This is a genomic window from Streptomyces sp. NPDC088354 (genome assembly GCF_044753585.1).
In the GTDB taxonomy this organism is placed as follows: domain Bacteria; phylum Actinomycetota; class Actinomycetes; order Streptomycetales; family Streptomycetaceae; genus Actinacidiphila.
This window is the reverse complement of record NZ_JBIVNJ010000004.1, coordinates 1-54,570: the sequence shown is the minus strand read 5'-3', so window position 1 is coordinate 54,570 and position 54,570 is coordinate 1. Positions and strand designations below refer to the sequence as shown.

58 protein-coding genes (1 of these 58 only partly in view) are annotated in these 54,570 nt (G+C 72.4%); 35 read left to right on the top strand and 23 right to left on the bottom strand.

Translation table 11 applies throughout. The features are described 5' to 3' along the window. Positions 1–1,283: the 5' portion of an NAD(P)/FAD-dependent oxidoreductase gene (locus ACIP98_RS08580; protein ID WP_401974482.1), read on the bottom strand. 109 nt of this gene lie to the left of the window's left edge; 1,283 of the gene's 1,392 nt are visible here — the first part of the coding sequence; its start codon is at positions 1,281–1,283; the stop codon falls past the left edge of the window. Between the two features lie 115 nt (positions 1,284–1,398). Between ACIP98_RS08580 and ACIP98_RS08575 the strand changes: the two genes are divergently transcribed. From ACIP98_RS08575 to ACIP98_RS08565, 3 genes are all read left to right on the top strand, one after another. Further along, positions 1,399–2,106 (top strand): class II aldolase/adducin family protein, encoded by a 708-nt coding sequence (locus ACIP98_RS08575; RefSeq protein ID WP_319661247.1) that lies wholly within the window; start codon positions 1,399–1,401, stop codon positions 2,104–2,106. Between the two features lie 57 nt (positions 2,107–2,163). Further along, positions 2,164–3,276 (top strand): alpha/beta fold hydrolase, encoded by a 1,113-nt coding sequence (locus ACIP98_RS08570; protein WP_319661248.1) that lies wholly within the window; start codon positions 2,164–2,166, stop codon positions 3,274–3,276. A 125-nt stretch (positions 3,277–3,401) separates the two neighbouring features. Continuing rightward, the gene (locus ACIP98_RS08565; RefSeq protein ID WP_319661249.1) at positions 3,402–4,781 is read left to right on the top strand and encodes a hypothetical protein; all 1,380 of its coding nucleotides are present in this window, start codon (positions 3,402–3,404) and stop codon (positions 4,779–4,781) included. 25 nt (positions 4,782–4,806) lie between these two features. Here ACIP98_RS08565 and ACIP98_RS08560 read toward each other — a convergent pair whose 3' ends face one another. After that, positions 4,807–5,223, bottom strand: a complete 417-nt coding sequence (locus ACIP98_RS08560) for a VOC family protein (protein WP_319661250.1) — start codon at positions 5,221–5,223, stop codon at positions 4,807–4,809. A gap of 207 nt (positions 5,224–5,430) precedes the next feature. After that, positions 5,431–6,321 (bottom strand): neutral zinc metallopeptidase, encoded by an 891-nt coding sequence (locus ACIP98_RS08555; protein WP_401974477.1) that lies wholly within the window; start codon positions 6,319–6,321, stop codon positions 5,431–5,433. 240 nt (positions 6,322–6,561) lie between these two features. Here ACIP98_RS08555 and ACIP98_RS08550 point away from each other — a divergent pair, with 240 nt between their 5' ends. The 3 genes from ACIP98_RS08550 (at position 6,562) to ACIP98_RS08540 (ending at position 9,714) form a co-directional block, all read left to right on the top strand. After that, positions 6,562–8,160, top strand: a complete 1,599-nt coding sequence (locus tag ACIP98_RS08550) for an ABC-F family ATP-binding cassette domain-containing protein (RefSeq protein ID WP_319661252.1) — start codon at positions 6,562–6,564, stop codon at positions 8,158–8,160. Between the two features lie 411 nt (positions 8,161–8,571). Then, positions 8,572–8,793 carry a helix-turn-helix domain-containing protein gene (locus ACIP98_RS08545; RefSeq protein ID WP_319661253.1) on the top strand — a complete coding sequence of 74 codons (222 nt, stop codon included), beginning with the start codon at positions 8,572–8,574 and terminating at the stop codon, positions 8,791–8,793. A 129-nt stretch (positions 8,794–8,922) separates the two neighbouring features. Beyond that, positions 8,923–9,714, top strand: coding sequence for an enoyl-CoA hydratase/isomerase family protein (locus ACIP98_RS08540; RefSeq protein ID WP_319661254.1), 792 nt, complete (start codon positions 8,923–8,925; stop codon positions 9,712–9,714). Between the two features lie 13 nt (positions 9,715–9,727). Here ACIP98_RS08540 and ACIP98_RS08535 read toward each other — a convergent pair whose 3' ends face one another. After that, the gene (locus tag ACIP98_RS08535) at positions 9,728–10,438 is read right to left on the bottom strand and encodes a hypothetical protein (protein ID WP_319661255.1); all 711 of its coding nucleotides are present in this window, start codon (positions 10,436–10,438) and stop codon (positions 9,728–9,730) included. A 155-nt stretch (positions 10,439–10,593) separates the two neighbouring features. Between ACIP98_RS08535 and ACIP98_RS08530 the strand changes: the two genes are divergently transcribed. Genes ACIP98_RS08530 through ACIP98_RS08510 form a run of 5 tightly spaced genes read left to right on the top strand, consistent with a single transcriptional unit; the run spans position 10,594 to position 12,869 of the window. Next, on the top strand, positions 10,594–11,082 hold the full coding sequence (locus ACIP98_RS08530; RefSeq protein WP_319661256.1) for an Asp23/Gls24 family envelope stress response protein: 489 nt from the start codon (positions 10,594–10,596) through the stop codon (positions 11,080–11,082). A gap of 40 nt (positions 11,083–11,122) precedes the next feature. Continuing rightward, positions 11,123–11,305 (top strand): hypothetical protein, encoded by a 183-nt coding sequence (locus ACIP98_RS08525; RefSeq protein WP_319661257.1) that lies wholly within the window; start codon positions 11,123–11,125, stop codon positions 11,303–11,305. A 9-nt stretch (positions 11,306–11,314) separates the two neighbouring features. Continuing rightward, positions 11,315–11,704: an Asp23/Gls24 family envelope stress response protein gene (locus ACIP98_RS08520; protein ID WP_401974472.1), complete on the top strand. Its 390-nt coding sequence runs from the start codon at positions 11,315–11,317 to the stop codon at positions 11,702–11,704. Continuing rightward, positions 11,701–12,294: a DUF6286 domain-containing protein gene (locus ACIP98_RS08515; protein ID WP_319661259.1), complete on the top strand. Its 594-nt coding sequence runs from the start codon at positions 11,701–11,703 to the stop codon at positions 12,292–12,294. Before ACIP98_RS08520 ends, ACIP98_RS08515 begins: the two co-directional genes overlap by 4 nt. Beyond that, positions 12,291–12,869, top strand: coding sequence for an alkaline shock response membrane anchor protein AmaP (locus ACIP98_RS08510; protein WP_401974470.1), 579 nt, complete (start codon positions 12,291–12,293; stop codon positions 12,867–12,869). Before ACIP98_RS08515 ends, ACIP98_RS08510 begins: the two co-directional genes overlap by 4 nt. Positions 12,870–12,881: 12 nt before the next feature. On the opposite strand, the gene ACIP98_RS08505 is transcribed toward ACIP98_RS08510, so the two are convergent. From ACIP98_RS08505 to ACIP98_RS08485, 5 genes are all read right to left on the bottom strand, one after another. Beyond that, a complete protein-coding gene (locus tag ACIP98_RS08505) occupies positions 12,882–13,643 on the bottom strand; it encodes an SDR family oxidoreductase (protein WP_319661261.1) in 762 nt (253 codons plus the stop codon). Continuing rightward, positions 13,628–15,442, bottom strand: a complete 1,815-nt coding sequence (locus ACIP98_RS08500; protein WP_401974468.1) for a glycoside hydrolase family 15 protein — start codon at positions 15,440–15,442, stop codon at positions 13,628–13,630. The genes ACIP98_RS08505 and ACIP98_RS08500 overlap by 16 nt, the downstream gene beginning before the upstream one ends. Positions 15,443–15,487: 45 nt before the next feature. Then, positions 15,488–16,393: an SURF1 family protein gene (locus ACIP98_RS08495; protein WP_401974465.1), complete on the bottom strand. Its 906-nt coding sequence runs from the start codon at positions 16,391–16,393 to the stop codon at positions 15,488–15,490. A 101-nt stretch (positions 16,394–16,494) separates the two neighbouring features. Then, positions 16,495–16,749 carry a hypothetical protein gene (locus tag ACIP98_RS08490; protein ID WP_319661264.1) on the bottom strand — a complete coding sequence of 85 codons (255 nt, stop codon included), beginning with the start codon at positions 16,747–16,749 and terminating at the stop codon, positions 16,495–16,497. A gap of 90 nt (positions 16,750–16,839) precedes the next feature. Continuing rightward, the gene (locus ACIP98_RS08485; protein WP_319661265.1) at positions 16,840–17,826 is read right to left on the bottom strand and encodes a DEDDh family exonuclease; all 987 of its coding nucleotides are present in this window, start codon (positions 17,824–17,826) and stop codon (positions 16,840–16,842) included. 393 nt (positions 17,827–18,219) lie between these two features. Between ACIP98_RS08485 and ACIP98_RS08480 the strand changes: the two genes are divergently transcribed. Next, positions 18,220–19,068: a sterol desaturase family protein gene (locus ACIP98_RS08480; protein WP_401974462.1), complete on the top strand. Its 849-nt coding sequence runs from the start codon at positions 18,220–18,222 to the stop codon at positions 19,066–19,068. Between the two features lie 337 nt (positions 19,069–19,405). Then, positions 19,406–20,449, top strand: a complete 1,044-nt coding sequence (locus ACIP98_RS08475; RefSeq protein WP_319661267.1) for a zinc-dependent alcohol dehydrogenase family protein — start codon at positions 19,406–19,408, stop codon at positions 20,447–20,449. 31 nt (positions 20,450–20,480) lie between these two features. Here ACIP98_RS08475 and ACIP98_RS08470 read toward each other — a convergent pair whose 3' ends face one another. Continuing rightward, positions 20,481–22,013, bottom strand: coding sequence for a S8 family peptidase (locus ACIP98_RS08470; RefSeq protein WP_401974459.1), 1,533 nt, complete (start codon positions 22,011–22,013; stop codon positions 20,481–20,483). A 282-nt stretch (positions 22,014–22,295) separates the two neighbouring features. Here ACIP98_RS08470 and ACIP98_RS08465 point away from each other — a divergent pair, with 282 nt between their 5' ends. The 3 genes from ACIP98_RS08465 to moaA all read left to right on the top strand — a co-directional run bounded on the left by ACIP98_RS08465 (position 22,296) and on the right by moaA (position 25,397). After that, positions 22,296–22,679: a DUF485 domain-containing protein gene (locus ACIP98_RS08465; RefSeq protein WP_319661270.1), complete on the top strand. Its 384-nt coding sequence runs from the start codon at positions 22,296–22,298 to the stop codon at positions 22,677–22,679. Beyond that, positions 22,676–24,313 (top strand): cation acetate symporter, encoded by a 1,638-nt coding sequence (locus tag ACIP98_RS08460; protein ID WP_319661271.1) that lies wholly within the window; start codon positions 22,676–22,678, stop codon positions 24,311–24,313. The genes ACIP98_RS08465 and ACIP98_RS08460 overlap by 4 nt, the downstream gene beginning before the upstream one ends. Positions 24,314–24,407: 94 nt before the next feature. Continuing rightward, positions 24,408–25,397 carry a GTP 3',8-cyclase MoaA gene (gene moaA, locus ACIP98_RS08455; protein WP_319661272.1) on the top strand — a complete coding sequence of 330 codons (990 nt, stop codon included), beginning with the start codon at positions 24,408–24,410 and terminating at the stop codon, positions 25,395–25,397. Here the strand turns inward: moaA and ACIP98_RS08450 are convergent. Both ACIP98_RS08450 and ACIP98_RS08445 read right to left on the bottom strand, forming a co-directional pair. Next, complete coding sequence (locus ACIP98_RS08450) at positions 25,380–25,625, bottom strand: hypothetical protein (protein WP_319661274.1); 246 nt, start codon at positions 25,623–25,625, stop codon at positions 25,380–25,382. The two genes, moaA and ACIP98_RS08450, sit on opposite strands and share 18 nt — an antisense overlap. 171 nt (positions 25,626–25,796) lie before the next feature. After that, a complete protein-coding gene (locus ACIP98_RS08445) occupies positions 25,797–26,159 on the bottom strand; it encodes a DUF3099 domain-containing protein (protein WP_319661275.1) in 363 nt (120 codons plus the stop codon). 181 nt (positions 26,160–26,340) lie between these two features. Between ACIP98_RS08445 and ACIP98_RS08440 the strand changes: the two genes are divergently transcribed. Further along, the gene (locus ACIP98_RS08440) at positions 26,341–26,622 is read left to right on the top strand and encodes a GlsB/YeaQ/YmgE family stress response membrane protein (protein WP_319661276.1); all 282 of its coding nucleotides are present in this window, start codon (positions 26,341–26,343) and stop codon (positions 26,620–26,622) included. A 15-nt stretch (positions 26,623–26,637) separates the two neighbouring features. Here ACIP98_RS08440 and ACIP98_RS08435 read toward each other — a convergent pair whose 3' ends face one another. The 3 genes from ACIP98_RS08435 to ACIP98_RS08425 are packed head-to-tail and all read right to left on the bottom strand — an operon-like array spanning position 26,638 to position 30,121. Then, positions 26,638–27,189 (bottom strand): RNA 2'-phosphotransferase, encoded by a 552-nt coding sequence (locus ACIP98_RS08435; protein WP_319661277.1) that lies wholly within the window; start codon positions 27,187–27,189, stop codon positions 26,638–26,640. A gap of 20 nt (positions 27,190–27,209) precedes the next feature. Continuing rightward, positions 27,210–28,601, bottom strand: a complete 1,392-nt coding sequence (locus ACIP98_RS08430; protein ID WP_319661278.1) for a metallopeptidase TldD-related protein — start codon at positions 28,599–28,601, stop codon at positions 27,210–27,212. Beyond that, a complete protein-coding gene (locus ACIP98_RS08425; protein WP_319661279.1) occupies positions 28,598–30,121 on the bottom strand; it encodes a TldD/PmbA family protein in 1,524 nt (507 codons plus the stop codon). The genes ACIP98_RS08430 and ACIP98_RS08425 overlap by 4 nt, the downstream gene beginning before the upstream one ends. 211 nt (positions 30,122–30,332) lie before the next feature. Between ACIP98_RS08425 and fabG the strand changes: the two genes are divergently transcribed. The 3 genes from fabG (at position 30,333) to ACIP98_RS08410 (ending at position 32,341) form a co-directional block, all read left to right on the top strand. After that, positions 30,333–31,037 carry a 3-oxoacyl-[acyl-carrier-protein] reductase gene (gene fabG / locus ACIP98_RS08420; RefSeq protein WP_319661280.1) on the top strand — a complete coding sequence of 235 codons (705 nt, stop codon included), beginning with the start codon at positions 30,333–30,335 and terminating at the stop codon, positions 31,035–31,037. A 2-nt stretch (positions 31,038–31,039) separates the two neighbouring features. Continuing rightward, complete coding sequence (fabI, locus tag ACIP98_RS08415) at positions 31,040–31,807, top strand: enoyl-ACP reductase FabI (RefSeq protein WP_319661281.1); 768 nt, start codon at positions 31,040–31,042, stop codon at positions 31,805–31,807. 189 nt (positions 31,808–31,996) lie between these two features. Further along, positions 31,997–32,341, top strand: coding sequence for a hypothetical protein (locus tag ACIP98_RS08410; protein WP_401974451.1), 345 nt, complete (start codon positions 31,997–31,999; stop codon positions 32,339–32,341). Here the strand turns inward: ACIP98_RS08410 and ACIP98_RS08405 are convergent. Beyond that, a complete protein-coding gene (locus ACIP98_RS08405; protein WP_319661283.1) occupies positions 32,310–32,990 on the bottom strand; it encodes an FCD domain-containing protein in 681 nt (226 codons plus the stop codon). The genes ACIP98_RS08410 and ACIP98_RS08405 overlap by 32 nt on opposite strands. A 43-nt stretch (positions 32,991–33,033) precedes the next feature. Between ACIP98_RS08405 and ACIP98_RS08400 the strand changes: the two genes are divergently transcribed. The 4 genes from ACIP98_RS08400 to ACIP98_RS08385 all read left to right on the top strand — a co-directional run bounded on the left by ACIP98_RS08400 (position 33,034) and on the right by ACIP98_RS08385 (position 35,515). Continuing rightward, entirely contained in the window at positions 33,034–34,338 is a 1,305-nt protein-coding gene (locus tag ACIP98_RS08400; protein WP_319661285.1) for an MFS transporter, read from the top strand. Between the two features lie 63 nt (positions 34,339–34,401). Next, positions 34,402–34,524 carry an SGM_5486 family transporter-associated protein gene (locus ACIP98_RS08395; RefSeq protein WP_319661286.1) on the top strand — a complete coding sequence of 41 codons (123 nt, stop codon included), beginning with the start codon at positions 34,402–34,404 and terminating at the stop codon, positions 34,522–34,524. A 156-nt stretch (positions 34,525–34,680) separates the two neighbouring features. Then, positions 34,681–34,923: a hypothetical protein gene (locus tag ACIP98_RS08390; RefSeq protein WP_319661287.1), complete on the top strand. Its 243-nt coding sequence runs from the start codon at positions 34,681–34,683 to the stop codon at positions 34,921–34,923. 70 nt (positions 34,924–34,993) lie between these two features. After that, positions 34,994–35,515: a histidine phosphatase family protein gene (locus ACIP98_RS08385; RefSeq protein ID WP_319661288.1), complete on the top strand. Its 522-nt coding sequence runs from the start codon at positions 34,994–34,996 to the stop codon at positions 35,513–35,515. An 84-nt stretch (positions 35,516–35,599) separates the two neighbouring features. Here ACIP98_RS08385 and serB read toward each other — a convergent pair whose 3' ends face one another. Next, the gene (gene serB / locus ACIP98_RS08380; protein WP_401974448.1) at positions 35,600–36,838 is read right to left on the bottom strand and encodes a phosphoserine phosphatase SerB; all 1,239 of its coding nucleotides are present in this window, start codon (positions 36,836–36,838) and stop codon (positions 35,600–35,602) included. Between the two features lie 70 nt (positions 36,839–36,908). Continuing rightward, complete coding sequence (locus tag ACIP98_RS08375) at positions 36,909–38,621, bottom strand: streptophobe family protein (protein ID WP_401974445.1); 1,713 nt, start codon at positions 38,619–38,621, stop codon at positions 36,909–36,911. 274 nt (positions 38,622–38,895) lie between these two features. Here ACIP98_RS08375 and ACIP98_RS08370 point away from each other — a divergent pair, with 274 nt between their 5' ends. Then, positions 38,896–41,454, top strand: coding sequence for an FHA domain-containing protein (locus ACIP98_RS08370; RefSeq protein WP_319661291.1), 2,559 nt, complete (start codon positions 38,896–38,898; stop codon positions 41,452–41,454). Between the two features lie 101 nt (positions 41,455–41,555). Here ACIP98_RS08370 and ACIP98_RS08365 read toward each other — a convergent pair whose 3' ends face one another. Beyond that, positions 41,556–42,344, bottom strand: a complete 789-nt coding sequence (locus tag ACIP98_RS08365) for a transglycosylase SLT domain-containing protein (protein ID WP_319661292.1) — start codon at positions 42,342–42,344, stop codon at positions 41,556–41,558. A gap of 460 nt (positions 42,345–42,804) precedes the next feature. Between ACIP98_RS08365 and ACIP98_RS08360 the strand changes: the two genes are divergently transcribed. From ACIP98_RS08360 to ACIP98_RS08345, 4 genes are all read left to right on the top strand, one after another. Continuing rightward, entirely contained in the window at positions 42,805–43,956 is a 1,152-nt protein-coding gene (locus tag ACIP98_RS08360; RefSeq protein ID WP_401974441.1) for a GAF domain-containing sensor histidine kinase, read from the top strand. Between the two features lie 37 nt (positions 43,957–43,993). Further along, positions 43,994–44,647, top strand: a complete 654-nt coding sequence (locus ACIP98_RS08355; protein ID WP_319661317.1) for a response regulator transcription factor — start codon at positions 43,994–43,996, stop codon at positions 44,645–44,647. A 206-nt stretch (positions 44,648–44,853) separates the two neighbouring features. Further along, entirely contained in the window at positions 44,854–45,105 is a 252-nt protein-coding gene (locus ACIP98_RS08350; protein WP_319661294.1) for a chaplin, read from the top strand. Between the two features lie 232 nt (positions 45,106–45,337). Next, positions 45,338–45,577: a chaplin gene (locus ACIP98_RS08345; protein ID WP_319661295.1), complete on the top strand. Its 240-nt coding sequence runs from the start codon at positions 45,338–45,340 to the stop codon at positions 45,575–45,577. A gap of 78 nt (positions 45,578–45,655) precedes the next feature. Here the strand turns inward: ACIP98_RS08345 and ACIP98_RS08340 are convergent, their stop codons facing one another. Next, complete coding sequence (locus ACIP98_RS08340) at positions 45,656–46,453, bottom strand: hypothetical protein (protein ID WP_401974437.1); 798 nt, start codon at positions 46,451–46,453, stop codon at positions 45,656–45,658. 115 nt (positions 46,454–46,568) lie between these two features. On the opposite strand from ACIP98_RS08340, the gene ACIP98_RS08335 reads away from it, so the two are divergent. The 4 genes from ACIP98_RS08335 to ACIP98_RS08320 all read left to right on the top strand — a co-directional run bounded on the left by ACIP98_RS08335 (position 46,569) and on the right by ACIP98_RS08320 (position 49,786). Next, positions 46,569–47,360, top strand: coding sequence for an ABC transporter ATP-binding protein (locus ACIP98_RS08335; RefSeq protein ID WP_401974435.1), 792 nt, complete (start codon positions 46,569–46,571; stop codon positions 47,358–47,360). 77 nt (positions 47,361–47,437) lie between these two features. Beyond that, positions 47,438–47,848, top strand: coding sequence for an NfeD family protein (locus ACIP98_RS08330; RefSeq protein ID WP_401974818.1), 411 nt, complete (start codon positions 47,438–47,440; stop codon positions 47,846–47,848). A 128-nt stretch (positions 47,849–47,976) separates the two neighbouring features. Next, a complete protein-coding gene (locus ACIP98_RS08325) occupies positions 47,977–48,921 on the top strand; it encodes an SPFH domain-containing protein (protein ID WP_319661299.1) in 945 nt (314 codons plus the stop codon). Between the two features lie 97 nt (positions 48,922–49,018). After that, positions 49,019–49,786, top strand: coding sequence for a sulfite exporter TauE/SafE family protein (locus ACIP98_RS08320; RefSeq protein WP_401974433.1), 768 nt, complete (start codon positions 49,019–49,021; stop codon positions 49,784–49,786). Between the two features lie 24 nt (positions 49,787–49,810). On the opposite strand, the gene ACIP98_RS08315 is transcribed toward ACIP98_RS08320, so the two are convergent. The 3 genes from ACIP98_RS08315 to ACIP98_RS08305 form a co-directional block, all read right to left on the bottom strand. Continuing rightward, entirely contained in the window at positions 49,811–50,314 is a 504-nt protein-coding gene (locus ACIP98_RS08315; protein ID WP_319661302.1) for an HNH endonuclease, read from the bottom strand. Between the two features lie 384 nt (positions 50,315–50,698). Then, on the bottom strand, positions 50,699–51,235 hold the full coding sequence (locus ACIP98_RS08310; protein WP_319661319.1) for a YbhB/YbcL family Raf kinase inhibitor-like protein: 537 nt from the start codon (positions 51,233–51,235) through the stop codon (positions 50,699–50,701). A 44-nt stretch (positions 51,236–51,279) separates the two neighbouring features. Next, positions 51,280–52,062, bottom strand: coding sequence for a sporulation protein (locus ACIP98_RS08305; protein WP_401974430.1), 783 nt, complete (start codon positions 52,060–52,062; stop codon positions 51,280–51,282). 84 nt (positions 52,063–52,146) lie between these two features. Between ACIP98_RS08305 and ACIP98_RS08300 the strand changes: the two genes are divergently transcribed. Together ACIP98_RS08300 and tyrS are read left to right on the top strand one after the other, a co-directional pair. Next, a complete protein-coding gene (locus ACIP98_RS08300) occupies positions 52,147–52,824 on the top strand; it encodes a DNA-3-methyladenine glycosylase (protein WP_319661304.1) in 678 nt (225 codons plus the stop codon). A 65-nt stretch (positions 52,825–52,889) separates the two neighbouring features. Beyond that, entirely contained in the window at positions 52,890–54,155 is a 1,266-nt protein-coding gene (gene tyrS, locus ACIP98_RS08295) for a tyrosine--tRNA ligase (protein WP_319661305.1), read from the top strand. Positions 54,156–54,570 lie beyond the last annotated feature (415 nt).

Genomic DNA, 54,570 nt, shown 5'->3' with positions numbered 1-54,570 from the left:
TGCACGCCGATCCAGCGGAAGGGTTCGGGCTCCCAGCGGCGGACCCGGTGGTGCACCCAGGGAAGGGCCGTCAGCTCCGTGCCGTGCCCCTGACCCGAGTCGAGCTGCACCAGGTCCCGCAGGGTGCGCGCGGCCAGGTTGGCCGTGGCCACGCCGCTGCCGACGTAGCCGCCCGCCCAGCCGAGCCCCGTGGAGCGGTCCAGTTCCACCGTCGCGCACCAGTCGCGCGGCACGCCCAGCACGCCCGACCACGCGTGCTCGATGGCGACCCGCCCCGCGGCCGGGAAGAAGCGCACCAGGATCGCCCGCAGCGCCTCGACCGTCTCCGGCCGGGTGCGCCCGTCGTTGTCGGTGCGCGAGCCGAAGCGGTACGGCACCCCGCGGCCGCCGAGGGCGATCCGGTCGTCGGCCGTGCGCTGCGCGTACATGTAGGCGTGCGCCATGTCGCCCAGGGTCTCGCGGCCCTCCCAGCCGATGGTGTCCCACACCTCGGCGGGCAGCGGCTCGGTCACCACCATCGAGGAGTTCATCGGCAGCCAGGACCGCTTGTGGCCCTTGATCGCCGCCGTGAAGCCCTCCGTGCAGCGCAGCACGTAGGGGGCGCGCACGCTTCCGTACGGCGTCAGCGCGTGCTTGGGCCTGATCTCCGTCACCGGCGTCGACTCGTGGATCACCACGCCGAGTGCCTCCACCGCCCGCGCCAGACCCTGGACCAGCTTCGCCGGGTGGACGCGGGCGCCGTGCGGCGTCCACGTGCCGCCCGCCGTGCCCGCGACGCGCACCCGCCGGGCGGACTCGGCGGCGCCCAGCAGCAGCCGGTCCTTCTCGCCGAAGGCGACCTCCGCCTCGTGGAAGGCGCGCAGGCGGGCGAGTTGGGCGGGGGAGTGGGCGACCTCCAGGACGCCGCCCTTGTGGACGTCCGCGTCGATGCCCTCCTCCGCCGCGACCCGGATCACCTCGTCGACCGTCTCGTTCATCGCCCGCTGCAGTGCGATCGCGGAGTCCCGGCCGTGCAGGGCGGCGTAGCGGTCGCGGCCGGCGATGCCGTTGTAGAGCCAGCCGCCGTTGCGGCCGGAGGCGCCGTAGCCGCAGAAACGCTGCTCCAGGACGACGATCCGCAGGAACGGCACGGCCTTCTTCAGGTAGTACGCGGTCCACAGGCCGGTGTAGCCGCCGCCGACGATGCACACGTCGGCCGTCGTGTCGCCGGGCAGCGGCTCGCGCGGCACGGGGAGGCCGGACTTCGCGTACCAGAAGGAGATGCCGCCGTTGACGGTGGTCATGGTGCCCCTGCAATTCGTCAGGCTGATCGGTCTGCGGTGTGCCGGGACGCTACTGTGCCCCGGGAGTGTGCGGCAACGCCCAACCTGTCAGGATCAGCGCCCGGAGGTGGCACGGATGTCGGTGCGGGACACGGTGGGCAAGGCCTGGTCGGAGCTCGTGGACACGGCCCAGCGCTCTGTCGCCGACGGACTGGTGGTCGGTACGTCCGGCAATGTCTCGGTCCGGGCGGGCGGCGACCTCGTCCTCGTCACCCCCAGTGGTGTGCCCTACCACCGGCTCGGCCCCGACGACACGGTCGGCGTGGACCTCACGGGCCGGCAGGTGCTCGGCACGCTCCGGCCGACCAGTGAACTCTCCATGCACCTGGCGATCTACCGGAACACCGACGCCGGCGCCGTCGTCCACACCCACGCCGTGCACGCCACCGCCGTCTCCACGCTGCTGTACGAACTGCCCGCCATCCACTACATGGCCGCCGCGCTCGGCGGGCGCATCCGCGTCGCCGACTACGCCACCTACGGCAGCGAGGAACTGGCCGCCAACGTGCTGCGCGCGCTGCGCGACCGCACCGGCTGCCTGCTGCGCAACCACGGCACCATCGTCTACGGCGACGACCTGGAGCAGGCCTACGACCGCACCGCCCAACTGGAGTGGATGTGCCAGGTCTGGCTCGCCGCCCGCTCCGTCGCGGGTTTCTCGCCGTCCCTGCTGTCGAAGATCGAACTCGCCAGGGTCGCCGAGAAACTGCGGCAGTACGGGCAGCCCGGTACCGAGGACGACCTGCCCGGCGCCTTGGACGGCGCCGAGGACGGCCCGCGGTAGCCCCCGGACGGCGCCCAGCACTGGCCGCCCCGCACGCCCGCACCGACACTGGAACGGATGCGCCTCACGACCGCCGCGGCCCTGGCCGCCACGACAGCGTTCGGTGCCGGTGCGGCCGCGGTGGCGGCCGGGCGGCACGTGTCGGAGCTTGCCCTCAAGCCGCGCACCGACGGCCCCGACCCCGAGTCGTTGACGGTGCACTCGGCGACCGGCGATGAGGTCACCCTCACCAGGACCCTCGGCGCCGGCCGGCGCGGGATTCACGGCATCACCGGCTCCGGCGTGCACGCCACCGTCGGCGACGTGCTGTCCACCGCTCCCGACTCGGTGACCCGGCGGCTGCTGCGCGTCGGCCGGGGCGCCCTGGCCGCCGGGCAGCGGGTCCGGCTCACCCCGCAGGTCTACGACGGCGACCCCGCCTCGGCGCTCGGCCTGGCGTACCGGGACGTCGAGATCCCCGGCGAACTCGGGCGGATGCCCGGGTGGTTCGTCGACGGCGCCCGCGACACCTGGGTGGTCCTCGCGCACGGTCTCGGCACCACCCGCGAGCACGCCATGGTGGTGCTGCCCACCCTGCACGCGCTGCGGCTGCCCGCGCTGGTCCTCGCCTACCGCAACGACCAGGGGGCCCCGCGGTCCCCGGACGGCATCGGGCACCTGGGCGACTCCGAATGGCGGGACCTGGACGCGGCCATGCGCTACGCGGTCCGGCACGGCGCGCGCCGCCTGGTGCTGTACGGCTGGTCCGCCGGCGCCACCATGGCGCTCCGGGCGGCGTGCGACTCCCCGCTGCGGGCCCTGGTCGCCGGCATGGTGCTGGACTCCCCGGTGCTGAACTGGCAGTGCACGGTCCGCGCCGCCGCGGCCGCCCGGGGCACGCCGCGCGCCCTGCTGCCGCTCGGCGTGCGCGCCGCGGAGGGCCGTACCGGCCTGCACGCGGAACGCATCGCCGAGGCCGCCGCGCCCGGCCGGTTCACCGTGCCGACGCTGATCTTCCACGGACCCGGCGACACCCTCGCGCCCTGGGGCCCGTCCCGCGAACTCGCCCGCCTCCGGCCGGATCTGGTCATGCTGCACCCGGTGGACGACGCCTCGCACGCGGCGATGTGGAACGCAAACCCGCAACCCTACGAGGAGGCCGTCCGGCGCTTCCTGACCCCCCTCCTGTAGCCTCCCCGTTTTCTCTCGTGCGAGAGTGAATAAATGGGTATATCCACTGGCAAACCGTACGACCCCGGGTCGCGGAGGGGGACGCTCGTTTGGGTTTCCGGGTGCTCACCCGCAAGACTGCTCCCGTGACGTCCCGTATCCCGCGAGACACTCCGCTGCGTCTCGTTCCGCGCAGGCCCCTGGCCGCCGCGCGCCGTGTCGCCGCGACGCGCCGAAACCGCCCGCCGAGGCCGCCGGAGGGCATCCCGGCACTGCCGGAGCTGGCCAGGAGAGCCCGTACCGAACTCGCGGACGCGGTCCGCCTGGCCCACTGGGCCGATCCCGCGGTCGGTGCCGCCCCCGGCACGGCCGGGATACTGAGGGACGCCGACGTCCGGCGAGCCGTCGCCGCGCTGACCCTGACGGACCACCAGGTCCGCTCCGCGTGGGACCGGGCCCGGCTGGCCGGTCTCATCGAACTCCACAAGGGCGGTGCCGCGCGCCCCGGTTGGCGGCTGCGCGCCTGGGACCGCGACGACACCGCCGTATTGCGCGGCTGGGTCGCGCTCTTCGACGCCTGGTCGCTGGCGCACCCCGCGGCGCTCGATCCGGCGTGCGACGGCGCAGACCCCGCTCTTGTCGCCGAAGTCGTCGAGGCCGCTCCCCAGTTGCTCTCCCTCCTGCACCTGTCCTCCGGGCCGGTCGCCGTGGAGGCCCTGCTCGATCTGCTCCGCCAGCGGGTCGACGAGCTGCGTGCGGAGCGGCACGAGCCCCCGGCCGGCGGCGGCCGGGACGACCTGCCCCCTCTCCTGGACTGGACGCTGGACGCGCTGGCCCGTGTCGGCGCCCTGCAGCCGCGTGACCCGGCCCGCCCCGGCGAGGTCACCATCACGCCGCTGGGCAGCTGGGCGGTGTGGGTCAAGCTGGAGCAGATCTGCGTCGCCGCCCAGGGCCCGGCCGGGCACTTCGAGCACTCCGCCGAGGAGATGCTCAAGGCGTGCATCGGCATGGCCCCGGGCGCGGCCCGCGACGAGTACAAGGCGTGGCTCGCCGCCCGCCCGGTCGCCCAGGCCGTCGCCGAGTTCCTGGACGTGGCCCGCGGTGACGACGCCCTGCTGCGCGGGCTCGCCTTCGAGGCGCTGCGCGTCGTCGGCAGCGCCGCCGAGCCCGCCGTGCGGCACGTGGTCGACGAGCCGGGGCTGCGCCCCTACGCCCTGATGTGGCTCGCCGAGCACGAGGGCGCCGACCCCGAGGACGTCGCCGCCCTGCTCACCCGCGAGGAGGCCACCTGGCTGTGGGTGGACACCGCGGCGGCCGTCGCCGACCACGGTGAGAGCCATCTGCTGGTGGGTCACCTCGACGCCGCCCTGCAGGGCTCGGTGTCCCGTCTGCTCGACGAGCTCCGCGTCGCCGGGCACCCGCGCACCGTGCAGGTGCTCGTCGCCCTCGCCGCCGCCCACCCGGATCCCGCGCTCGCCAAGGCGATGCGCCGGGCCGCCTTCCAGGTGCACACCGGCGGGGAGTGACGCCTGCCGCGCCGCGCCGGCCCGGTCACTCCAGGGCCGGTATCCGCGGCACGTACGTGCCGAAGGACCAGAGGTTGCCCTCGGGGTCGCGGGCGGTGTAGTCCCGCGACCCGTAGTCCTGGTCGGTGAGCGGCAGTACGACCTCCGCGCCCGCCGCGACCGCCCGCGCGTGATGGGCGTCGGTGTCGTCGACCACCACGTAGACCGAGACCGCGCCGAGGTCCCCGGCGATCCGGCTGAACGGGCTGCCGGACCGCTCGCTGCCCAGCATCACCAGGCCGTTGCCGTAGGCGAGTTCGGCGTGCTGCACGGTGCCGTCCGCGCCCTCGTGCACGGCGACCTCCGTGAAGCCGAAAGCGTCCGTGAGGAAGGCGATGGCGGCCCTCGCGTCCTTGTACCGCAGCGTCGGACAGACCGTGGGCGCGGCTCCGTTGCCTGCCATGGTGATCACTCTCCCCTTCGGAAACGTCTCCCGTCGATGTGACGCGGATCTCACTGGATCTCAGTCTGGCAGGGGGGTACGACAACGGCCCTCGCGCACGCGTCGCCCCAGGCCGGGCAGGGCGGAACGGTCGGGAGAGGCGGTCCGGAGCAGGGGCTCAGGGTCTCAGGGGCTCAGCGACCTCAGCGGCTCAGCGACCTCGGAGGCTCAGCTGAAGGTGTCGCAGTCGTCCATGTTCCCCGTGCGCAGACCCGTGCCGAACCACTGCTGCCGCTGGGCCGACGAGCCGTGCGTCCACGAGTCCGGGTCGACCCGCCCCTGCACCCGTGACTGGATCGCGTCGTCCCCGACCGCCGCCGCCGCGTCCAGGCCCTGCCGGATGTCGGCGTCGGTCAGCCCCGTGATCAACGTGCCGCCCGTCTCGTCGCGCGTGGTGGTGGCGTGGTGCGCCCACACGCCCGCGTAGCAGTCCGCCTGCAGCTCCACCCGCACCGAGTTGCTGCTCGCGCCCGTGCGCCGGTCCTGCGCCGATCCGAGGGTGCCCGCCAGGTCCTGCACGTGGTGGCCGTACTCGTGGGCGACGACGTAGCTCTCCGCGAAGGGGCCTCCCTCGGCCCCGAACCGGCGGCTGAGCGTGGTGAAGAAGTCCAGGTCCAGGTAGACCTTGCGGTCCGCGGGGCAGTAGAAGGGCCCCGACGAGGGGTCGGCGACACCGCAGCCCGTGCGGACCGGCTGGTCGAAGAAGACCGTCGGCGCCGGCCGGTACACCGCGCCCCGGCGCCGGAACTCCGCCCTCCAGTAGTCCTGCACGTTGTTGACCACGGCGACCATGCGGCAGTCCTGCCGGGTGCCGGCGTCCGCCCCCGTCCGGCAGCCCGCCGCGAGATCGGGTCCCGTGGCGGTCCCCGGCGCGCGGGCCGGCGGGTCGTCGGAGAGCCCCAGCTGGTCCGGGCTGATGCCGAAGATCAGCCCCACGACGACCACGATCAGCCCCGCGATGCCGCCCCCTACCATCCGCCCGCGCCCACCGTCGGGCGAGCCGCCTCGCCGGTCCTCGACCTCGGAGGTGTCGAGCGGCGCGTCGTCGTCGAACTGCATGCCCCGATTGTCCGCCGCGCCGCCGTGCTGCGCAGGCGCGCCTTCCGGCCCCGGCGGCCGGAAACCGTTTGCCGGGCCACCGCGGCGCCCCCGGTAGACTGGACGCATGGCAGTACTCCACGCGCATTAGACGGCCGTCGCCGACCGCGACCCCTTCGCCCGCACGTCGCCCACCCACCACCCACGACGCGCTGGCGCGGCCCTCCCGATAGCCGTCCGCCACGCCCAGGAGCCCTTCCCGTGATCACTGCCACTGGCCTCGAGCTGCGCGCCGGAGCCCGCGTCCTCATCGAGTCCGCCTCCTTCCGTATCGCCCGCGGCGACCGTGTCGGCCTGGTCGGCCGCAACGGCGCCGGCAAGACCACCCTCACCAAGGTGCTCGCCGGCGAGGGCATGCCCGCCGCCGGCAGCGTCACCCGCGCCGGTGAGGTCGGCTACCTGCCGCAGGACCCGCGCACCGGGGACCTGGACGTCCTCGCCCGCGACCGCATCCTGTCCGCCCGCGGCCTGGACACGGTCCTGCGCAAGATGCGCGAGAACGAGGAGCGGATGGCCAGCGGCAAGGGCGCCACCCGCGACAACGCGATGAAGAAGTACGCGCGCCTGGAGACCGAGTTCCTGACCAAGGGCGGCTACGCGGCCGAGGCGGAGGCCGCGACCATTGCCGCCGCCCTGAGCCTGCCGGACCGGGTGCTGGCCCAGCCGCTGCACACCCTCTCCGGCGGTCAGCGGCGCCGTGTGGAGCTGGCCCGCATCCTCTTCTCCGACGCCGACACCCTGCTGCTGGACGAGCCGACCAACCACCTGGACGCCGACTCGATCCTGTGGCTGCGGGACTTCCTGAAGACCTACCGCGGCGGCTTCGTCGTCATCTCCCACGACATCAATCTGGTCGAGACGGTCGTCAACAAGGTCTTCTACCTGGACGCCAACCGCTCCCAGATCGACGTCTACAACATGGGCTGGAAGCAGTACCTCACCCAGCGCGAGGCGGACGAGAAGCGCCGCAAGCGCGAGCGCGCCAACGCCGAGAAGAAGGCTGCGACCCTCAACGCCCAGGCCGACAAGATGCGCGCCAAGGCGACGAAGACCGTCGCGGCCCAGAACATGGCCAGGCGCGCCGACAAGCTGCTGTCCGGGCTGGAGGCGGTGCGGCAGTCCGACAAGGTCGCCAAGCTGCGCTTCCCGGACCCCGCGCCCTGCGGCAAGACGCCGCTCACGGCGACCGGCCTGTCGAAGTCGTACGGCTCGCTGGAGATCTTCACCGACGTCGACCTGGCCATCGACAGGGGCTCCCGGGTCGTCATCCTCGGCCTCAACGGCGCCGGCAAGACCACCTTGCTGCGGCTGCTGGCGGGCGCGGAGCAGCCCGACACGGGCGAGGTCGTCCCCGGCCACGGCCTGAAGCTCGGCTACTACGCGCAGGAGCACGAGACCCTCGACCCGGACCGGACCGTGCTGGAGAACATGCGCTCCGCCGCCCCCGACATGGACCTGGTCGCCGTCCGCAAGATCCTCGGCTCGTTCCTCTTCTCCGGCGACGACGCCGACAAGCCCGCGGGCGTCCTGTCCGGCGGCGAGAAGACCCGTCTCGCGCTCGCCACGCTCGTCGTCTCCAGCGCCAATGTGCTGCTGCTGGACGAGCCCACCAACAACCTCGACCCGGCCAGCCGCGAGGAGATCCTCGGCGCGCTGCGCACCTTCACCGGCGCCGTCGTCCTCGTCACGCACGACGAGGGCGCGGTGGAGGCGCTCCAGCCGGAGCGGATCATCCTGCTGCCCGACGGCGTCGAGGACCTGTGGGGCAAGGACTACGTGGACCTCGTGTCGCTCGCCTGACCCCGTCGGCGCGGCTCCGGGGGAGCCGTCCGGGGGCCCGTCGACGCGCGGCCGATCATCCGTGTGGATCAATCGCCTGGATCATTCGGCCGACGGGTGATCCTTCATTGGTGTGAGACCGGCTCGTACTCCGGCGTGCCGACGTGCGATCCGTCGAACGGCGGAGTCGATCAGCCGCGTCACATGGGGAAACTCCTTACCGACCTTGGTGACCTGCCCTTTCCCGGGCGGGTTCGGAAGGGTCGAGCCGGCTGCGCGGCGGAATGCCCGATTTAGCCTCCCGCGGCACCCGGCTTCCGCGTCAACACGGGTCCCAATGTTGTTGCACGGACCTTGCCGAATGGGTGGCCAGGAAGTCTCCTAGGGGTGATCATGAGAGTCACAGAGCGCACTTCCCTGGAGGAGGCACGGGTGGCCGAGACTCTGAAGAAGGGCAGCCGGGTGACCGGCGCCGCGCGCGAGAAGCTCGCGGCAGACCTCAAGAAGAAGTACGACGGCGGGGCAAGCATCCGAGCGCTGGCCGAGGAAACCGGCCGCTCCTATGGCTTCGTCCACCGCATGCTCAGTGAGTCCGGCGTGGCCCTGCGCGGCCGCGGCGGAGCCACACGGGGCAAGAAGGTTTCCACGGCCTGACAGCTGTCGGCGCCTGGTACAGCGGTATGCAGTGGTCCGAGGACATGACAGGGCCACCCGGTCGCGGAAATGGCCGACCGGTTGGTTACTCTTCGGTAATCAAGTCTGCGGATCGCTCGGAGGTGCCCGATGTCTGACCCCACAGTGCTGCTGGAGCGTGATGGTGTACGGCTCACGGCGGACGACAGTGTCGCCACCGTGACGTTGTGCAACCCCGCCAAGCGGAACGCCCAGTCGCCCGCGTTGTGGCGGGCGCTGGAGGAAGCGAGCCGGCTTCTGCCGGGCACTGTGCGGGTGGTCGTGCTCCGCGCGGAGGGCGTGTCCTTCTCCGCCGGACTCGACCGGCAGGCCTTCACACCGGAGGGATTCGACGGCGAGCCGTCGTTCATCGATCTCGCCCGTGCGTCCGAGGGCAAGCTCGATGCCACGATCGCCGAGTACCAGTCGGCGTTCACCTGGTGGCGGCGCAATGACATCGTCACGATCGCCGTCGTCCAGGGGCACGCGATCGGTGCCGGCTTCCAGTTGGCTCTCGCATGCGATCTGCGCGTCGTCGCCGACGACGTGCAGTTCGCGATGCGCGAGACCGGCCTGGGCCTCGTCCCGGACCTGGGCGGCACCAAGCCGCTGACCGAACTGGTCGGCTACGCGCGGGCCCTGGAGATCTGCGCCACCGGCCGCTTCGTCCATGCCGACGAAGCCGTGCGCACCGGCCTGGCCAACATCGCCGTCCCGGCCGACGCACTCGACGCCACCGTCAACGACCTCGCCGCGGCCCTGCTGGCCGCGCCTCGCGACGCCGTGATCGAGACCAAGGCGCTGCTCCGTGAGGTCTCCGGCCGTACCTACGACGAGCAGCGCGCCGCCGAACGGGCCGCGCAGGGCCGCCGGCTGCGCGACCTCGCGGGCGTCGGGGAGTAGCGACCGGGCCCGGTCATGTCCGTGCCTCCGGCTGTCCTCGGCCGCAGGCGATGTCGGTGACCACGACGGTGGTGACCTCCCCCGTCAGGGCCGTCACCGCCGTCGCGACCGCGCGGGCGACGTCCCGCGCGCGGTGCCCCGCGTCGACCGCGATCTGCACCCTGGCCGGATGGGCCTGCCCGCCCAGCCGCGCGGTGAGCCCGGCGACCCCCGGCACCGCCGCGGCCGCCGCCCGCGCCGTGGTGGACCTCGGTGCAGTGCCGTCATCGGTGGAAGCGGCCGGGGGCTCCGACACGCCGTCCTGGGCGGGCGGTTCGGGCGCGCCGGCGTCCAGCAGCCCGGTGACGGTGAGGTCGACGGCCGCCGGCTGCAGCCCGAGGCCGTGTTCCGCGGCCTCCCACAGCGCGTCACGCAGCCGCAGCGCCGAGTCCGGCAGCGGCAGTTCGGGCGTGGCCTCCAAGTCGCCCTCGATCCGCAGCGGCAGCCGGGCCAGCGCGCCCGGGGGCGCCGACTCCGGTACGGGCGCGGCGGCTTGGTCCGGCCCCGCGGCACCGATGCGCAGCCGCCCGAGCCGTACCCCCGGCACCCGCGCGGCGGCCGCCCGCAGCACCCCGGTCGCCGCGCTCTCGGTGACCCACAGCGTGTCCCCTGCGTCCCCCAGCGGCAGGACCCGGCCGAGCGCGAGTTGCCTGCGTACCGCCTGTGCCAGCCGGTCCGCGGTCATCGGCTCGCCTCCCTCCACCCCACGGCGCGCCCGTGCGCGGCCGTCCTCGCCCGGTCGCCGCATCCTCACGGCGTGACGGGGCATGCCCACATAGTGTGGTGCACGGAGCAGCCCGAACCGCTCCCGCCATCGAAAGGGCGAAGGGACGAGGTGGGATGACCGAGACCGTGCAGCAGGGCGAGGGCAGGGGCCGGACACTGGAGAAGGGCACCAGCCCGGGCACGTCGGCGACCGGCCGCAGGGCGCCGCTCGGTGACCCGGCGACCCGCGGCCGGACCACGATCGCGGACGGGGTGGTGGAGAAGATCGCCGGACTCGCGGCCCGCGACGTGGAGGGAGTGCACGCCCTCGGGGCCGGTATCCCACGCGGCTTCGGCGTGGTGCGCGACCGGGTGCCGGTCGGGAAGTCCGGCACCCGCGGCGTGCGGGCGGAGGTCGGCGAGGTGCAGGCCGCGCTCGACCTCGACATCGTCGTCGACTACGGCGTGTCCATCGTGTCCGTCGCCCACGCCGTGCGGGAGAACGTGATCGTCGCCGTCGAGCGGATGACCGGCCTGGAGGTCGTCGAGGTCAACATCGCCGTCGGGGACGTGAAACTGCCCGACGACACGGACGACGACGACCAGGAGCAGCGGGTCCAGTGACATCGGCGCCGGACAACGGCCGCAGGACAGGGAGCTGACCATGAGCATGGCCCTGATCGGACTGATCGTCGGAATGGCGCTCGGCTTCGCCGGGTACTTCGGCGGCTTCGCCGCCTTCCTGCTGGTGGCGGCGCTCGGCGCCGTCGGGTTCCTGGTCGGCCGGTACTTCGACGGCGACCTGGAGCCCGGGGAGTTCTTCCGTACCCGCGACCGGCGGCGGTGAGGCGGCCCGATGACGACCGTGGAGCCGGCCAGGACGTCCCCCGTCCCGCTCCTCGCCCCCGCCGAGCGCGGCTCGCTGCGCATCGCCGACCGCGTCCCGGCGAAGATCGCCGCGCAGGCCGCCCGTGAGACCCTCGCCGGCGCGCCCGGCCCCGAGCACGTGCCGCGCGGCGCGTTCCCGCGGGCCAGTGTCTCCGTCCACCGCGACCGGATGCACGTGCGGCTGTCCGTCGAACTCGGCTACCCGGTCGACATCGCGGAGGTGAGCCGTGCGGTGCGACGCCATGTCGCGGAACGCGTGGAGGAGTTGACGGGGATCGTTGTGCAGGGCGTGGTCGTGGAGGTGGAACGGCTGCACTCGCAGACCTCGCACGCCGCCGAGGAGAGGAGGGTGCGATGAGCGACGCCGCGCGCACGCGCGAGCCCGAGGCGGTCGTGGAGGCCTCCCCCCGGGTGCGGCGCTTCTGGTCCCCGCGCCGGGTGCCCGCCGCGGTCACCGCGTTCGTGGTGCTGGCGCTCACCGGCCTGCTGCTGTACGACGTCGCCGCGGTCCGCGCCGGACGGTCCGCCATGGCCTGGCGCACATGGCTCGCGGACGACCTCGCCGCCCGCCCCGTCGACGACCCGTGGGTCCTGGCCGCGGGCTGCGTCGCGGTCGTGCTCGGGCTGTGGCTGCTCGTGCTCGCCGCGACGCCCGGGATGCGCGACGTCCTGCCGATGCGCCCCGGAACGGCCCGCGTCCGGGCAGGACTCGACCGCCACGCGGCCGAACTCGCGCTGCGGGACCGCGCGGTGGAGGTGCCCGGGGTACGTTTCGCGCAGGTCGCCGTCGGCCGCCGGACGGCCGCGGTCCGGGCCGAGGTGGCCTTCAGGGAGACCGCCGAGGTGCGGGCCGACCTGGAGACGGCCCTCGCCGCGGCCCTGGACGAGCTGGGGCTGTACCGGCCGCTCGCGCTGTCGCTGCACGTACGCCGCATGGAAACGGGGTGAGCGCGGTGCGCTCCACGGTGAACCGCGTCCTGCTCGCCCTCGTCGGCCTGGTGCTGCTCCTCGCGGGAGCCGCCGTGCTGGGTGCCGGGTCCGGTCTGCTGGACCGGCCCTGGACGGGGCCTCACGACGTCCTGCTCGCCACGGGCGACCGCACCCGGTACACGGACACCTCCTGGTGGTGGCCGGCCGTCCTGACGGCTCTGGCGCTGATCGTGTCGGCCGCCCTGTGGTGGCTGCTGGCGCAACCGCGGGAGCGACGGCTGCGCCGGTTCGCCGTCGACGCCGACGACGGGGGCGGGGCGGTCCTGCGCGGACGCGCCCTGGAGGAGGTCATCGCCGCGGACGCCGCCGAGCTGCCGGGCGTCGACCACGTCGCCGCCGTGCTCGGCGGGACCCCCACCGCCCCGACGGCGCGGCTGCTCCTCGCCCTCTCCCCGCACGCCGTCCCCGGCACCATCCTGGACGAGCTCGACGGTGCCGTGCTCCGCCGGGCCCGCACCTCGGCCGGACTGCCGGTCCTCCCCGCCGAGGCCAGGCTGCGCGCCGTCAGCCACCGCGCCACCCGGGTCACCTGACGGCGCCGCGGCTCAGTACTCCGCGCGGACGCCGCCGTCGACCGGCACCATCAGCCCCGTGAGGTACGAGGCGGCGGGCGACAGCAGGAAGGCGGCCGTGCGGCCGAACTCCTCGGGGGCGCCGTAGCGGCGCAGGGGGATGCGCTCGATCAGGCGGGCGCGGACGGCGCCGGGGTCACTGGTGAGGGCGTCGAGTTCGCGGGCCCGGTCGGTGTCGATGGACCCGGGGACCAGTCCGACGACACGGATGCCGCGCGGGCCGAGCTGGCCGGCGAGATCCTTGGCGTGGCCCGCCAGACCCGGGCGCAGCCCGTTCGAGATCGCCAGGCCCGGGATCGGCTCGTACACCGAGCCGGAGAGCACGAAGCCGATCACCCCGCCCTCGCCCAGTTCCTCCGCGGCCGCGCGCGACAGCCGCACCGCGCCCAGGAAGACCGACTCGAAGGCCGCGCGCCACTGGTCGTCGCCGACGACGTCCGCGGTGCCCGGGGGCGGCCCGCCGACGCTGATCAGCATTCCGTCCAGCCGCCCGAAGTCGCGCCGCGCCGCCGCGACCAGGCGCTCCGGCGCCCGCGGGTCGGCGTTGTCGGCGACGACCCCGGTCGCGCTCGCGGAGCCGCCCAGTTGCGCCACGGCGCCGGCCACCGGCTTCTCGTCGCGCCCGCTGACGACCACCTTCGCGCCGTCCGCGACCAGTTCGCGCGCGGCGGCGAATCCCAGCCCGCGGGTCGCGCCGGTGACGATGTACACCCGATCCTTCAGTCCGAGGTCCATGAGCGGTGTCGTGCCCCTTCCTTGCCGGCGAGCGTGAGTGCCGTATTGACGAGCCCGATGTGGCTGAACGCCTGCGGGAAGTTGCCCAGTTGACGCTGCTCCACCGGGTCCCATTCCTCCGCGAGCAGCCCCACGTCGTTGCGCAGGACCAGCAGGCGCTCGAAGAGGGCGCGGGCCTCGTCGCGCCGGCCCGTGCGGTGCAGGGCGTCGGCGAGCCAGAACGAGCAGGCCAGGAAGGCGCCCTCACTGCCGGGCAGCCCGTCCACGCTGCTGTCCTCCAGGGTGTAGCGGCGGACGAAACCGCCGTGGTCCAGCTCAGTGCGCACCGCGTCGACGGTGCCGATCACCCGGTGGTCGGTCACCGGCAGGAAGCCCACCTGGGGGATGAGCAGCGTCGCCGCGTCCAGCTCCCTGGAGCCGTAGTACTGCGTGAAGGTGTTGCGCTCCTTGTCGAAGCCCTTGCGGCACACCTCGCGGTGCACCTCGTCGCGCATCGCGCGCCAGGCCGCGACGTTCCCCGACAACTGCGGCCGGGCCTCCACCGTGCGGACCGCACGGTCGGCGGCCACCCAGGCCATCACCTTGGAGTGCACGAAGTGCTGCCGGTCGCCGCGCACCTCCCACAGCCCCTCGTCGGGCCGGCGCCACGCCGACTCCAGGAAGTCCATCAGCGAGCGCTGCACCGCCCAGGCGTGCGGCTCGTCCCGCATGCCGCGGGTGCGGGCGAGGTAGAGCGAGTCCAGGACCTCGCCGTAGACGTCGAGTTGCAACTGCGTCGCGGCGGCGTTGCCGACCCGCACCGGCAGCGACGCCTCGTAGCCCTCCAGCCACCCCAGCTCCTGCTCGGGCAGCCGCCGCTCGCCCGCGATCCCGTACATGATCTGCAGGTCGGCGGGGTCGCCGGCGACCGCGCGCAGCAGCCAGTCGCGCCAGCGGTAGGCCTCCTTGAGGTAGCCGGTGGCGACCAGCACGTTGAGGGTCAGCGTCGCGTCGCGCAGCCAGCAGAAGCGGTAGTCCCAGTTGCGCACGCCTCGGATCTCCTCGGGCAGCGAGGTCGTGGCCGCCGCGACGATGCCACCGCTGGGCGCGTACGTCAGCGCCTTGAGGGTGATCAGCGAGCGCAGCACGGCGTCCCGCCAGGGGCCGTCGTAACAGCACTGGGCCGACCAGGTCTCCCAGTCCCGCACGCTCTGCCGCAGCGCCTCGTAGGGGTCGATCGCCCGGGGCCGCCGCTCGTGCGAGGGGTGCCAGGTGAGGGTGAGGGCGATCCGCTCGCCCTGGGCGACGGTGAAGTCCGCGCAGGTCGCGAAGTCCTTGCCGTACATGCGGACCAGCGGCTCGCTGCGCAGCCACACCGAGTCGGGACCGGCGATGGCGACCCGGTGCCCCTCACTGCGGCGCATCCACGGCACGACGTGCCCGTAGTCGAAGCGCAGCCGCAGCTCACTGGTCACGGGGACGCTGCCGGAGACGCCCTCGACGATGCGGATCACGTCGGGCGCACGGTCCCGCTGCGGCATGAAGTCGATCACCTTGACGGTGCCGGAGGGGGTCTCCCAGACGCTTTCGAGCACCAAGGTGTCGCCTTGGTAGGCGCGCCGCGTGCAGGCCTCGTCGGAGGGGGCGGACGCGGGGGCGATACGCCAGTTGCCGTTGTCATGGCCGCCGAGGAGCGCGGCGAAGCAGGCACCGGAGTCGAAGCGGGGCAGACAGAGCCAGTCGATGGAGCCGTTGCCGCCGACCAGGGCGACCGTCTGCAGGTCGCCGATGATCGCGTAGTTCTCGATGGGTCCCGCCACGGTGCCGCCTCCGCGCTCGGCCCCCCTTAGAGGGTGCCCCGCGGCCTACGGGGACGCGACCGCAGCGACCGCCTGGCCGGGCGTGTCCCCTTCCACCGAGCCGCTGCCGGGGTCCTCACCGGACCGCGGACCGGACGGGGAGTCCGGTCCCTCGCCGGGCCCGCCCGCGCTCTCCCGGGCGGCCCCCTGCGCCTCGAGCCGCTCCTTGCGCTCCCGGCGCACCAGGATGACCCAGCCGACCGGCACCATGGCCGTGAACAGCCACCACTGGATGGCGTAGCCCATGTGCATGCCGATGCTGCTGTGGTCCGGCTCGGGGATCAGCTCCGGCTGGTGCCCCGCGGGCTTCGGCGAGGTGGCGGACAGCTCCATGTAGCCGCCGACCGGCTTCTCCCCGGCCGGCAGGTCCTTGGCGACCAGCTCGCTGTTGATCAGCATGATCATGCGGTCGGGGAGTCCGCCCTTGTTCCTGATGCCGGTCTCGGAGGTGGTCTCGTCGGGGCGCAGCCGCCCGGTGACGGTGACCTCGCCGGAGGGCGCGGCGGGGATCCTCGGGAGCTTCGTGAGGTTGCCGCCGGCCGCGATCCAGCCCCGGTTGACCAGCACCGCGCGGCCGTCGGCCATGACCAGGGGGGTGATGACGTGGTAGCCGATGCTGTCGCCGTCGGCGGCGGTGCGCTGGCGGGCGACGACCTCGTGGGCGGTGTCGTAGCGGCCGGTCGCCGTGACCGTCCGGTAGACGTCCTTCTTCGGGACGGCGGTGCCCGGGCCGGTCAGCGACTCCACGGGCAGCGGGGTCGCCTTGAGGTTGTCCGAGATCAGGTGGTTGTTCGCCACCCGGCGCTCGTGCCGGTGCAACTGCCAGAAACCCAGCCGCACCATGGTGGGCATCATCAGCAGTCCGACGAGGGTGAGGATCACCCATTGGCGGGACAACAGGAAGCGGTACACCCCACGACCGTACAACTCGGTCGTAGGGCGCTTTCGGCAGGGGTCGGACGCGGCGGTGCCGTCGCCGGTCACCCCGCGGTCGGCCGCCGGTCGGCCGCCCGTCAGTTCCGGGACGCCACGGACCCGACGCGGTCGACGATGCCGGTGCGGCCCTCGGCCTTGGCGCAGTGCCCGCCGCAGTACCAGTGGCCGTCCACCTCGACGCCCTTGCCGACGATCCGGACCCGGCAGTGCTCGCAGATGGGGGCCATCCGGTGGATGGCGCACTCGAAGCAGTCGAAGACGTGCACGGCCCCCTGGGCGTGCACCTCGAAGCTCATGACGTAGTCGTTGCCGCAGACTTCACATCGGGCCATGAGGCCCAGCGTGCGGGTGGCGCGGGGGAGCGGCAATCGCAGGACGGGTGCGTCGCCCGGCTACCACCCGAACGGCTGCCGCGGGCCGCCTCAGCCGTGCACGTCGGGCGCCGGGGCGACGTCCCTGAGCAGTTCGGCGAAGCGCCGCTCGTCGATGACGGGGGTGCCCATCTGCCGGGCACGCACCGTCTTGCTGGTGAGGGCGCCCGGGTCGTTGGTGACCAGCAGGCTGGTGAGCCGGCTGACGCCGGACGACACGTGCAGTCCGGCCTCGGTCGCCCGGTCCTCCAGCAGTTCGCGGTCGACGTTGGTGTCGCCCGAAAAGGCGACCCGCATCCCCTGGATCAGCGGACCGTCCTGCTCCAGCCGCCCCGGATTGGGGTAGGGGCAGGCGGGCCGCTTGCGGCTGGGCCGCCAGCTCATGGGCCGGTACGTGGAGCGGTAACCGGCGGCCACCGACCGCGGTTCCGCGGCGGTGTCGATCCACTCGGTGAGCGGGCGGCAGGCGTGCAGCGGCAGCCGCAGGCCCCCGGCCGCCGCCTGGTGGAGGCTGGGGCGGAAGACCTCCGCCAGGACACGGGCGTCGTCCAGCGCGTGGTGGGCGCGCTGCTGCACGACGCCGTAGTGCGCGGCCAGCGATCCCAGTTTGTGGTTGGGCAGCGGCAGGCCCAGCTCCTTGGACAGCACAATCGTGCACAGCCGGTGCTCCACCGGTGCGACGGTCCGGGCGCGGGCGAACTCCCTGGACAGCATCGACCAGTCGAAGACCGCGTTGTGGGCGACGAAGACGCGCCCCGCCAGCCGGGCGGCCAGTTCCTCCGCGATCTCGCCGAACAACGGGGCGTCGGCCAGCATGTCGGAGGTGAGGCCGTGGATCCACACCGGACCCGGGTCCCGCTGCGGGTTGACGGGTGAGTACCAGTGGTCCTGCACCTCGCCCCGCGCGTCCAGGCGGTAGACGGCGGCGGAGACTATCCGGTCGTCGCGGCCGAGCCCGGTGGTCTCGACGTCCACGACGGCGTACCCGTCGGGGTAGGCCTCGGGCCACGGTGGCTGCGGAAGCTGGGACGCGTGCATGGTGGAACACAATACGGGCGGCCGCCGACACTCCGGACCGGCCCCGTCCGGCTCCGCCCCGGTCAATGCCGGTGGGACGGGCCGGAAGCGGGCCCCGCGGCGGGCCTTCGCCGGGTGCCCGCCGCAGCCGCCGCGCCGGTCCGGGGCGCCGGTCCGGGCCCGACCGCGCCTTCGGCCGAGGGGCCGTCAGCCCCCCGGGTCGCCCGCGCCCTCCGCCCCGTCCCCGGGGAACCGGCCCGGTGTGCCGGACCGCCCACATCCCTTGCCGGAAGCCGTGTTGGGTCCCTCGGCCCCCGTCCCGGACCGTCGCGCCCTCGTGCGGCCGGCCCCGGGGACATACCGATCGGTAACGACATCTGTTCGCCGGGCGCCAGGCGGCCCTATGGTTCCGCCATGCCGCAACTGCCCGATGCCGTGATGTGGTCGATACCCGCATTCGTGCTGCTCACCGTCCTGGAAGTGATCAGCTACCGGATCCACCCGGACGAGGACTCCGCCGGGTACGGCGCCAAGGACACCGCGACCAGTCTGTCGATGGGACTCGGCAGCCTCTTCTTCGACTTCCTGTGGAAGTTCCCGATCGTCGCGATCTACACCGCGGTGTACGCCCTCACCCCGCTCCGCGTGCCCGTGCTCTGGTGGACGATCCCGCTGATGCTGACGGCCCAGGACTTCTTCTACTACTGGCAGCACCGCGGGCACCATGTGATCCGCCTCCTGTGGGCGTGCCACGTGATCCACCACTCCAGCCGGAGGTTCAACCTCTCCACCGCGCTGCGCCAGCCCTGGACGAGTCTGACGTCGTGGCCGTTCTACCTTCCGCTGATCGCCTGCGGTGTGCACCCGGCGGCTCTCGCCTTCTGCTCCTCCCTCAACCTCGTCTACCAGTTCGGCATCCACACCGAGCGCATCGGGAAACTGCCGCGCCCCGTCGAGTACGTCTTCAACACCCCCTCCCACCACCGGGTGCACCACGCCTCGCAGGGCGGCTACCTGGACCGCAACTTCGGCGGCATCCTGATCGTGTGGGACCGGCTCTTCGGGTCCTTCGCCGCCGAGACCGAGCGGCCGCTGTACGGGCTGACGAAGAACATCGCGACGTTCAACCCGCTGCGCGTGGCCACCCACGAGTACGCCGCCATCGCCCGCGACGTCGCCGCCGCCCGCAGCTGGCGCGACCGGGCAGGCCACCTGCTGCGCGGCCCCGGCTGGTCCCCGCGGCCCGAGGGCCCGGCGGCGTGACCGCGCACCCGGAGGCCGTACGGGCACGGCGGAGGTCGTCACCAGGGCGCTGCCGCCGGGCCGGGCCGGTGACGTGCTCGCGCGGTTCGGCGGGGACGCGGCGTCCCTCGCCGGGACGGGCCGCTTCTCGGCCGGCCGGCCACGTCTGCTGCCTCGCACTTCTCGCGTGGCGCGGGGCGTTCTCCGTCCCCGGCCGGACGCGGTGGGCCGCGCTCCCGCGGCCGCCCGCCGCCGGATTGCCGATCATGCTCACGTACCTCGCCGCCCGGTTCCTTCCCGCGGCCGGACTGTACGGTGGTACGTCCCCACTCGTACGAACAGCTAGGACGACTTCCGTATGCGCGCCACCGTGATCCACGCCCCCCACGACATCCGTGTGGAGGAGGTGGCCGACCCGGTCGTACGGCAGCCCACGGACGCCGTCGTGCGCGTGGTGCTGGCCTGTATCTGCGGCAGCGACCTGTGGGCCTACCGCGGCGTCGCGTCGCGGCAGCCGGGGCAGCGCATCGGGCACGAGTTCCTCGGCGTGGTGGAGGAGACCGGTTCCGAGGTGTCCGGGCTCAGGCGGGGCGACCTGGTCGTCTCCCCGTTCGTCTGGTCCGACGGCGTCTGCGCGTACTGCGCCGACGGCCTCACCACCTCGTGCACCGAGGGCGGCTTCTGGGGCCAGGTCGGCTCCGACGGCGGCCAGGGCGAGGCCGTGCGGGTGCCGTTCGCGGACGCCACCCTGGTGCGGCTGCCCGCCGAGGCGCTGTCCGACGAGCGCCTGCTGGCCGGGCTGCTGACCCTCTCCGACGTGCTGGGCACCGGGCACCACGCGGCGGTCGGCGCGGGGGTGCGGCCCGGTTCCACCGTCGCGGTCGTCGGTGACGGCGCGGTGGGCCTGTGCGGCGTGCTGGCCGCGCGGCGGCTCGGCGCCGAGCGCATCATCGCGCTCGGCCGCCACGAGGCGCGCACCGCCATCGCCCGCTCCTTCGGGGCCACCGACGTCGTCGCCGAGCGGGGCGAGGCGGCCGTCGCCGCGGTCCGCGAACTGACCGGCGGCCAGGGCGCCCACGCGGTGATCGAGGCCGTCGGCACCGAGCAGTCCATGCGCACCGCGGTCGCCGTCACACGCGACGGCGGCGCCATCGGCTACGTCGGCGTCCCCCATGGCAGCGGTACCGGCCTGGACCTGAGCGACATGTTCGACCGCAACATCGCCCTGCGCGGCGGGGTCGCCCCCGTCCGCAGCTACATCCCCGAGCTGCTGCCGGACGTGCTGGACGGCACGATCGACCCGTCCGCGGTCTTCGACCTGACGGTCGGCCTGGACGGCGTTCCCGGCGGCTACAAGGCGATGGACGAACGCACCGCCCTCAAGGTCCTGGTGAAGGCCTGAGAGCGGTGCGCCGGTGCCCCGGGCGCCGTCGTCACTCGGTGACGGCGTCCAGGGCGTCCACGATGCCGTAGCCGTAGAAGCTGTTGACGTGCGGCCCGCCGGTGCAGGTGGCGTCCTGCACGCCGTTGCCGTCGGGGTCGTACAGGCCCGTCGGGCAACCGGGATTGTCGGCCTGCGCCTTGAGCATCCACTGCAGCTGCTCGGGCGTCGCGTGCCGGTGGGTGCTCTTCAGGAGCGCGGCGACGCCCGCCACGTGCGGCGAGGCCATCGACGTGCCCTGCAGGTAGCCGTAGGTGTTGCCCGGCAGCGTCGACAGGATGCGGCCGTTCCCGGACGGGGTGCCCGGGACCTGGAAGCGGTCGCCGCCGGGGGCGGCGACGTCGACGACCCCGAGGCCGTAGCTGGAGTAGTACGACTTCAGCTTCTGCACTCCGGTCGCGGAGACGGTGACGACGCCCGGCAGCTGGGTCGGGATGTCCCAGCAGACGTGCGGGTCGACGGTCCGGGTGACCGGGGTGGCGTCGTCGGGGCTGGTGGTGTCCACGATCGCGTCGGAGTCGAGGTCGTGGTTGGAGTTGCCCGCCGAGGCGATGTTCAGCACGCCCTTGTCCTGGGAGTACCGGGCGGCCCGGTCGACCGCGTCGACGATGGCCCGCTGGTCGGGGTCGTCGAGGCAGTTGTAGAGCCACGGGTCGATGTAGTAGCTGTTGTTGGTGATCTCCACGCTGTTCTCGGCGGCGAAGACGAAGGCGCAGACCACGCTCTCCGGGTAGAACAGCTGCGTGACGGGATCGGCCACCTTGATGGAGGCGACCCGCACGCCCGGGGCCACGCCCGCGACACCGACGCCGTTGCGCGCGGCCGCGATCTCGCCCGCCACGTGGGTGCCGTGGTAGGCGTCCGGGCTGTACGGGCGCCAGGCGCCGGGACTGGTGTCGGCCACTCCGCCCACGCAGTTGGCGGACTGCTTGGCGGAGAAGTTGGCCGCCAGGTCGGGGTGGGTGTCGTCGACGCCGGTGTCGATGACGGCGACGGTCACGTGGCGGTCCCCGGGGTCGATCCTCGCCGCCTTGTCGGCGCCGATGGCCGCCAGGTCCCACTGGTCCGCCTCCAGCGGCTCCTGACCGGGAGCGGCCTTGGACTTGGCCGCGGCGGCCTCGGCCGCCGAGATGCGCTCCGGGGCGCCCAGTTCGGTCGTGGAGGCGGTGGGGAGCGCCGCGGTGCGGGTGGCGCCCGCCGACTCCACCCCGCGTACCGTGCGCATGGCGGTGGCGAACGCGGGGTTCGCCGAGTGGACGACGATCACGCCGATCTTCTTGTACGTCGCGACGATGTCACCGCCGTTGCGGTCGATCGCCTGCTGGACGTCCTTGACGGTTCCGCTGTTGGTCCGGGTGGTGTTGACCACGTACGACAGCAACGGGCCGTCGGCGGCGGTGCCGTTGCCCGAGGCGGTGCCGGCCGTGGCGGCCGAGGCGGCGTTCGGCAGGATCGCGAGGGCACCCGCCAGCACCATGCCGATGGGTATCGCGAGAGCGCGGTGCCGTCCTGGCAGGGGAGCCATGGGATCTCCAATCGTCCGACTACTCGTCACCGGGGCGGAGTTGCCACCGGACGGGTACATGACGACGGAACCTAGCGCCGTCCCGAGCACCCCTTCAATGCGTTTGGGGGGAAAGCTCGGATTCCGTCTGGTAAGGACCTGACAATTTTCAACCACCGCCCCCTGTCGAAGCCCATGGCCACGCCTTTACCATGCGCGGGTCCGATCTTTGCGTGACGTAGCTCACGTTCGGCTCGCGTCGCGTGCTCGTGCCTGCCCAGCTCCGCCCCCACAGGAGGCATCGTGGATTCCGCACGACAGTCGGCTACCTCCGGTCCGCCGTCAGCGGCCTCGTACGCCGAGGTGCAGGCGAGCGCGGAGTTCGCCCAACTGCGCCGCTCCCACCGCTCGTTCGCCTTCCCGCTCACCATCGCGTTCATCGCCTGGTACCTGCTGTACGTCCTGCTGTCCAACTACGCGGGCGGCTTCATGGACACCAAGGTGCTGGGCCACATCAATGTCGCCCTCGTCTTCGGGCTCGCCCAGTTCGCCACCACCTTCGGGATCGCCGTGTGGTACTCACGCCACGCGAACTCCAAGCTCGACCCGCACTCCGACGCCATCAAGGCGCGCATGGAGGGCACCCAGGACACCGGTGAGACCGAGAGCACGGAGGCCTCCGCATGACCGCGCCGCACACCATGGGAGCCCAGGTCCTCGCGGCCGGGGCCAGTGACCACCGGACGCTGATCATCAGCCTCTTCTCCGTGTTCGTCGTGGCGACCCTCGCCATCACCGTCTGGGCCGGCCGCCAGACCAAGGACGCCACCGACTTCTATGCCGGCGGCCGTTCCTTCAGCGGCTTCCAGAACGGCCTCGCCATCTCCGGCGACTACATGTCGGCGGCCTCGTTCCTCGGCATCGCCGGCTCCATAGCCCTCGTCGGCTACGACGGCTTCCTCTACTCGATCGGCTTCCTCGTCGCCTGGCTGGTGGCGCTGCTGCTGGTCGCCGAACCGCTGCGCAACTCCGGCCGGTTCACCATGGCCGACGCCCTGGCCTTCCGGCTCCGCCAGCGCCCCGTGCGCACCGCGGCGGGCATCTCGACCATCGTCGTCAGCATCTTCTACCTGCTGGCGCAGATGGTCGGGGCCGGCGCCCTGGTGGCCCTGCTGCTCGGCATCACCGGCGAGGGCCCGCGGCGGCTGATCGTCGTCCTCGTCGGCGTCGTCATGGTGCTGTACGTGACGATCGGCGGCATGAAGGGCACCACCTGGGTGCAGATGGTCAAGGCCGTCCTGCTGATCGGCGGCACCCTGCTCATCACCATCCTGGTCTTCGCCAAGTTCCACTGGAACCTGTCCACGCTCCTGGGCGCCGCCGCCGAGAAGAGCGGCAAGGGAGCGGCCTTCCTCGAGCCGGGCCTGAAGTACGGCGTCACCTCGACCTCGAAGATCGACTTCATCTCGCTGGGCCTGGCGCTCGTGCTCGGCACCGCCGGGCTGCCGCACATCCTGATCCGCTTCTACACCGTCCCCACGGCCAGGGCCGCCCGCACGTCGGTCAACTGGGCGATCGGCATCATCGGTTGCTTCTACCTGATGACGATCGCGCTGGGCTTCGGCGCCGCCGCCCTGCTCAGCCCGGAGACGATCACCACCTCCAACGCGGCCGGCAACACCGCGGCCCCGCTGCTGGCCCAGGAGATCGGCGGCGGCGCCGGCTCAACGGGCGGCGCCATCCTCCTCGCGGTGATCTCGGCGGTCGCCTTCGCCACCATCCTGGCGGTGGTCGCCGGGCTCACACTCGCCTCCTCGTCCTCCTTCGCGCACGACCTGTACGCCAACGTCATCCGCAAGGGGACGGCGAGCGAGAAGGAGGAGGTGGCCGCGGCCAAGATCGCGGCCGTCGCCATCGGGGCCGTCGCCATCCTGCTCGGCATCTTCGCGGGCAAGCTCAACATCGCCTTCCTGGTCGCCCTGGCCTTCGCCGTCGCGGCCTCCGCGAACCTGCCGACGCTGCTCTACAGCCTGTTCTGGAAGCGCTTCAACACCAGCGGCGCGCTGTGGAGCATCTACGGCGGCCTGATCACCTCCGTGGTCCTGGTGGTCTTCTCGCCGGTCGTGTCCGGCAAGGCGACCTCGATGTTCCCCGGCGAGGACTTCCACTGGTTCCCGCTGGAGAACCCGGGCATCGTCTCCATCCCCGTCGGTTTCCTGTTCGGCATCCTGGGCACGCTCCTGTCCAAGCCCGAACCGGACGCCGACCGCAAGTACGCGGAGCTGGAGGTCCGCTCCCTCACCGGGGCCGGAGCGCACTGAACAGACTGTTGAACGTCAGTGCCGTCCCGTAGGCTGCGAAGTAACGGGACGGCACTGCCGTGCCACCGGCCCGACCGCAGGAAGGAGGCGTGCCGTGCTGCTCGACACCTACGGCCGGATCGCCACTGACCTGCGGGTCTCGCTGACCGACCGGTGCAATCTGCGCTGCACGTACTGCATGCCGGAAGAAGGGCTGCAGTGGCTCGGCAAGCCCGAGCTGCTGACCGACGACGAGATCGTCCGGCTGGTGCGCATCGCCGTCACGCTGCTCGGGGTCAAGGACGTCCGCTTCACCGGCGGCGAGCCCCTGCTGCGGCCCGGGCTCGTCGGCATCGTCGAGCGCTGCGCGGCCCTGGAGCCCCGCCCCAAGCTCTCCCTCACCACCAACGGCGTCGGCCTCGAACGCACGGCCGCCGCGCTGCACGCCGCCGGACTGAACCGTGTCAACGTCTCCCTGGACACCCTGCGCCCCGAGGTCTTCCAGGCGCTGACCCGCCGCAAGCGGCACCATGACGTCCTGCGCGGCCTGGAGGCCGCCCGAGACGCGGGACTGACCCCCGTCAAGGTCAACAGCGTGCTGATGCGGGGGGTCAACGACGACGAGGCCCCCGAGCTCCTGGCCTGGGCCCTCGAAAACGGCTACGAGCTGCGCTTCATCGAGCAGATGCCGCTCGACGCCCAGCACGGCTGGCAGCGGAGCGACATGGTCACCGCCCAGGAGATCCTGGCGAGCCTGGCCACCCGTTTCGTCCTCACCCCCGAGCCCGACGAGGCACGTGGGCACGCCCCGGCGGAACGCTGGCTGGTCGACGGCGGCCCCGGCCGGGTCGGCGTGATCGCCTCCGTCACCCGCCCCTTCTGCCGCGCCTGCGACCGCACCCGGCTCACCGCCGACGGCCAGATACGCAACTGCCTGTTCGCCCGCGAGGAGTCGGACCTGCGCGGCGCACTGCGCTCCGGCGGATCCGACGAGGAGATCGCCGAGCTGTGGAAGGTCGCGATGTGGGGCAAGAAGGCCGGCTCCGGCCTCGACGACCCCTCGTTCCTGCAGCCCGAGCGCCCGATGTCAGCGATCGGCGGCTGAGTCCCGGCCGGCCGGCTCCTCCCACTCCTCGAAACGCACGACGTCCTTGAGGAACCCCCGCACACCCAGGAACGACGACAGGTGCTCGCGGTGCTCCTCGCAGGCCAGCCAGGTCTTGCGGCGTTCCGGGGTGTGGAGCTTGGGGTTGTTCCAGGAGAGCACCCACACAGCGGGGGCGCGGCACCCCTTGGCGGAGCAGATCGGCGATTCGTTGGTCACGAACCCCATCCAAACATGGCGACGCCGGGCAGCCACGGGGGGAGCCGCCCGGCGTCGGTCCGTCGCTCCGACGGGGGATGCGGAGCGCGTACGCAGTATGTCACGCGGAAAGGCCCCCAGTGGAGTGGATGCCCATGATTGATCTGAGCTTTTCTTGAGCTTCGGAGGTCCGGAAAAGGGTCAGCCGCGACCGGAGGACGAGCGTCCGTCGGCTTCCCTCCCGGCCTCCTCGGGAAGCCGTTCCCGCCCGGGCCCCAGAGCCGGGGGCACGACCGGCGGGAGGTGCGAGGACGGCAGGTTGCGGGCGTTCTCACGGCCCGCGTTGGCGAGCACCACGGCGATGTACGGCAGCACCAGCCCGGCGACGAGCGCCACCCACGCCAGCGGGGTCCACACGTGCCACAGGACGACGGCCAGGATGAACGAAAGGGTGCGCACGGACATCGAGATGATGTAGCGGCGCTGCCGGCCCCGGACGTCCTCCGTGAGCCCCGCCGCCGTCCCGGTGATCCGGAAGACCCCTGGATCACTGTGCTTCCGCATCACGTTCCCACCGCCTGCTCGAAATGCCGGAAGCTCCCGGTTCCGACGCCCTCCACGTTACGCCGCGTGTCCGCCGCATTCGAGAGCGGGGGCGGCCTCCGGGTGACACCCTCGATACCGCCGTACAACGTATGGCGGTATCCCGCATGCGACGTACCGGGGCCCCGCACAGACTGACGTCATGAACTGGGTCTGGGCGATCATCGTCGGCATCGTGCTCGGCTTCCTCGCGAAGCTCCTCCTGCCGGGCAGGCAGGACATCCCCTGGTGGCTCACCATCATCTGCGGCATCCTCGGCGCGTTCCTGGGGAACGCGGTCTCCGGCTGGCTCGGCGTCAAGCACACCGCGGGCATCGACTGGATCAGGCACGTGCTGCAGATCATCGGCGCCATCCTCGTGGTGGCCGTGGTGACGCCGCTGTGGGCCTCGGTCCGCGGCAGAAGGCAGCGCACGGCCGTCTGACGCCCGGCTGCCGTCTCAGGAGTGGTGCTGCCGCAGGAAGGCGGGCGGCACCCGGTCGGTGAGCCACACGCCGTTGGCGCTCACCCGGAAGACGTGGCCCGTGGCGGCCAGTCCCGCGGCGTCCACCTCGAGCACCACCGGACGGCCGTGCCGCGTGCCCACGCGCACGGCCGTCTCCACGTCCGCCGACAGGTGCACGTCCTGACGGGTCATCGGGCGCAGGCCCTCGGCCAGCACGATCGGCAGGGTCGTCCTGGCGGTGCCGTGGTAGAGGACGGCGGGCGGCTCGGTGGCGGCCAGACCGAGGTCGACCTCCACCGAGTGGCCCTGGCTGGCCCTGATCCGCCGGCCGTCCTCCGAGTACGCGTACCGCTTCTTGTTGTTGCTGGCCACGACATGGTCCAGGTCGGCACGCGAGAAGCGCCGGCCCGCCCGGGCGGACGCGGCCATCAGCACGTCCACGTCCACCCAGCCTCCCTCGTCGAGGGCGATCCCGATCGACCCCGGATCGTGCCGCAGCACGCGGGCCAGGAACTTCGAGACCTTGACCGTCTGCTTCTCGTCCATCGCCCACCCCTTGTCGGCGGTCAGACCCCCTGGCTGACCGAACTCATGTTGAAATCCGGGATCCGCATCGCCGGGAACGCGGCCCGGGTGAACCAGTCGCCCCACTCGCGGGGCAGCGTCCGCTCGGTGCGGCCCACCTCGGTGACCCGGCCCAGCAGGTCCACCGGCGACTCGTTGAACCGGAAGTTGTTGACCACACCGGTCACCTCGCCGCCCTCCACCAGGTAGACCCCGTCGCGGGTCAGCCCGGTCAGCAGCAGGGTGGCCGGGTCGACCTCGCGGATGTACCACAGGCAGGTCAACAGCAGCCCGCGCCCGGTGTCCGCGACCAGTTCCTCCAGGGAGCGCTTGCCGCCGCCGTCGAGGATCAGATTGCCCCCGACCGGCGCCGTCGGCAGACCGGTCAGTCCCGCGCTGTGCCGGGTGGTGAACAGCCGCCGCAGCACGCCGTCGCGCAGCCAGTCCGTCGATTCGACCGGCAGGCCGTTGTCGAAAACCGACGAGTCGTCACCCGAGGCGTGCGCGATCACGAACGGGGCCGACTCCAGGCCGGGTTCGTGCGGGTCGCTGCGCAGCGTCAGGGGCAGGTCCGACAGCCGCTCGCCGATCCGGGTGCCCCCGCCGGGCTTGCTGAAGACCGTGCGGCCCTCCGCCGCGTCCCGGGCCGCGGAGCTCCACTGCTGATAGATCACCAGGTCCGCCACCGCCGACGGCGGCAGCAGCGTCTCGTACCGCCCGGCGGGCAGGTCGATCCGGCGCTCGGCCCAGGCCAGCCGCTGCGCCAGTTCGGCGTCGAGCGCCGCGGGGTCGACGTCGGTGAAGTCGCGGGTGGCCGCGCCGGCCCACGCCGAGCGGGACATGTCCTCGGACTTGGCGTTGAGTTCGAGCGTGCCGCTGGGCTGGTCGTGGCGCAGCCGCAGACCCGTAGAGGTGCCCAGGTAGGTCGAGGTGACGCTGTGCTGGGCGAAGCCGTACAACCGCCGGCCGCCGGCCCGGGCCACGGCGAAGGACTCGCCGAGCGCCGGCGCGAAGGCCGCGAAGACCTCGGAGCCGGTCTCGGCGGGCGGCTCGGTGAAGGAGGCGCTCGCGGGTACCCCCTCGACCAGCGGCTGGGCGTCCTCGGCGGGTCCCGCGTCGCGTGCCGCCGCCTCGGCGGCGCGCACCAGCGGCTCCAGGTCGTCCGCGGTGACCGCGGCACGCGACACCACGCCCGAGGCGGTGCCCTGCGCGCCGTTCACGGTCGCGATCACCGTGAGTGTGCGGCCGCGGGTGACGCCGTTGGTGGTCAGGGCGTTGCCCGCCCAGCGCAGGTTGGCCGAGGAGTCCTCGTCGGCGATGACCACGCAGCCGTCCGCACGGGACAGCTCCAGGGCCCGCTCGACGATCTCGTGGGGCTTGGAGAGGGTGCTCATCGACCGGCCTCCTGCGTGGTGTTGAGGATGTTCACGCCGCGGAAGAGCGCGGACGGGCAGCCGTGCGAGACGGCGGCGACCTGGCCCGGCTGGGCCTTGCCGCAGTTGAAGGCGCCACCGAGGACGTAGGTCTGCGGGCCGCCGACGGCCTCCATGGAGCCCCAGAAGTCGGTGGTGGTCGCCTGGTAGGCGACGTCGCGCAGCTGGCCGGCCAGCCGGCCGTTCTCGATCCTGAAGAAGCGCTGCCCGGTGAACTGGAAGTTGTAGCGCTGCATGTCGATGGACCACGAGCGGTCGCCGACGATGTAGATGCCGCGCTCCACGCCGCCGATCAGCTCCTGCGTCGACGGGCCGTCCGGCGCGGGCCGCAACGACACGTTCGCCATCCGCTGCACCGGCACATGGCCGGGGGAGTCGGCGTAGGCGCAGCCGTTGGAGCGCTCGAAGCCGGTCAGCCGCGCGATGCGCCGGTCCAGCTGGTAGCCGACCAGGACGCCGTCCTTGATCAGGTCCCAGGACTGGCCGGCGACGCCCTCGTCGTCGTAGCCGACGGTCGCCAGCCCGTGCTCGGCGGTGCGGTCGCCGGTGACGTTCATGTGCGCGGAGCCGTACTGCAGCTTGCCCAGCTGGTCGAAGGTGGCGAAGGAGGTGCCGGCGTAGGCGGCCTCGTATCCCAGCGCGCGGTCCAGTTCGGTGGCGTGGCCGATCGACTCGTGGATGGTCAGCCAGAGATTGGACGGGTCGACCACCACGTCGTACGCGCCCGCCTCCACCGAGGGGGCCGCCATCTTCTCGGAGAGCAGCTCCGGGATCTCCGCGAGCTCGGTGTCCCAGTCCCAGCCGGTGCCGGTCAGGTACTCCCAGCCGCGGCCGGCCGGCGGGGCCAGGGTGCGCATGGAGTCGAACTCGCCGGAGGCCGGGTCCACCGCGACGGCGGTCAGTTGCGGGTGCACCCGCACCCGCTGCTGGGTCGTGGTCGTGCCCCAGGTGTCGGCGTAGAACTTGTTCTCGTGGACGGTCATGAGCGAGGCGTCCACGTGCGACACGCCCGGAGCGGCCAGCAACCGGCCGCTCCACTCGGCCAGCAGAGCGGTCTTGTCGGCATCGGGCACATCGAAGGGGTCGACGTCGTACGCCGAGACCCAGACCTTGTCCGCGTGCACGGGCTCCGGCGCGAGCTGCACGCGCTCGTCCGAGCCCGCCGCGGCGATCACCTTCGCGGACAGCTTCGCCATGGCGACCGCCTGGCCGGCCACCCGCGCCGCCGCATCCATCGTCAGGTCCACCCCGGAGGCGAAGCCCCAGGCCCCGCCGTGCACGACGCGCACCGCGTAGCCCATGTCCGTGGTGTCCGAGGAACCGGACGGTCTGCCGTCGCGCAGCCGCCAGGCGGCCCCGCGCACCCTCTCGAAGCGGAAGTCGGCGTGCTCGGCGCCCAGTGCGCGGGCGCGTGCCAGCGCGGCGTCGGCCAGCGGCCTCAGCGGCAGCGCCAGAAATGACTGATCGACCTCATGGGGCACGACGGCCTCCCCTTCTGCCCGATGCCTCAACGTCGGTGTGCGTCATGTCCTCCGCAGTGAATCATGCCCCTCCGACACCGCCCCCGCCTGCCGTTTTCTGTAGGGACTCGACAGCGACGCGGACACGCCCCTGTCGGGGGTCGATTCTCCGTACCGCCGCGTAGGCAGATAGTTTTTCGGTGTACAAGACCACTATGGAAAGGGTGATCCGTTGAGCCGCTCGGTTCTCGTCACCGGAGGAAACCGGGGCATCGGCCTCGCCATCGCCCGGGCCTTCGCCGACGCCGGTGACCAGGTCGCCATCACCTACCGCTCGGGCGAGCCGCCGGCCGGCTTCCTCGCCGTCCGCTGCGACATCACGGATCCCGAGCAGGTCGAGCAGGCCTACAAGGAGATCGAGGAGAAGCAGGGTCCCGTACAGGTGCTGGTGGCCAACGCCGGCGTCACCCGCGACCAGCTGCTGCTGCGCATGTCGGAGGAGGACTTCACCTCCGTCATCGACACCAACCTCACCGGCACCTTCCGCATGGTCAAGCGTGCCTCGAAGGCGATGCTGCGGGCCCGCAAGGGCCGTGTCGTGCTGATCTCCTCCGTGGTGGGCCTGACGGGCCAGGCGGGACAGGCGAACTACGCCGCCTCCAAGGCCGGCCTGGTCGGCTTCGCCCGCTCCCTCGCCCGCGAGCTCGGCTCGCGCAACATCACCGTCAACGTCGTCGCCCCCGGCTTCGTCGACACCGACATGACCCGCGTGCTCACCGACGAGCAGCGCAAGGCCATCGTCAGCCAGGTCCCCGCGGGCCGGTACGCGCAGCCCGAGGAGATCGCCGCCTCGGTCCGCTTCCTCGCCTCCGACGAGGCCGCATACATCACTGGAGCCGTCATTCCCGTGGACGGCGGATTGGGCATGGGTCACTGAGCATGAGCGGAATCCTCGCCGGCAAACGCGTCCTCATCACGGGCGTGCTGATGGAGTCCTCCATCGCCTTCCACACCGCCAGGCTCGCCCAGGAGCAGGGCGCCGAGATCATCCTCACGGCGTTCCCGCGGCCCACGCTCACCGAGCGCATCGCCAAGAAGCTGCCCAGGCCCGTCAAGGTCATCGAGCTGGACGTCACCAACGGCGAGCACCTGGCCTCCCTGGCCGACGTGGTGCGCGAGGAGCTGGGCGGCCTGGACGGCGTGGTCCACTCCATCGGCTTCGCGCCGCAGGACGCGCTCGGCGGCAACTTCCTGAACACGCCGTTCGAGTCCGTCGCCACGGCCATGCACGTCTCCGCGTACTCGCTGAAGGCGCTCACCATGGCCTGCCTGCCGCTGATGCAGGAGGGCGGCTCGGTCGTCGGCCTCACCTTCGACGCGCAGTACGCCTGGCCGCAGTACGACTGGATGGGCCCGGCCAAGGCCGCCCTGGAGGCCACGTCGCGCTACATCGCGCGTGACCTCGGCAAGCAGAACATCCGCTGCAACCTGATCTCGGCGGGCCCGATCGGCTCCATGGCCGCGAAGTCCATCCCGGGCTTCAGCGAGCTCGCCGACGTCTGGAACCACCGCTCACCCCTGGAGTGGGACGTGGCCGACCCCGAGCCGGCCGGCCGCGGAGTCGTGGCGCTGCTCAGCGACTGGTTCCCCAAGACCACGGGCGAGATCGTGCACGTCGACGGCGGCCTGCACGCGATCGGCGCCTGACGCCGGCGGGTCCCTTCCCCGTCGTCGTTCGTCTCCTACGGCCCCGGTGCCGCCTTCGGGCGGGCCGGGGCCGTACGCGCGTTCGGGGCCGGCGTCCCCCGTTCGGCCCAGCAACCCGGGTGGTCCCGGGTGTGCGCCGCCACCATGGGGTGCGGGGCGAGGGGGACGAACCGGGGCAGCGGAGGGAGGGTGTGCATCGTGCGTGTGCGCTTCTACGCGGTGGCGGCAGCGGCGGCGGCCTCGGTGGTCGCGGGCCCGGCAGCGGCGGCGGCCCGGGCGGCGTCCGGGGCGGTCGAGGACACCGAGTGCCGGACCTCCGTGCAGGGCAGCGAGGGCGTGGCCGTCTGCTTCAACCCGGATCCGGACGTCGACCACGTGCAGCTGCACATCGAGTGCGCCCAGTGGTGGGACCCGGACGTGGACGGCTCGCAGGTCCCGGTGGGCCCGGCGGAGACGGTGACGCTGAGCGACCGCTGCTGGGAGGAGATATCGAGCGTCTGGGTCACCCGTCTGCCGGACGGAAGCGGCAGCTGAAGGCGTGGCCCGCGGCCTCCTCCGAAGCCGCCATAGGGTCCCCCTGGCGGATCGCCTCGACCAGCCGGGAGTGGTCCACGTACGTCTCGGCGCTCAGCTCCTCCCCGATGTCGGCGCGGAGGAACTCGCGCAGCACCTCGCCGAGGTCGGCGTAGAGCTCGGCGATGACCTCGTTGTGCGAGGCGGCCACGACCGACAGGTGCAGCGCCGCGTCGGCGTCCACGAAGACGTCCGCGCGCCCGGCGTGCCAGGCCCGTTCACGCCGCGCGAGAGCCGCGTCCAGCTGCCGGAGATCGCGCTCGGTGCGCCGCGAGGCGGCCAGCGACGCCGCGGCGGCCTCCAAGGCGCTGCGCAGCTCGGCGACGTGCCGGGGATCGGCGTCGGCGAAGCGGCGGTGCATGACGCCGGCCATCTCGCTCGTCGCCAGCACATAGGTGCCCGATCCCTGCCGGATGTCCAGCAGACCGTTGTGCGCCAGTGCCCGGACGGCCTCGCGGACGGTGTTGCGGGCCACCCCGAGCTGCTCCACCAGCTGCGTCTCGGTGGGGATGCGTGATCCCACCGGCCACTCACCGGAGGTGATCTGGGCGCGCAGTTGTGTGATCACCTGGTCGGCGAGCACGGACCGCCGGGGCGAGGTCAGGGGCATGGACCCTCCTCAGGATTCATCCCATCATTCTATGATGGTGCGCATGCGTGACGACGAAGCCACAACGATCGACCCTGCCACGGCAGGACCCGCCCTGCCCGTACAGCGGTCCGCCGCTCCGCAGAGCATGACGCACACCCGCGCCCGCACCCGGGTTTTCGTCGCCGTCGCGCTCGTCCTCGCCGCACTCAACCTGCGACCCGCCATCACGAGCCTCGGCGCGCTCCTGGAGGAGGTCCGCGACGGGCTGGGCATGAGCGGGACCGTCGCCGGGCTGCTCACCTCCGTGCCGGCCCTGTGCTTCGCCCTCTTCGGCGTGGCCGCGCCGCGGCTGGCCCGCCGCCGCGGCCCCGGCGCTGTGGTCTGCGGAGGACTGACCGCCATCGCACTCGGACTGGCCCTGCGCCCGTTCGCCGGGGGCACCGTCGTCTTCCTCGCCGCCAGCGCCCTGGCACTGGCCGGCATAGCCGTCGGCAACGTCCTGATGCCCGTGGTCGTCAAGCGCTACTTCCCCGATCGCGTGGGCACCATGACCGGCCTGTACTCCATGGCGCTCTCCCTGGGCACCGCCCTGGCGGCCGCGGCCACCGTCCCCGTGACACGTGCGCTGGGCGGCGACTGGCGCGCCGGCCTCGGTGTCTGGGCGGTGGTCGCGGTCGCGGCCGTCGTGCCCTGGCTCGCCCTGGTGCGCGACCGCAGCGGTGCCGGCGCCGGCACCGCGCCCGTCCCGGCCCCCGTGGCCCCCGCGGTGACCGCCCCCGTCGCGGCCGGCCGGATCACCCGCAGCCGCACCGCCTGGGCGCTGGCCGTGTACTTCGGGCTCCAGGCCACCGGCGCGTACATCACCATGGGCTGGCTGCCGCAGATCTTCCGTGACGCGGGGATCTCCGCCTCCGCCGCCGGAGTGCTGCTCGCCGTCACCATGGTGATGGGTGTGCCGCTGTCCTTCGTGCTGCCCGCGCTCGCGGGGCGGATGCGGCACCAGGGCGGACTGGCCGTGGGCCTCGGCCTGTTCGGGCTCGCCGGGTACGCGGGACTGTGGCTCGCGCCCGCCGCCGCGCCCTGGGTGTGGGCGGTCCTGCTCGGGATCTCCAACTGCTCCTTCCCGCTCGCCCTCACCATGATCGGGATGCGCTCGCGCACCGGCGCGGGAGTGGTGCGGCTGTCGGCCTTCGCGCAGTGCACCGGCTACCTGATCTCCATCCCGGGCCCGATCCTGGTCGGCGTCCTCTACCAGCACAGCGGCGGCTGGGACCTGCCCGTCGCCTTCATGCTCGCCCTGCTGCTGCCGCAGATCGCCGCGGGCATGGTCGCCGGGCGCGACCGGTCGGTGGAGGACGAACTCTGACGCACCCGGCGTCCCGGGCGACCCGGGTGCGGGGCTGCCGCGGGCCGGTGCCAGACTGAGGCCATGCCCGTGCTCGAGCCCAACCCCCCGCAGCCGCAGAAGAAGCTCCTGATCATCTTCGGCCTCATGCTCGCCGTCCCCGCCCTCGTCGCGGTGATCGCCACCATCGGCGCCAAGTTCGGCTGACCCGGCCCCCGACCCCCGGGGTGGGGACAACCCCACCTCCCCTAGGGGGTCAGGGTCAGGGTCAAGTGGGTGGGCCACCCGATGGGCCGGCGGTCCGCGGTTCCGTAGCGTCGTGGTGCAAGGTCAATCAGCACCCCGCACCTCGGAGGCGGTCCCGTGTCCACGCAGGCTGTTCCCTCGCGCGCCCCGCGCCCCCGCACCGTTCGTGCCGCGGCCGACGGCGCCGCGCAGACGCGCCTGCCGTGGTGGGCGCTGGCGCTGCCCGCCCTCGCCTTCGCCGCGCTGCTCGCGTTCGTCGCGGGGCCCGGAACCGCGAACGCCTCGGCGGCCGAACCCGCCGCACGCCTGTTCACCCGGCTTGCCGAGGTGCTACCGGCATTGCTGCAACACCTGCTGTAACCTCCGCACGCCGTCCGCGATCCGGGCCGCTCCCGCGCCTGCCGGGCGGTTTTCTGGAAAGCTGAGGGTCATGAGCGCAGCTGCATCGCCCCGCCGGATCGTCCTGCTCCGGCACGCCAAGGCCGATTGGCCCGCCGTTCCCGACCACGAGCGGCCGTTGGCCGACCGTGGACGCAAGGAGGCGCCGGTCGCCGGCCGCAGGCTCATGGAGCTGGACATCCCGTTCGACCTGACCCTCTGCTCCTCGGCCGTCCGCACCGTCGAGACCTGGAAGCTCGTCGCGCACGAACTTCCCCACCGCCCCCGGACCGTCTACGAGGAGCGGCTGTACGACGCCACCCTCGGAGACCTGCTCGCGCTGCTCAACGAGACCCCCGAGGACGTCGACGACCTGCTGCTGGTGGGCCACAACCCGGGAATCCACGCCCTCGCCGACGCTCTCGCCGGCAGCAGCGAGGGGGACGCCCTCGCGCGGATCGAGCGAACGGGCTTCCCCACCGCGTCGATCGCCGTGATCACCTTCACCGGTCCCTGGAAGACGGTCGAGCACGGCGTGGGGCGCCTGGTCGAGTTCTGGTCCCCGCACGACTGACCGGGCCGCGGACAGCGGCGACGGGCCCGGGGCGGTGCGTACGCGCTCCGGGTCCCGCCGCGGGGCGCGGACCCTCTCCGGTGGCTACGCCTCGACCGCGCCGTCCAGCGCGTCGGCCGCCTCGACCTCTTCGCGCGTGATGCCCAGCAGGTAAAGCACCGTGTCCAGGAACGGCACGTTGACCGCGGCGTCGGCGGCCTCCCGCACCACCTGCTTGGCGTTGAAGGCCACCCCGAGCCCGGCGGCGTTGAGCATGTCCAGGTCGTTCGCCCCGTCGCCGATCGCGACGGTCTGGTCGAGCGGCACCCCGGCCTCCGCGGCGAAGCGCCGCAGCAGCCGCGCCTTGCCCGCGCGGTCCACGACCTCCCCGACCACCCGGCCGGTGAGCCGGCCGTCGACGATCTCCAGGGTGTTGGCGGCCGCGAAGTCCAGCCCCAGCCGCTCCTTGAGGTCGTCCGTGACCTGCGTGAAGCCGCCCGAGACGACACCCACCTGGTAGCCCAGGCGTTTGAGGGTGCGGATCAGCGTGCGGGCGCCCGCCGTCAGCCGGACCTCCTGGCGCACCTTGTCCACCACGGACGCGTCCAGCCCCGCCAGCAGCGCCACCCGCGCGTGCAGCGACTGCTCGAAGTCCAGCTCGCCCCGCATCGCGCGGGCCGTCACCTCGGCGACCTCGTCCTCGCAGCCGGCGTGCGCCGCGAAGAGCTCGATCACCTCGTCCTGGATGACGGTGGAGTCCACGTCCATGACCACCAGCCGCCGCGCCCTGCGGTGCAGCCCGGACGACACCACGGCGACGTCCACCCCGCGCTGGTGCGCCTCCAGGGCGAGGACCGGGCGCAGCGCGTCGGTCGCGACACCCGACACGGCGAACTCCACCGCCGTCACCGGGTACTTCGCGAGGCGGAAGATGCGGTCGATGTTGCCGCCCACCGCGGTGATGCGGTTCGCTATGGCCGCGGTCGACTCCGCGGTGAGCGGGTGCCCGAGCACGGTCACATGGGAGCGGCCCTCGCCGCGCGGCCGGTTGTCGCCGATGCCGGAGATGATCTCGGCCTGCAGCCGCACCGACTCGGCCCAGGAGTGCACCGTCGCCCGCAGCGCGCCCTCCACGCCCGGCCCGGTGGGCGCGGTGACCAGCGCGCAGAGCACGATGCGGCCACGGGTGACGACCTGCTCGATGTCGACGACGTCCACCTGGAAGCCGGCCAGCGTCTCGAAGAGCCCGGCGGTGAGGCCCGGCCGGTCCTTGCCGAAGATCTTGACCAGGAGGGTCGGCACGTTGACGGCGGGGGCGGTGGTCGCCTGCGATGCGTCGTTCATGGTGAGACCACCGTATCGGGCACCCGGACCCGGGCGGAGACGCGTTCCGCCTGCCGGACAGGGCCCGTGGTCAGCGGCGCTGTCCCGGCGCGCCGGGTGGCGGCGGTCCGGGCGGGGGCGGCCCCGGGGGCCGGCCCGGCGGCGGTCCGGGCGGGGGCGGCAGCGGCATCCCGGTGACGGTCCGCGCCGAGTGCGGGGCGTCGGAGGGCGGCGACTGCTTGTACGGGTTGGGCTCCTCCTCGTGGGACTGGTAGCCGGGACTGGGGAGGTAGGGGCCGGGCTCGTACGCGATACCCGGGTAGGTGCGCCCGGAGTCCTGCGGGACCACGGGCCCGGGAGCCCCCACGGGCGGCTGCGGCGGCCGCGGCGCGGCCGCGCCGGTTGCCGCGCCCGGCGGCACGTAGGGCGACACCCTGCGTCCGGCCGTGCCCGTCGCCAGGGCCAGCAGCGCGCCCGCCCCGCCCGCCGCGGCACCCCAGGCGGCGCCCAGGAGCAGCGCGAGCGGCATGCTGCCGTGCAGGTCGATCCCGGCGCCCACGGCGTCGAAGCCGAACACCGACAGCCCCGCGTCCACGGAGACGCCGGTGAGCTGCACCAGCAGGAGGAAGGCGAGCGCCGTGACCACCCCGAGGCTCAGCGCGCACCGCCCGGCGTACCCGGCCCGCGAGGCGCCCCGCAACGGCGTGCGGACCGCGGCCAGCGCCCCGGCCGCCAGCATCATCAGCGCGACGGCAACCGTCAGCAGCCAGACCCGGTGGTCGAGTTCGGCCAGCCGCCCCATGGTCACCGGCTCCTGGGCCTTCCCCGTCAGCAGCCGGTCGAGGGGGTCGGGCAGCACCTTGGCGAGCTCGCCGGTGGCCGTGCCCTTCCACGAGACGAACAGACCCAGGGGCACCGCCAGCCAGACACCGTTGGGCGCCCCCAGGAGCGCCGCGCCGGCGATCCGCTTCGGCTCGTCCCCGGTGGCGGCCGCGTAGCCGGCCGCCGCGTACCCCGCCACCACGGCCAGCAGCAGCACCCAGCGCAGCGCCGAGGCGGCCGGACGGACAGCCGTGTGCACCGCCTCCAGGCCGGGAGGCAGCGGCGTGCGCCGCGAGGCGAGCAGCGTCAGCAGCAGTACGGCCAGCACCCACAGCAGTCCGCCCAGCAGCGAGCGGCCGGTGTCCACGTGGAAGCTCACCGAGGCCTTGGCGTCGATCAGGTCCTGCAGCCCGTCGCCCAGCCCGCCGCCGATGTCGCCGATGCCCGGCAACTGGTCGATCAGGCCGCCCCCGCCCCCGCTCTTGCCGGCGCCCAGCGCGGCCCCGTCGATGGCGATGGTGTCCTCGCCCGCCCAGCCCAGTGCACCGAGCAGCGCCACGAAAAGGACCGTCACGGTCCCGGCGCGCGCGACCAGTTCGCCGGCCGGGATCGTCACGCCCGCCCGTCGCAGCGAGCGCAGGAAGATCCAGGCCAGGAGCAGCGCCCCGACCAGTCCCACTCCCAGCGGCATCACGTCGAGCGCGCCTGCCGCGCCCGCGCCGTCGAGCCCGAACACCGCGACGTCCCCGGACGGGCTCACCTTGCCGCCCACCGCCATGGCCACCACGGCGGCGGTCATCGGCCCGAGGGAGCCCGCGGTGTCCGCCCCGAGCAGATGGAGCCCGAGCGCCGCCACGCCCACCATCGCCAGGTACGCCCAGCTGACGGCCGCGATCGCGGACAGCAGCACGCTGCCCCAGGGGATCGCCCGCGGCGCGTGCGGGGACGCGGCGGATGGTGGTGTGGAGGTGTACGTCGTCATGCCCGCCCCCGAGGTGTCGCGTCCGGACCGCCTGTGCTGCCTGCGCTGCTCATGCCCCGGTCCGTCATGATCCGCACGGATCCCGGGCGGTTACCACTCTCCGGTGGTGGTTCGGCGCCGTCAACGGATTCCCGGCAGCCCGTGCACTTCGTTCCGGTCGGGCGGGTTCTGCTTCTGCCGGCCGGTCGTGCCTGGAATAGTTCCTCCCGGTGTCCGCAATCCCTAGACTCCCCCCAAGGGGGACAACCCGGGGGACGACTTTGTGGGGCTTGGGGTGCCTGAACTCGTACTGGAACTGAACGGTCGCACCTGGACGCTGGATCCGTCCCGGTCGTACAGCCTCGGCCGGGACCCGCAGTCGGACGTGGTCCTCGACGACGCCAGGGTGTCCTGGCGGCACGCCACCATCCGGCGCGGGGACCGGGGCTGGGTCCTGGAGGACCTCGGCAGCACCAACGGCACCTATGTGCAGGGGCAGCGCGTGCACGCCCACGACGTCGCCGCCGGTGCCACCGTCAACCTCGGCAACGCCAACGACGGCCCGCAACTGGTCTTCAGCGGCAGTGCGTCGGCGGGCGGCGACATCTACAGCGCCGAGACCTCGCTCGCCCAGCCGCAGCAGGCCCGTCAGTCGGGTCCCGGCGTGCAGAGGGCACCGGCGCGGGGCGCGTCGTCGTCGCGGAACGGCTGGAACGCGGGCGGCAACGGCGCACAGCCGCACGTGCCGCAGCCCGCCCACGGCGGACAGGCGCCGCAGCCGCGTATCCCGGCCCCGCAGGGACCCTCGGGTGGAATGGGCTCCGCACCGCCCGTCTACGGCGACCGCAGCCCGACCACCTTCCACCACCTGGTGCTCGGCCGCGTGATGAAGATCGGCCGCGCCCTGGAGAACGACCTCGTCGTCTCCGACCTCCAGGTCTCCCGGTTCCACGCGGAGTTCCGGGCCCACCCGGACGGCCGCTACGAGATCGTCGACCTCGGCAGCCACAACGGCACCTACGTCAACGGCCAGCCGATCCAGCGTCACCTGCTCGGCCCCAACGACATCGTGGGCGTCGGCCACTCCACCTTCCGGCTCGTCGGCGACCAGCTGGAGGAGTTCGTCGACACCGGCGAGATCTCCTTCTCGGCCCGGCGGCTCACCGTGACCGTCCCCCAGGGCAACGGCACCAAGAACATCCTCAACGACGTCTCCTTCGGCGTCCCCGAGAAGTCGCTGGTCGCCGTCATCGGCCCTTCCGGCTCCGGCAAGTCGACGCTGCTGCGCGCGCTGACCGGCTACCGGCCGGCCGACGAGGGGGAGGTGCTGTACGACAGCCGCAACCTCTACAAGCAGTTCGCCGAGCTGCGGCAGCGCATCGGGCTGGTCCCGCAGGACGACATCCTCCACAAGGAGCTGACGATCCGCAAAGCCCTGCGCTACGCGGCCAAGCTCCGCTTCCCCGGCGACACCAAGGCCGCCGAGCGCGAGGCCCGCATCGACGAGGTGCTGCGCGAGCTGAAGCTCGACGTCCACGCCGACAAGCGCGTCACGTCGCTGTCCGGCGGCCAGCGCAAGCGCGTCTCCGTCGCCCTGGAACTGCTCACCAAGCCCTCGCTGATCTTCCTGGACGAGCCCACCTCCGGCCTCGACCCGGGTATGGACCGCGACGTGATGAAGCTGCTCCGCGGCCTGGCCGACGACGGCCGCACGGTGCTCGTGGTCACCCACTCCGTGGCCGAACTGGCCCTGTGCGACAAGCTGCTGGTGATGGCGCCGGGCGGCGCCGTGGCGTACTTCGGGCCGCCCGAGGAGGCGCTGAACTTCTTCGGCTACGAAACCTGGGCGGACGTCTTCTCCGCCTTCGAGAACTACCGCGACTACGACTGGTCAGGCCGCTGGCACGGCTCCCAGCACTATCAGATGTACGCCGCGGACCTGGACGCCGTCGCACCGCAGTCCGTACCCGTGGCCCCGCAGCAGACGAAGCCGCCCAAGCCGCAGAGCTGGGGGTCGCAGTTCGTCACCCTGGTGCGTCGCTACATGTCGGTGATCGCCTCCGACAAGGGCTTCATGGGACTGATGGTGATCCTGCCGGCGGTCCTCGGCCTGGTGAGCGTGGTCATCCCGGCGGACTTCGGCCTCACGGCCCCCGACCAGCCGGGCAAGTTCAACCCCGACGCCGGCACCATCCTGCTGATCCTCGCCGTCGGCGCCTGCTTCTCGGGCGCCGCCAACTCGGTGCGCGAACTGATCAAGGAACGGGTCATCTACGAGCGGGAACGCGCCACCGGCCTGTCGCGCTCGGCGTACCTGTTCTCCAAGGTGTTCGTCCTCGGCCTGATCAGCGCGCTCCAGGGCGTCATCATCTGCGCGATCGGCCTGTCGGTCCGCAAGCTCCCCGACGAGGGCCTGATCGTCAAGGGATTCCCGGCCGCCGAGCTCACCCTGGTGATCATCGGACTCGGCTTCAGCTCGATGATGTTCGGCCTGGTCATCTCCTCGCTGGTGAAGACCGCGGAGAAGACCATGCCGCTGCTGGTCATGTTCGCCATCGTCCAGGTGGTCTTCACCGGGGTGCTCTTCCAGATCTTCGGCACCGTGGGCCTGGAGCAGGTCGCCTGGCTGATGCCGTCCCGCTGGGCGGTCGGCGCCGCGGGCGCCACGCTCGACCTGGGCCACATCATGCCGCCGTGGGACCAGGCCAAGCCCGAAAACATCGACCCGCTGTGGGAGCACTCGGCCGCACAATGGGGCACCGACATGGGCATCCTGCTCGGTATCGGCGTGATCTGCGGCTTCCTCGTCCTGCGGCTGCTGCGGCGGCACGAGCCGGAGGTCATGCGCAAGTAGGGTGCGGGGCGTCCTCCCGACCTGCCCGCCACGCACAGGGGCGGCGGATTCCCCGACCGGGAATCCGCCGCCTTGTGCTGCCTGGTGCCTGTCCCGCGGGATCAGTACCAGTTGTGCGCCTGCCAGAACGACCACGCGCCGCACGGGCTGCCGTAGCGCTCGTTCATGTAGTTCAGGCCCCACTTGATCTGGGTGGCCGCATTGGTCCGCCAGTCGGCACCGGCGGAGGCCATCTTCGAGCCGGGCAGCGCCTGGACCAGACCGTACGCACCGGACGAGGGGTTGACCGCCTGCGGGTTCCAGCCGCTCTCGCGGGTCACGATGTTGGAGAAGCACTGGAACTGGGCGTCGCCGACCATCTGCCGCGCCATCTCCTGCGGGCTACCGCTCGGCACCGCCGCGGCACTGGCGGTGCTCTCCTGCGCCGGACGCGGGGCGGCCTGCTTCTGCTGGGGTATCAGCGCCTGGCGCTCGTGGCTGCGGTTGGCGGCCTGCTGCTCCGCGCGGCGCTGCTGGGCCTGTGCGGCGACGTGCTCGGCGTGCGCCTTGCGCAGGGCGGCGACATGGGCGACGTGCCGGGCGTGCGCCTTGGTCCTGGCGGTGACCTGGGCGACGTGCTGGGCGTGCTTCTTGCGCACCAGGGCCTGGTGGGCGACGTGGGCGGCGTGCTGCTGGGCCACGGCGTTCAGATGGGCCACGTGCGAGGCGTGCGCGGCCCTGGCAGCCCTGGCGGCCTTGCCGGCGGCGGCCTGATCGGCCTGGGCCGTACCGGCACTCCCGGTCACGCCGGTGATCGCCAGGACGCCCACACCGGCCGCGGCGATACCGGCGGCGGAGTACTTGTGGGCCTTGGTCAGACGGTCGAGAGACGGGATCGTCGGGAGCTGCATGGGGGAGTTACCTCTTCCATTCGGCTGCGCTCCGCTCTGCACAGGCAAAGAGAAGCGCCACGTGTCCAACGCGGCGCGGAGCGACCTGAGCATTCTTAGCCCGCGGGAAATTCCCGGGCAAAGCCCGCCATTACTACCCGGCGTCGTAGACGGGCGGCCGCTCCGGGGCGGCACGACCCCCGCTCCCGGGCGGTCCGGCGCCTCGCGGGTCCACTACCTTCCTTCGTACGTGACGTACGTCCTATGCGGTGCCTCACAGGCATGTGGCACTGTGCGACGGGCCGGGCACCGCGTGTGCGCCGTTCTCCCGCTGTTTCCCCGACGTTCGGCCGGTTCCGGTCCCCGGCGGGCGGGGGCACCCCGTCGCGGCCGGAAGGGCACTTCGGCCTAGGTCCGGGGGACTGGTCCCGCCGGTCCCGCGGCCGATCCCGGATGCCGCGCCCCCCAGTACGGTGAAGCCATGCACAGCCGGTCATCCCGTCGCGGTGTCGAGGCGGTGAGCGCGGCCGTACTCGCCATGAGCAGGCACCTGGAGGTACGCGAGGTCCTGCAGACCATCGTCGCCTCCGCCCGTGAACTGCTCGACGCCGAGTACGCGGCGCTCGGCGTGCCCGACGACCACGGCGGCTTCGCGCAGTTCGTCGTCGACGGCGTCAGCGACGAGCAATGGCGGGCGATCGGCCCGCTGCCCCGCCAGCACGGCATCCTCGCCGCGATGCTCCACGAGGCCGGCCCGCAGCGGCTCGCCGACGTGCGCGCCGATCCGCGCTTCGGCGGCTGGCCCGCCGCCCACCCCGAGATGAGCGACTTCCTCGGCATGCCGGTGGTCGACGGCGACGAGGTCCTCGGCGCGCTCTTCCTCGCCAACAAGCGCGGCCCGCGACCCGCCGGCGGCGGGTGCGCCTTCACCGCGGAGGACGAGGAACTGCTGCGCACCCTGGCCGCGCACGCCGCCATCGCCCTCACCAACGCGCGCCTTTACGAGCGCAGCCGCGAGCTGACCCTCGCCGGCGAACGCGCCCGCATCGCGCACGAGTTGCACGACGCCGTCTCGCAGAAGCTCTTCTCGCTGCGGCTCACCGCCCAGGCCGCCGCCGCACTGGTGGACCGCGACCCGGTCCGCGCCCGCGAGGGGTTGCGCCAGGTCGCCGCGCTCGCCGCGGAGGCCGCCGACGAACTGCGCGCGGTCGTGGTCGAGCTGCGCCCCGCCGCCCTGGACGAGGACGGGCTGCTGGCCACGCTGCGCACTCAGGCGCAGGTCCTCGGCCGGGCGCACACGGCGCGCGTCTCCTTCAGCCACGGCAAGGTGCGGGCATTGCCCGCCGCCCAGGAGGAGGCGGTGCTGCGCGTCGCCCAGGAAGCCATGCACAATGCGCTGCGCCACGCCGAGGCGAGCACGGTGACCGTGCGCCTGGAGGCCCGTGGCAGGGGGGCGGTGCTCCGGATCACCGACGACGGACGGGGCTTCGACCCTTCGGCGGTACGGCGCGCCGGACGCCACCTGGGCCTGGTCTCGATGCGCGACCGGGCCGACGGGGTCGGCGGCGCCCTGACGGTGGAGTCGGCGCCCGGCAGGGGCACCGTGGTCGAGATGGAGGTGCCCGGTGGGTGACCGGGAGAGCGACGGCCCGGAGGTCCTCGGGGAGGGCCTGGAGGCGACGGAGGGACGGGCGATCCGGGTCCTGGTGGTGGACGACCACCAGGTCGTCAGGCGGGGCCTGCGGACGTTCCTGGAAGTGCAGCCGGACATCGAGGTCGTCGGCGAGGCGGCGGACGGCGACGAGGGTGTGCGGCGCGCCGAGGAGCTCGCGCCGGACGTGATCCTGATGGACATCAGGATGCCGGGCACCGACGGGATCGAGGCACTGCGCCGCCTGCGCGAGGCGGGCAGCAGGGCGCGGGTGCTGGTGGTCACCAGCTTCACCGAGCAGCGCACGGTCGTCCCCGCCCTGCGTGCCGGCGCGGCCGGCTACGTCTACAAGGACGTGGACCCCGACGCCCTGGCGGGTGCCATCCGCTCCGTCCACGCCGGGCACGTGCTGCTGCAGCCGGAGGTCGCCGACGTGCTGCTCTCCCAGGAGGAGCCGGCCTCCGGGCAGGGCCGCGGCGGCACGCTCACCGAGCGGGAGCGCGAGGTGCTGTCGCTGATCGCCGAGGGCCGTTCCAACCGGGAGATCGCCCGCGCGCTGGTGCTCTCGGAGAAGACGGTCAAGACCCACGTCTCCAACATCCTGATGAAGCTCGACCTGTCCGACCGCACCCAGGCGGCCCTGTGGGCCGTCCGGCACGGCATCGGGACGTGAACGGGCGGCCCCGGCCCGCACTGCCTCGGCGGGCGGCAGGCCGGCACCGCCTTATCGGTAGGACAAGCCGATCGTCGCGCACCGGACTGAGATTCATACCGTCGGGTGTATGTCGCCCGGATGGCGCAACCTGGGCCCGTCTGCCCCGTTCTTCATGGCGTGCTGCGGCGACTGCCGCGGCACCACATGCAAGGAGGGTCAAGAAAGTGAAGAACCTGCACAAGGTCGCCGCCGTCACCATGGTCGCCGGAAGCATCGCCCTGGTCGGAGCCGGTGCCGCCTCCGCTCACACCGGTGGTGGTGCCCACGCCGGCGGTTACGCGAAGGGCTCGCCCGGCGTGGTCTCGGGCAACACGATCCAGGTGCCGGTGCACATCCCCGTCAACGTCTGCGGCAACACCATCAGCGTGATCGGCGTGCTCAACCCGGCCATCGGGAACTTCTGCCTGAACAAGTGACCATGTGACCGCGGCAATGCCGCGGTCCGGCAGTGACCGCCGGCCCCGGGGGACCACCTCCGGGGCCGGTCCCATTTTCCGTTCATTTGCGCCCGTTCCTGACTGTTCCCGCCCATGAGTTCCGCCGTACGGAGGTTTCCGACGGTGGGCCCGTGTCACCGCCCCGGCAACGGCGTTCCCACAGTGCGGCCCCGCGACCTGGGACCGCGTCATCACAGGAGGAACAGCTCTCATGAACAGCGCCAAGAAGGCCGCCCTCGTCATCGCCGCCGCCGGTACGGCCGCCGCCGGCACCGCCGGCACCGCGTTCGCCGGCTCCCACGCGGGCGGCGCGGCCGTCGGCTCGCCCGGCGTGCTGTCCGGCAACGTGATCCAGGTGCCGGTGAACATCCCGGTCAACATCTGCGGCAACACCATCGACGTCATCGGGCTGCTGAACCCGGCGATCGGGAACGTCTGCTTCAACGACTGACACCGAAAGGGCCCCGTGGACGACCTCGTCCACGGGGCCCTTCGCGTACCGCTCCGGCGGGTCCGCGGCCCGGTCGCCTCAGCCCCGGCGGCGCTCGCTCTCCTCCACGTACGCGTTGTAGGCAGCCACCTGCGCCCGCCGCGCCGTGCGTTCCACCGGCCGGAGCAGCTCCGCCCGCGCCGCGATCTCCGAGGCGCTCACCGCCCCGCCGTGCTCCGACTGCGCGGCGGTGGCGATGGCCACCAGCGCTCCGACCCGCTGTGCCAGCTCCAGCACCCGAACCGCCCGCGGCGGATAGCCCGGCGCCAGCACCTCACGTCCGCGCTCGGCACGCGCCCGGTAGGCCTCCAGCGCCGCCTGGGCCGCCGGACCGGCCCCGGCCACGTCCAGCCGGGCCAGCGCCGCCGTGGCGTCCCGCAGGGCCTCGGCGAGCTCCCTCTCGGCCTCCCCCAGGGAGGGCACGTCGGCCGGCGGCGCGTCCCGCACCTCCAGGCACTGCCACTCCACCCCCACGTGCACGTCCCCGCGCGGGCCGACCTCTGTGACCTCCGGCACGAAGCCGATCGAGGGACCGCCCACCGCGACGACCGCCTCCCCGGCCGCCATCGCGCGGGCGTTGAACTCCGGGGGCCCGCTCAGCCCCAGCGGGTGGCCCGGCACCGGCAGCGCGACACGCAGCCCGGTCACCCCCAGGGCGCGCAGCCTGCCGAGGCCGAGAGTGAGCCCCACCGGGGCGGACTCCCCGGGCAGCCCGGCCATCCGGTGGGCCGAATCGCCCGCGATCACTTCCTGAGCGGCGTCGTCCGGTGCGGCAAGTCCGGCAATCAGGGCATTCCCCCAAGCCGCCAACCGTCCTGAGCGAGGTTCATCGAGCATCCCCCCAGCCTAAGGACTGGGGCAGGTCGGCCGTGGCGTAGATTTCCCTGGGGGCGGTGCCTGAAGACGCCCGCGACGGCAGACACGCGATCGGGAATTGGGAGACAACGCGCTCATGAGCGATGTTCTGGAGCTGGTGGACGTAACCGTGGTCCGAGACGGCCGGGCTCTGGTGGACCAGGTCTCCTGGTCGGTCGCCGAGGGCGAGCGCTGGGTGATCCTCGGCCCGAACGGCGCCGGCAAGACGACCCTGCTGAACATCGCGTCCAGTTACCTCTTCCCGACCTCCGGCGCCGTCCAGATCCTCGGCGAGAAGATGGGCGGCGTCGATGTCTTCGAGCTGCGGCCCCGCATCGGCATCGCGGGCGTCGCCCTGGCCGAGAAGCTGCCCCGCAGGCAGACCGTCCTGGAGACCGTGCTCACCGCCGCCTACGGGATGACCGCCCACTGGCAGGAGAGCTACGAGCAGGTCGACGAGGACCGGGCCCGCGCCTTCCTGGACCGCCTCGGCATGAGCGAGTACCTCGATCGCAGGTTCGGCACCCTTTCGGAGGGCGAGCGCAAGCGCACCCTGATCGCCCGCGCCATGATGACCGACCCCGAGTTGCTGCTCCTCGACGAGCCGGCCGCCGGTCTCGACCTCGGCGGCCGCGAGGACCTGGTGCGCCGGCTCGGCCGGCTCGCGCGCGACCCGATCGCACCCTCGATGATCATGGTCACCCACCATGTCGAGGAGATCGCCCCCGGATTCACCCACGTCCTGATGATCCGTCAGGGCAGGGTCGTGGCGGCCGGCCCCATGGAGACCGAGCTGAACTCCCGCAACCTGTCCCTCTGCTTCGGCCTGCCGCTCGTCGTCGAGCGCCGCGGCGACCGCTGGAGCGCCAACGGCCTGCCCCTGAAGTAGGACCGGGTTCGGGGGAGAGCCGTCGCACCCTGTCACAGATCCACTCCGGGCCCTACGATGGAGGTGTGGACGACTGGTTGTGGTGGCTCATCGCCGCCGTGGGGCTGGGTATTCCGCTCGTGGTGACCGCGATGCCCGAGTTCGCGATGTTCGCGGTCGGGGCCGTCGCCGCCGCCATCGCGGCAGGGCTCGGCCTGAGCATCACACCGCAGGTGCTGATCTTCGTGATCGTCTCGGTCGCCGGCATCGCCGTGGTGCGTCCGCTGGCCAACCGCAGCAGGGCGCAACGACCGGAGCTGCGCAGCGGCATCGACGCGCTCAAGGGCCGCCAGGCCGTCGTCCTGGAAAGAGTCGACGGACAGGGCGGTCGGATCAAGCTCAACGGCGAAGTCTGGTCCGCCCGGGCCCTCGACTCCGGCCGCCACTTCGATCCGGGCGAGAGTGTGGACGTCGTCGAGATCGAGGGCGCGACGGCAGTCGTGATCTGAACCGGCCCGAGCCCCGCACCGGATCCGGAACGGGAATTCGCCGAACCCGGCCCGCCTCCCGCGGGGGTCTGCCAGACTTGATCATGTCTTCGTACTGACAGTCAGCAGCAAACGGCGTGGGAGTGGACGTGCAGCCGATCATCATCGTCCTGATCATCCTGGTGGTGCTCGTCTTCATCGCGCTCATCAAGACGGTCCAGGTCATCCCGCAGGCCAGTGCCGCGATCGTGGAGCGCTTCGGGCGCTACACCCGGACGCTGAGCGCCGGCCTCAACATCGTGGTGCCGTTCATCGACACCATCCGCAACCGGATCGACCTCCGCGAACAGGTCGTGCCCTTCCCGCCGCAGCCGGTGATCACCCAGGACAACCTGGTCGTCAACATCGACACGGTCATCTACTACCAGGTGACCGACGCGCGGGCCGCCACCTACGAGGTCGCCAGCTACATCCAGGCCATCGAGCAGCTCACCGTCACCACGCTGCGCAACATCATCGGCGGCATGGACCTGGAGCGGACCCTGACCTCGCGCGAGGAGATCAACGCGGCCCTGCGCGGCGTCCTGGACGAGGCCACCGGCAAGTGGGGCATCCGCGTCAACCGCGTCGAGCTGAAGGCGATCGAGCCGCCCACCTCCATCCAGGACTCGATGGAGAAGCAGATGCGCGCCGACCGCGACAAGCGTGCCGCGATCCTCACCGCCGAGGGCATCCGGCAGTCCCAGATCCTCACCGCCGAGGGCGAGAAGCAGTCCGCGATCCTGCGCGCGGAGGGCGAGTCCAAGGCCGCGGCCCTGCGGGCGGAGGGCGAGGCCCAGGCCATCCGCACCGTCTTCGAGTCCATCCACGAGGGCGACCCCGACCAGAAGCTGCTGGCCTATCAGTACCTGCAGATGCTGCCCAAGATCGCCGAGGGCGAGTCCAACAAACTCTGGATCATCCCCAGCGAGCTCAACGACGCGCTCAAGGGCCTCGGCGGCATCGTCAACCTCCCCGGCGCCCCCGGTGCCGGCGGCGGCACCAACGGCGAGGGCGGCCCCCGCCGCGAGACCCCCCGGCTCGACAAGGACTGAAGCACCGTCCGTCGCGCCGCCCCGCCTGTGACATGATCCGTGCGCTCCCCTCGACCTCGACGGCGGGGAGGAGCCGCACCGATCATGGAGGCCGCAGATGTCGCTCTGGGAAGCCCTTGCCGTCCTCGCGGCAGGCGTCGCCGCCGGAACGATCAACACCGTCGTGGGATCGGGAACGCTGATCACCTTCCCGGTCCTGCTCGCCGTCGGCCTGCCGCCCGTCACCGCCAACGTGTCCAACACCCTGGGCCTGGTCCCCGGATCCCTCAGCGGCGCCATCGGCTACCGGCGCGAGCTGCGCGGCCAGCGGGACCGCCTGCTCCGGTTCGGCGCCGCCGCCCTGTGCGGCGGACTGACCGGGGCCGTACTGCTGCTGGCACTGCCCTCATCGGCCTTCGACACCATCGTCCCGGTCCTCATCGGCCTGGCCCTGGTGCTCGTCGTCGTACAGCCCCGGCTCTCCCGCGCCCTCCAGGCCCGCAGGGCCGGCAACGGCACCCACGCCCCCGAGCACGGCGGTCTGCTGCTCCCGCTCGGCCTGCTCCTCGCCAGCGTCTACGGGGGCTACTTCGGCGCCGCCCAGGGCGTCATATACCTGTCCCTCATGGGCGTCCTGCTCGACGAGAGCTGGCAGCGCATCAACGCGGTCAAGAACGTCCTCGCGCTGATCGTGAACGGCGTCGCCGCCGTCTTCTTCCTCTTCGTCGCCGACTTCGACTGGGCCGCGGTCGGCCTGATCGCCGCGGGCGCAGCCGTCGGCGGTGTCCTCGGCGCCCGCATCGGCCGCCGGCTGCCGCCGACCGCACTGCGCGGCGTGATAGTCGTCGTCGGCATCGCGGCGATCGTCCAGCTGCTCGTCAAGTAGCCGGACGACCGCCGCGCGGCCCGGTCACGCCGGCAGCGCGAGCCACTCCGGTACGTCCTCACGGTCCTTCAGGCCCAGTGCCAGCAGCAGCGCGTCGGCCGGCGTCGGCTCGAACGGCAGCGTCAGCAGCCGCATCCCCGCCTGCTCCGGCGTACGGTCGGCCTTGCGGTGGTTGTCCTCCGCGCAGGACGCCACGGTGTTCAGCCAGGTGTCCCCGCCTCCGCGCGAACGCGGCAGCACGTGGTCCACGGTCGTCGCCCGCCGGCCGCAGTAGGCGCACCGGTGACGGTCCCGCACCAGCACCCCCCGCCGCGACCAGGCGGCCCGTTGTCGGAAGGGGACCCGTACGTACCGGCAGAGCCGGATCACCTGCGGGACCGGCACGTCCACGGCCGCGGCACGGATGCGCAGCCCGGGGTGGGCCTGCTCGACCACGGCCTTGTCCTGCATCACGAGCACCACCGCGCGCCGCAGCGACACCGTCGACAGCGGCTCGAAGGTCGCGTTCAGTACCAGCGTCTCCCGCATTTCGCCCACCCCTCTGGTCCGTCCTCGCCGTGTGGCGAAGTGGCTCCACTGTGACCGGGCCATACCCGTGCGGACAACGCAATTTCCGCACGTAAAAGCGAACAGGAGGAAACGGGAAACCCAACGGACAACTGCCCGCCACCCCTGGCGCCCGCCCCCCGTGGGGAACGCGGGCGCCCGGGGCGCGGCAGTCGGCGCGGACGCCCGGGCGCATGACCGGACTCCGGCGAACAGCTGGCATGTCGCGCGGCGAGAACCGCACAGCGCAACGCCCCGCCGCTCCCGCCACTGCGGTGCCGACCCCCGGTGACGGTTGGTCACCAGGCAGACACCACTGTGCGTGCGGGAGCGCCGGGGCGCAACGGAATTACCGGCCGCGGGAGGCTACGCCCCCGGGTTCTCGTACTCGCCGATCACATGGGCGCGGGCCAGTGCGTGGAAGCGCAGGTTGAAGCCGACGACCGCGGGCGACACGTCGGCGTCCGGGCCCAGCTTCTCCTGGTCCACCGCGTACACCGTGAACACGTAACGGTGCGATCCGTCCCCGGGCGGCGGGGCCGCCCCGCCGAAGTCCCGGGTGCCGTAGTCGTTGCGGACGTGCACCGCGCCCTCGGGCAGCCCCTTGAAGCCCTCGCTGCCGGCCCCGGCGGGCAGCTCCGTGACGGACGCCGGGATGTCGAAGAGCACCCAGTGCCAGAAGCCGCTGCCGGTGGGCGCGTCAGGGTCGTAACAGGTCACCGCGAAGCTGCGGGTCGCCTCGGGGAAGCCCTCCCACCGCAGGTGCGGCGAGATGTTCCCCTCGGCGTGGACCTGGTCGTCCTTGAGGGTGCCGCCCGGCTCGATGTCGTCGCTCACGACCGTGAACGACGGCACCGGCGGGTGGAAGTCATGGGGGAGCGGCCGCCGCTTCTGCTCGGTCACCACGGTTACCTCCTGATCGCGAAAAGCGCTGTCCCCGGCCGATCCTAGAACCAGTTGCGCTTCCCGCCGACCTCGGCCAGCCACTGGTTGAGGTACCCCGCCCAGTCGGTGGCCTGGAAGTTGTCGAGGTTCACGGTGAACGAGCGGTACGCGTCGCTGCCCTCGCTGAACAGACCCGGCTTCTTGTCCATCTCCAGGATGACGTCCATCTCGTGGCCGTCGGCGACGAAGCTCAGCTCCACCTGGCTCAGCCCGCGGTACTGCTGCGGCGCGAAGAACTCGATCTCCTGGTAGAAGGGCAGCCGCTGCCGGGTACCGCGAATGTGCCCGCGCTCCAGGTCCGCGTTCTTGAAGGAGAAACCCAGCCGGCCGAACGCGTCGAGGAGCGCCTGCTGCGCGGGGATCGGGTGCACGTTGATCGGGTCGAGGTCACCGGAGTCCACCGCGCGGGCGATCGCCAGCTCCGTCGTCACACCGACGTTCATCCCCGTCAGGTGACGGCCGAGGAAGGTCGTGATGGGCGTCTCCCACGGGATCTCCAGCCCGAACGGCACCACGTGCACCGCACCCGGCTGCACCTCGAACGCGCCGCCCAGCCGCTGCCGGTGGAACTCGATGTCCTGCTTGTACTCGGCGTCCTGGCCCTCGACCTCGACACGGGCCTGCAGGCCGACCGACAGCCCCTCGATCTGCTGAGGGACCGAGCCGCCCTGGATGCGCACCTCGCCCTGGACCACACCACCCGGCACCACATTCGGCTCGCCCAGCACGGTCTCGACCGACGCGCCCCCGGCACCCAAGCTCGCAAGCAGCTTCTTGAAGCCCACGATGTCCCTCTCCCTTTACTGGCGGTTGCCTCGGTCATTACGAACGCGGCCCCACCCCGAACGGTTCCATTACTCTCGTACCGCATGATCGCGGCTCCCGAAAGCATCCCCCTGCGCCGGTCCTTCTTCGACCGCCCGGTGCTGGAGGTCGCCCCCGAGCTCCTGGGGCGAGTCCTGGTACGCACGACGGATGACGGCCCCATCGCCCTGCGGCTCACCGAGGTCGAGGCGTACGCGGGCCCCGCCGACCCCGGTTCCCACGCCTACCGGGGACGCACCGACCGCAACGCCGTGATGTTCGGACCACCCGGTCACGCCTACGTCTACTTCACCTACGGCATGTGGCACTGCCTGAACATCGTCTGCGGCCCCGGCGGCAACCCCAGCGGGATCCTGCTGCGCGGCGGCGAGATCATCGAGGGAGCCGAGCTCGCCCGCACCCGCCGGGTCAGCTCCCGGCGCCCCCACGACCTCGCCCAGGGACCCGCCCGCCTGGCCACCGCCCTGGACGTCGACCGCACACTCAACGGCGCCGACGTCTGCCCGGACGGTCCCGCTGACTCCCCCTTCCGCATCCTGGCCGGCACCCCCGTCGACCGCGCGGCCGTGCGCAACGGCCCGCGCACCGGCGTCGGCGGCGAAGGAGCGGCCCACCCCTGGCGCTTCTACATCGACGGGGACCCCACGGTCAGCCCGTACCGGGCCCACGCACCGCGCCGCCGCGCCCAGGGAGGCGCAAAAGGAGTCGAGCCGAACGCGTAGTCTCGGTAAGACTCCGTACGCAACGGGTACGAGGCACCGACCGACTCCAGGGAGACACGAGAACCGTGACGGACATCGTCGACGAGCTGCGGTGGCGAGGGCTGATCGCCGTTTCCACCGACGAGGACGCATTGCGCAAGGCGTTCACGGACGGCCCGGTCACGGTCTATTGCGGCTTCGACCCGACGGCGCCCAGCCTCCACCTCGGCAACCTGGTGCAGATCCTCACCATCCGGCGGCTCCAGCTCGCCGGGAACCGGCCGCTCGCCCTCGTCGGCGGCGCCACCGGACTCATCGGTGACCCCAAGCCCACCGCCGAGCGGACGCTGAACGACGCGGACGTCGTCGCCGGGTGGGTCGAGCGGATCCGCGCCCAGATCGAGCCCTTCCTCTCCTTCGAGGGCCCCAACGCCGCCGTGATGGTCAACAACCTCGACTGGACCGCGGGCCTGTCGGCCATCGAGTTCCTCCGCGACGTGGGCAAGTACTTCCGGGTCAACAAGATGATCGCCAAGGAGGCGGTCGCCCGCCGGCTGAACTCCGAGGCGGGCATCAGCTACACCGAGTTCAGCTACCAGATCCTGCAGGGCATGGACTTCCTGGAGCTGCACCGCCGCTACGGCTGCACCCTGCAGACCGGTGGCAGCGACCAGTGGGGCAACCTCACCGCCGGCATCGACCTGATCGGCCGCGTCGAGGGCACCTCCGTGCACGCCCTCGCCACCCCTTTGATCACCAAGGCCGACGGCACCAAGTTCGGCAAGACGGAGTCGGGCACCGTGTGGCTCGACCCCGACATGACGACGCCGTACGCCTTCTACCAGTTCTGGCTCAACGCGGACGACCGCGACGTGTCCAAGTTCCTGCGCATCTTCAGCTTCCGGTCGCAGGAGGAGATCGAGGAGCTGGAGCGGCAGACCGAGGAACGCCCGCAGGCCCGCGCGGCCCAGCGCGCCCTGGCCGAGGAGCTCACCACCCTGGTCCACGGCGCCGAGCAGTGCGCCGCGGTCGTCGCCGCTTCCAAGGCTCTTTTCGGCCAAGGCGAACTCGGCGAACTCGACGAGCGCACGCTCGCCGCGGCGCTCGGCGAACTGCCGCGTGCCACGGTGTCCGGGCTGGCACCGGTCGCCGACCTCTTCGCCGAGGTCGAGCTCGTCGCCAGCAAGTCCGCGGCTCGCCGCACCATCCGCGAGGGCGGCGCCTACGTGAACAACACCAAGGTGACCGACGAGGACGCGGCCCCGGGGGCCGGCGACCTGCTGCACGGACGCTGGCTCGTCCTGCGCCGCGGCAAGAAGAGCCTCGCGGCGGTCGAGGTGGTCGCCGGCTGACACCGCGTCGGCTGGTTTTCCGGTTTTCGACGTTTGAGCGGCGGTGGAGCTTGACTCTGCCGCCGCTCCTGCGTAACGTAGCCCAAGCCGCTTGAGACGGTGCGTCCGGTTCGTCCGGATCCTGCGATCGGCGGCCACTCACTACGACGATCCCTCTCCGAAGATTCGGATGCATTTTCGTGCGTCCGAATCGGAGAATCGGATGAATTCGCAAAGCGCGAGGGAATCCGCTAACGTAGTGAATGCGCCGGGGCGGAAACGCCAAGGCGAAACCCCCTCCAGAGGGTGGCAGAGAAGGAAATCGGATCTGCTAAGCTGGAGACAACGAAGGGAAAGCCCGGAGGGGCCGGTGAAACGGTCTCGAAGGAAGCTTCCGTTCCTTGAGAACTCAACAGCGTGCCAAAAGTCAACGCCA

Excerpts from the sequence above, each read along its gene's own strand:
- ACIP98_RS08575 (WP_319661247.1), top strand. The coding sequence starts at position 1,399 with ATGTCGGTGCGGGACACGGTGGGCAAGGCCTGGTCGGAGCTCGTGGAC.
- ACIP98_RS08570 (WP_319661248.1), top strand. The coding sequence starts at position 2,164 with ATGCGCCTCACGACCGCCGCGGCCCTGGCCGCCACGACAGCGTTCGGT.
- ACIP98_RS08560 (WP_319661250.1), bottom strand. The coding sequence starts at position 5,223 with ATGGCAGGCAACGGAGCCGCGCCCACGGTCTGTCCGACGCTGCGGTAC.
- ACIP98_RS08555 (WP_401974477.1), bottom strand. The coding sequence starts at position 6,321 with ATGCAGTTCGACGACGACGCGCCGCTCGACACCTCCGAGGTCGAGGAC.
- ACIP98_RS08540 (WP_319661254.1), top strand. The coding sequence starts at position 8,923 with ATGTCTGACCCCACAGTGCTGCTGGAGCGTGATGGTGTACGGCTCACG.
- ACIP98_RS08535 (WP_319661255.1), bottom strand. The coding sequence starts at position 10,438 with ATGACCGCGGACCGGCTGGCACAGGCGGTACGCAGGCAACTCGCGCTC.
- ACIP98_RS08530 (WP_319661256.1), top strand. The coding sequence starts at position 10,594 with ATGACCGAGACCGTGCAGCAGGGCGAGGGCAGGGGCCGGACACTGGAG.
- ACIP98_RS08525 (WP_319661257.1), top strand. The coding sequence starts at position 11,123 with ATGAGCATGGCCCTGATCGGACTGATCGTCGGAATGGCGCTCGGCTTC.
- ACIP98_RS08520 (WP_401974472.1), top strand. The coding sequence starts at position 11,315 with ATGACGACCGTGGAGCCGGCCAGGACGTCCCCCGTCCCGCTCCTCGCC.
- ACIP98_RS08515 (WP_319661259.1), top strand. The coding sequence starts at position 11,701 with ATGAGCGACGCCGCGCGCACGCGCGAGCCCGAGGCGGTCGTGGAGGCC.
- ACIP98_RS08505 (WP_319661261.1), bottom strand. The coding sequence starts at position 13,643 with ATGGACCTCGGACTGAAGGATCGGGTGTACATCGTCACCGGCGCGACC.
- ACIP98_RS08490 (WP_319661264.1), bottom strand. The coding sequence starts at position 16,749 with ATGGCCCGATGTGAAGTCTGCGGCAACGACTACGTCATGAGCTTCGAG.
- ACIP98_RS08485 (WP_319661265.1), bottom strand. The coding sequence starts at position 17,826 with ATGCACGCGTCCCAGCTTCCGCAGCCACCGTGGCCCGAGGCCTACCCC.
- ACIP98_RS08480 (WP_401974462.1), top strand. The coding sequence starts at position 18,220 with ATGCCGCAACTGCCCGATGCCGTGATGTGGTCGATACCCGCATTCGTG.
- ACIP98_RS08475 (WP_319661267.1), top strand. The coding sequence starts at position 19,406 with ATGCGCGCCACCGTGATCCACGCCCCCCACGACATCCGTGTGGAGGAG.
- ACIP98_RS08470 (WP_401974459.1), bottom strand. The coding sequence starts at position 22,013 with ATGGCTCCCCTGCCAGGACGGCACCGCGCTCTCGCGATACCCATCGGC.
- ACIP98_RS08460 (WP_319661271.1), top strand. The coding sequence starts at position 22,676 with ATGACCGCGCCGCACACCATGGGAGCCCAGGTCCTCGCGGCCGGGGCC.
- ACIP98_RS08450 (WP_319661274.1), bottom strand. The coding sequence starts at position 25,625 with ATGGGGTTCGTGACCAACGAATCGCCGATCTGCTCCGCCAAGGGGTGC.
- ACIP98_RS08445 (WP_319661275.1), bottom strand. The coding sequence starts at position 26,159 with ATGCGGAAGCACAGTGATCCAGGGGTCTTCCGGATCACCGGGACGGCG.
- ACIP98_RS08440 (WP_319661276.1), top strand. The coding sequence starts at position 26,341 with ATGAACTGGGTCTGGGCGATCATCGTCGGCATCGTGCTCGGCTTCCTC.
- ACIP98_RS08435 (WP_319661277.1), bottom strand. The coding sequence starts at position 27,189 with ATGGACGAGAAGCAGACGGTCAAGGTCTCGAAGTTCCTGGCCCGCGTG.
- ACIP98_RS08430 (WP_319661278.1), bottom strand. The coding sequence starts at position 28,601 with ATGAGCACCCTCTCCAAGCCCCACGAGATCGTCGAGCGGGCCCTGGAG.
- fabI (WP_319661281.1), top strand. The coding sequence starts at position 31,040 with ATGAGCGGAATCCTCGCCGGCAAACGCGTCCTCATCACGGGCGTGCTG.
- ACIP98_RS08405 (WP_319661283.1), bottom strand. The coding sequence starts at position 32,990 with ATGCCCCTGACCTCGCCCCGGCGGTCCGTGCTCGCCGACCAGGTGATC.
- ACIP98_RS08400 (WP_319661285.1), top strand. The coding sequence starts at position 33,034 with ATGCGTGACGACGAAGCCACAACGATCGACCCTGCCACGGCAGGACCC.
- ACIP98_RS08395 (WP_319661286.1), top strand. The coding sequence starts at position 34,402 with ATGCCCGTGCTCGAGCCCAACCCCCCGCAGCCGCAGAAGAAGCTCCTG.
- ACIP98_RS08385 (WP_319661288.1), top strand. The coding sequence starts at position 34,994 with ATGAGCGCAGCTGCATCGCCCCGCCGGATCGTCCTGCTCCGGCACGCC.
- serB (WP_401974448.1), bottom strand. The coding sequence starts at position 36,838 with ATGAACGACGCATCGCAGGCGACCACCGCCCCCGCCGTCAACGTGCCG.
- ACIP98_RS08375 (WP_401974445.1), bottom strand. The coding sequence starts at position 38,621 with ATGACGACGTACACCTCCACACCACCATCCGCCGCGTCCCCGCACGCG.
- ACIP98_RS08365 (WP_319661292.1), bottom strand. The coding sequence starts at position 42,344 with ATGCAGCTCCCGACGATCCCGTCTCTCGACCGTCTGACCAAGGCCCAC.
- ACIP98_RS08360 (WP_401974441.1), top strand. The coding sequence starts at position 42,805 with ATGCACAGCCGGTCATCCCGTCGCGGTGTCGAGGCGGTGAGCGCGGCC.
- ACIP98_RS08345 (WP_319661295.1), top strand. The coding sequence starts at position 45,338 with ATGAACAGCGCCAAGAAGGCCGCCCTCGTCATCGCCGCCGCCGGTACG.
- ACIP98_RS08340 (WP_401974437.1), bottom strand. The coding sequence starts at position 46,453 with ATGCTCGATGAACCTCGCTCAGGACGGTTGGCGGCTTGGGGGAATGCC.
- ACIP98_RS08335 (WP_401974435.1), top strand. The coding sequence starts at position 46,569 with ATGAGCGATGTTCTGGAGCTGGTGGACGTAACCGTGGTCCGAGACGGC.
- ACIP98_RS08320 (WP_401974433.1), top strand. The coding sequence starts at position 49,019 with ATGTCGCTCTGGGAAGCCCTTGCCGTCCTCGCGGCAGGCGTCGCCGCC.
- ACIP98_RS08315 (WP_319661302.1), bottom strand. The coding sequence starts at position 50,314 with ATGCGGGAGACGCTGGTACTGAACGCGACCTTCGAGCCGCTGTCGACG.
- ACIP98_RS08300 (WP_319661304.1), top strand. The coding sequence starts at position 52,147 with ATGATCGCGGCTCCCGAAAGCATCCCCCTGCGCCGGTCCTTCTTCGAC.